At 42.3% G+C, this 42,468-nt stretch carries 37 protein-coding genes, 1 other RNA gene and 10 pseudogenes; 33 read left to right on the top strand and 15 right to left on the bottom strand.

Going from position 1 to position 42,468, the window contains the following annotated elements; translation table 11 throughout:
• The 3 genes from ACYRY3_RS04655 to ACYRY3_RS04645 form a co-directional block, all read left to right on the top strand.
• On the top strand, positions 1-191 hold a 191-nt coding region (locus ACYRY3_RS04655), incomplete at its 5' end, for a PIN domain-containing protein (protein WP_460200559.1).
• 224 nt (positions 192-415) lie between these two features.
• Positions 416-2,053 carry a CPBP family glutamic-type intramembrane protease gene (locus tag ACYRY3_RS04650; protein WP_460200558.1) on the top strand — a complete coding sequence of 546 codons (1,638 nt, stop codon included), beginning with the start codon at positions 416-418 and terminating at the stop codon, positions 2,051-2,053.
• Between the two features lie 757 nt (positions 2,054-2,810).
• Complete coding sequence (locus ACYRY3_RS04645; protein ID WP_460200557.1) at positions 2,811-3,086, top strand: TM2 domain-containing protein; 276 nt, start codon at positions 2,811-2,813, stop codon at positions 3,084-3,086.
• A gap of 151 nt (positions 3,087-3,237) precedes the next feature.
• Here ACYRY3_RS04645 and ACYRY3_RS04640 read toward each other — a convergent pair whose 3' ends face one another.
• A complete protein-coding gene (locus tag ACYRY3_RS04640) occupies positions 3,238-3,420 on the bottom strand; it encodes a hypothetical protein (RefSeq protein ID WP_460200556.1) in 183 nt (60 codons plus the stop codon).
• A 75-nt stretch (positions 3,421-3,495) separates the two neighbouring features.
• Here ACYRY3_RS04640 and ACYRY3_RS04635 point away from each other — a divergent pair, with 75 nt between their 5' ends.
• The 12 genes and pseudogenes from ACYRY3_RS04635 (at position 3,496) to ACYRY3_RS04580 (ending at position 13,044) form a co-directional block, all read left to right on the top strand.
• On the top strand, positions 3,496-4,506 hold the full coding sequence (locus tag ACYRY3_RS04635) for an RNA-guided endonuclease TnpB family protein (protein WP_460200555.1): 1,011 nt from the start codon (positions 3,496-3,498) through the stop codon (positions 4,504-4,506).
• Between the two features lie 86 nt (positions 4,507-4,592).
• Positions 4,593-5,036 carry a 50S ribosomal protein L15 gene (gene rplO / locus ACYRY3_RS04630; RefSeq protein ID WP_460200561.1) on the top strand — a complete coding sequence of 148 codons (444 nt, stop codon included), beginning with the start codon at positions 4,593-4,595 and terminating at the stop codon, positions 5,034-5,036.
• Positions 5,037-5,159: 123 nt separating this feature from the next.
• Positions 5,160-6,473: a preprotein translocase subunit SecY gene (secY, locus tag ACYRY3_RS04625; RefSeq protein ID WP_460200554.1), complete on the top strand. Its 1,314-nt coding sequence runs from the start codon at positions 5,160-5,162 to the stop codon at positions 6,471-6,473.
• Complete coding sequence (locus ACYRY3_RS04620) at positions 6,473-7,027, top strand: adenylate kinase (RefSeq protein WP_460200553.1); 555 nt, start codon at positions 6,473-6,475, stop codon at positions 7,025-7,027. The genes secY and ACYRY3_RS04620 overlap by 1 nt, the downstream gene beginning before the upstream one ends.
• A gap of 235 nt (positions 7,028-7,262) precedes the next feature.
• A complete protein-coding gene (gene infA / locus ACYRY3_RS04615; protein WP_006276978.1) occupies positions 7,263-7,487 on the top strand; it encodes a translation initiation factor IF-1 in 225 nt (74 codons plus the stop codon).
• 385 nt (positions 7,488-7,872) lie between these two features.
• A complete protein-coding gene (gene rpmJ, locus ACYRY3_RS04610; protein WP_460200552.1) occupies positions 7,873-7,986 on the top strand; it encodes a 50S ribosomal protein L36 in 114 nt (37 codons plus the stop codon).
• A gap of 104 nt (positions 7,987-8,090) precedes the next feature.
• Positions 8,091-8,471: a 30S ribosomal protein S13 gene (gene rpsM / locus ACYRY3_RS04605; RefSeq protein WP_460200551.1), complete on the top strand. Its 381-nt coding sequence runs from the start codon at positions 8,091-8,093 to the stop codon at positions 8,469-8,471.
• 57 nt (positions 8,472-8,528) lie between these two features.
• Positions 8,529-8,612: pseudogene (locus tag ACYRY3_RS04600) on the top strand (30S ribosomal protein S11); the annotation flags it as partial.
• Positions 8,613-9,207: 595 nt separating this feature from the next.
• Positions 9,208-10,704 (top strand): annotated as a pseudogene (locus tag ACYRY3_RS04595) (catalase); the annotation flags it as partial.
• Between the two features lie 641 nt (positions 10,705-11,345).
• Positions 11,346-12,026: an acyltransferase gene (locus ACYRY3_RS04590; protein ID WP_460200550.1), complete on the top strand. Its 681-nt coding sequence runs from the start codon at positions 11,346-11,348 to the stop codon at positions 12,024-12,026.
• 72 nt (positions 12,027-12,098) lie between these two features.
• Positions 12,099-12,869, top strand: coding sequence for an MBL fold metallo-hydrolase (locus ACYRY3_RS04585; RefSeq protein WP_460200549.1), 771 nt, complete (start codon positions 12,099-12,101; stop codon positions 12,867-12,869).
• A 13-nt stretch (positions 12,870-12,882) separates the two neighbouring features.
• On the top strand, positions 12,883-13,044 hold the full coding sequence (locus ACYRY3_RS04580) for a TauD/TfdA family dioxygenase (RefSeq protein ID WP_460200560.1): 162 nt from the start codon (positions 12,883-12,885) through the stop codon (positions 13,042-13,044).
• A 154-nt stretch (positions 13,045-13,198) separates the two neighbouring features.
• On the opposite strand, the gene glgP is transcribed toward ACYRY3_RS04580, so the two are convergent.
• The 3 genes and pseudogenes from glgP to ACYRY3_RS04565 form a co-directional block, all read right to left on the bottom strand.
• Positions 13,199-15,412, bottom strand: coding sequence for an alpha-glucan family phosphorylase (gene glgP / locus ACYRY3_RS04575; protein WP_460200548.1), 2,214 nt, complete (start codon positions 15,410-15,412; stop codon positions 13,199-13,201).
• 446 nt (positions 15,413-15,858) lie between these two features.
• Positions 15,859-16,710, bottom strand: coding sequence for an S-formylglutathione hydrolase (gene fghA, locus ACYRY3_RS04570; protein ID WP_460200547.1), 852 nt, complete (start codon positions 16,708-16,710; stop codon positions 15,859-15,861).
• Positions 16,711-16,838: 128 nt separating this feature from the next.
• Positions 16,839-17,162: pseudogene (locus ACYRY3_RS04565) on the bottom strand (S-(hydroxymethyl)glutathione dehydrogenase); the annotation flags it as partial.
• 2 nt (positions 17,163-17,164) lie between these two features.
• Between ACYRY3_RS04565 and carB the strand changes: the two are divergent.
• The 5 genes and pseudogenes from carB to ACYRY3_RS04540 form a co-directional block, all read left to right on the top strand.
• A pseudogene (gene carB, locus ACYRY3_RS04560) lies at positions 17,165-19,255 on the top strand (carbamoyl-phosphate synthase large subunit); the annotation flags it as partial.
• A gap of 630 nt (positions 19,256-19,885) precedes the next feature.
• Entirely contained in the window at positions 19,886-20,842 is a 957-nt protein-coding gene (locus tag ACYRY3_RS04555) for an RNA polymerase sigma factor, RpoD/SigA family (RefSeq protein ID WP_460200546.1), read from the top strand.
• A gap of 132 nt (positions 20,843-20,974) precedes the next feature.
• Positions 20,975-21,391, top strand: a complete 417-nt coding sequence (gene mutT, locus ACYRY3_RS04550) for an 8-oxo-dGTP diphosphatase MutT (RefSeq protein WP_460200545.1) — start codon at positions 20,975-20,977, stop codon at positions 21,389-21,391.
• A 179-nt stretch (positions 21,392-21,570) separates the two neighbouring features.
• Positions 21,571-22,440 carry a hypothetical protein gene (locus ACYRY3_RS04545; protein ID WP_460200544.1) on the top strand — a complete coding sequence of 290 codons (870 nt, stop codon included), beginning with the start codon at positions 21,571-21,573 and terminating at the stop codon, positions 22,438-22,440.
• Between the two features lie 10 nt (positions 22,441-22,450).
• Positions 22,451-22,810 carry a hypothetical protein gene (locus ACYRY3_RS04540; protein WP_460200543.1) on the top strand — a complete coding sequence of 120 codons (360 nt, stop codon included), beginning with the start codon at positions 22,451-22,453 and terminating at the stop codon, positions 22,808-22,810.
• Positions 22,811-23,282: 472 nt separating this feature from the next.
• Here ACYRY3_RS04540 and ACYRY3_RS04535 read toward each other — a convergent pair whose 3' ends face one another.
• Positions 23,283-24,191: an AAA family ATPase gene (locus ACYRY3_RS04535; RefSeq protein ID WP_460200542.1), complete on the bottom strand. Its 909-nt coding sequence runs from the start codon at positions 24,189-24,191 to the stop codon at positions 23,283-23,285.
• Between the two features lie 21 nt (positions 24,192-24,212).
• On the opposite strand from ACYRY3_RS04535, the gene ACYRY3_RS04530 reads away from it, so the two are divergent.
• From ACYRY3_RS04530 to ACYRY3_RS04510, 5 genes and pseudogenes are all read left to right on the top strand, one after another.
• A complete protein-coding gene (locus ACYRY3_RS04530; RefSeq protein WP_460200541.1) occupies positions 24,213-24,449 on the top strand; it encodes a type II toxin-antitoxin system Phd/YefM family antitoxin in 237 nt (78 codons plus the stop codon).
• The gene (locus tag ACYRY3_RS04525; protein ID WP_460200540.1) at positions 24,446-24,919 is read left to right on the top strand and encodes a PIN domain-containing protein; all 474 of its coding nucleotides are present in this window, start codon (positions 24,446-24,448) and stop codon (positions 24,917-24,919) included. The genes ACYRY3_RS04530 and ACYRY3_RS04525 overlap by 4 nt, the downstream gene beginning before the upstream one ends.
• Positions 24,920-25,104: 185 nt before the next feature.
• Positions 25,105-25,188, top strand: a transfer-messenger RNA (tmRNA) gene (gene ssrA / locus ACYRY3_RS04520).
• 103 nt (positions 25,189-25,291) lie between these two features.
• Positions 25,292-25,648, top strand: a pseudogene (locus ACYRY3_RS04515) (hypothetical protein); the annotation flags it as partial.
• Positions 25,645-25,914 (top strand): annotated as a pseudogene (locus ACYRY3_RS04510) (metal ABC transporter permease); the annotation flags it as partial. The pseudogenes ACYRY3_RS04515 and ACYRY3_RS04510, both read left to right, overlap by 4 nt.
• Here the strand turns inward: ACYRY3_RS04510 and ACYRY3_RS04505 are convergent.
• Complete coding sequence (locus tag ACYRY3_RS04505; RefSeq protein ID WP_460200539.1) at positions 25,886-26,653, bottom strand: choice-of-anchor E domain-containing protein; 768 nt, start codon at positions 26,651-26,653, stop codon at positions 25,886-25,888. The pseudogene ACYRY3_RS04510 and the gene ACYRY3_RS04505 sit on opposite strands and share 29 nt — an antisense overlap.
• A gap of 250 nt (positions 26,654-26,903) precedes the next feature.
• Here ACYRY3_RS04505 and ACYRY3_RS04500 point away from each other — a divergent pair, with 250 nt between their 5' ends.
• The 3 genes from ACYRY3_RS04500 (at position 26,904) to ACYRY3_RS04490 (ending at position 29,660) form a co-directional block, all read left to right on the top strand.
• The gene (locus ACYRY3_RS04500; RefSeq protein ID WP_460200538.1) at positions 26,904-27,683 is read left to right on the top strand and encodes an HAD family hydrolase; all 780 of its coding nucleotides are present in this window, start codon (positions 26,904-26,906) and stop codon (positions 27,681-27,683) included.
• A gap of 138 nt (positions 27,684-27,821) precedes the next feature.
• Complete coding sequence (locus ACYRY3_RS04495) at positions 27,822-29,021, top strand: DNA double-strand break repair nuclease NurA (protein WP_460200537.1); 1,200 nt, start codon at positions 27,822-27,824, stop codon at positions 29,019-29,021.
• Positions 29,022-29,048: 27 nt separating this feature from the next.
• Positions 29,049-29,660: a Uma2 family endonuclease gene (locus ACYRY3_RS04490; RefSeq protein WP_460200536.1), complete on the top strand. Its 612-nt coding sequence runs from the start codon at positions 29,049-29,051 to the stop codon at positions 29,658-29,660.
• 199 nt (positions 29,661-29,859) lie between these two features.
• Here ACYRY3_RS04490 and ACYRY3_RS04485 read toward each other — a convergent pair.
• Positions 29,860-30,078, bottom strand: a pseudogene (locus tag ACYRY3_RS04485) (Gfo/Idh/MocA family oxidoreductase); the annotation flags it as partial.
• A gap of 88 nt (positions 30,079-30,166) precedes the next feature.
• On the bottom strand, positions 30,167-30,634 hold the full coding sequence (locus ACYRY3_RS04480) for a DUF4870 domain-containing protein (protein WP_460200535.1): 468 nt from the start codon (positions 30,632-30,634) through the stop codon (positions 30,167-30,169).
• A gap of 1,101 nt (positions 30,635-31,735) precedes the next feature.
• Here ACYRY3_RS04480 and ACYRY3_RS04475 point away from each other — a divergent pair.
• The 3 genes and pseudogenes from ACYRY3_RS04475 to ACYRY3_RS04465 all read left to right on the top strand — a co-directional run.
• Positions 31,736-32,737 (top strand): PstS family phosphate ABC transporter substrate-binding protein, encoded by a 1,002-nt coding sequence (locus tag ACYRY3_RS04475; protein ID WP_460200534.1) that lies wholly within the window; start codon positions 31,736-31,738, stop codon positions 32,735-32,737.
• A 58-nt stretch (positions 32,738-32,795) separates the two neighbouring features.
• Positions 32,796-33,728, top strand: coding sequence for a phosphate ABC transporter permease subunit PstC (gene pstC, locus ACYRY3_RS04470; RefSeq protein ID WP_460200533.1), 933 nt, complete (start codon positions 32,796-32,798; stop codon positions 33,726-33,728).
• 5 nt (positions 33,729-33,733) lie between these two features.
• Positions 33,734-34,066: pseudogene (locus tag ACYRY3_RS04465) on the top strand (phosphate ABC transporter permease PstA); the annotation flags it as partial.
• Here ACYRY3_RS04465 and dxs read toward each other — a convergent pair.
• The 4 genes and pseudogenes from dxs to ACYRY3_RS04445 form a co-directional block, all read right to left on the bottom strand.
• Positions 34,054-35,169, bottom strand: a pseudogene (gene dxs, locus ACYRY3_RS04460) (1-deoxy-D-xylulose-5-phosphate synthase); the annotation flags it as partial. The pseudogenes ACYRY3_RS04465 and dxs sit on opposite strands and share 13 nt — an antisense overlap.
• Before the next feature lie 154 nt (positions 35,170-35,323).
• Positions 35,324-36,349 carry a fatty acid desaturase gene (locus tag ACYRY3_RS04455; RefSeq protein ID WP_460200532.1) on the bottom strand — a complete coding sequence of 342 codons (1,026 nt, stop codon included), beginning with the start codon at positions 36,347-36,349 and terminating at the stop codon, positions 35,324-35,326.
• 97 nt (positions 36,350-36,446) lie between these two features.
• Positions 36,447-37,211 carry a hypothetical protein gene (locus ACYRY3_RS04450; RefSeq protein ID WP_460200531.1) on the bottom strand — a complete coding sequence of 255 codons (765 nt, stop codon included), beginning with the start codon at positions 37,209-37,211 and terminating at the stop codon, positions 36,447-36,449.
• A gap of 436 nt (positions 37,212-37,647) precedes the next feature.
• On the bottom strand, positions 37,648-37,983 hold the full coding sequence (locus ACYRY3_RS04445; RefSeq protein ID WP_460200529.1) for a hypothetical protein: 336 nt from the start codon (positions 37,981-37,983) through the stop codon (positions 37,648-37,650).
• A 282-nt stretch (positions 37,984-38,265) separates the two neighbouring features.
• On the opposite strand from ACYRY3_RS04445, the pseudogene ACYRY3_RS04440 reads away from it, so the two are divergent.
• Positions 38,266-38,415 (top strand): annotated as a pseudogene (locus tag ACYRY3_RS04440) (50S ribosomal protein L10); the annotation flags it as partial.
• Positions 38,416-38,532: 117 nt separating this feature from the next.
• On the top strand, positions 38,533-38,928 hold the full coding sequence (gene rplL / locus ACYRY3_RS04435; protein ID WP_460200528.1) for a 50S ribosomal protein L7/L12: 396 nt from the start codon (positions 38,533-38,535) through the stop codon (positions 38,926-38,928).
• A 319-nt stretch (positions 38,929-39,247) separates the two neighbouring features.
• Here rplL and ACYRY3_RS04430 read toward each other — a convergent pair whose 3' ends face one another.
• The 3 genes from ACYRY3_RS04430 to ACYRY3_RS04420 form a co-directional block, all read right to left on the bottom strand.
• Positions 39,248-40,039: a hypothetical protein gene (locus tag ACYRY3_RS04430; RefSeq protein ID WP_460200527.1), complete on the bottom strand. Its 792-nt coding sequence runs from the start codon at positions 40,037-40,039 to the stop codon at positions 39,248-39,250.
• A 359-nt stretch (positions 40,040-40,398) separates the two neighbouring features.
• Positions 40,399-41,175 (bottom strand): DUF4058 family protein, encoded by a 777-nt coding sequence (locus tag ACYRY3_RS04425; RefSeq protein WP_460200526.1) that lies wholly within the window; start codon positions 41,173-41,175, stop codon positions 40,399-40,401.
• Positions 41,176-41,361: 186 nt separating this feature from the next.
• Positions 41,362-42,468, bottom strand: a 1,107-nt coding sequence (locus ACYRY3_RS04420; RefSeq protein ID WP_460200525.1) for an alkaline phosphatase D family protein, incomplete at its 5' end; no start/stop codon positions are given.

Below are 42,468 nucleotides of genomic sequence, written 5' to 3'. Positions count from 1 at the left end.
TATTCAATCAATTTGCACCGAAAGAGAAAAGCAAGCGGAGAAAAACGAAAATAACCGATCTAGGCTTTGATGAAAATGACCTTTGGATTGCGGCTGTAGCCTTACAACACGGTCTTACTGTTGTATCAGCCGACAGCGACTTTCAGAGGATTCAGCAAGTAAGAGCATTATCTACCGAATCTTGGCTGTAAACCCATTCCTTATCCTCACCTATGTTTGATTTAGTTCTACCCAAAATTATTTCAGTAGCAGAAGTCAGAATGTAATAGGACTTAACAACATACACCAAAGTCCACTAACCATCAACCACTAACCACTAACCACTTAACGCATTTTCTTGCGATAATTCCGAAGGGGCGATAGCTTCGCTACAGCATAGCGGCAGATCGCACGTTGGTCAGTCAAGAGAGGAAGGATGACTCAAAAGCAGTCAAGCTCAACGTTTATGAAACCCGTCCTGCGGTTTGTTTTGATAGTTCTAACGCTGCTGACAATCTTAATTGTCGGTCAGTCCTTATTATCAAGTTGGCAGCAACCTCAGTTTCAAAGCCGCTTGGAACTGTACCAAACCAACATTTTGCTGCAAGCGGCTTCCTGGCAAACATCGGACAGCAACAAGGAAAATTTTAAGCCACTGCAAGACGCGTTACTTGGTGCTAAACCCCTGGAAGCGCCGACACAGCAGTACGAACAAGCAAGGAAATCGGCTCAGACTAATGTAGAAAAAATCAAAAAGCAAATTGCACAACTCCAGTCTCAACCCGATACTGCACCTGCAACTTCTCAACCTCAATCGCAATACCCTCCTGCAACCAACCCCACTTCTCAACAGCAGCAACTGTTGCAGCAGTCCCTAAACCAAGTGCAAAAATTAATCCCTGAATTAGATTTGCGGTTGGGAATTTTACAAGCACGACAAGAAAAAACCGATGCTGCTTTGAAAACTTGGAATGAAGTGCAGCAAAGTTCGCAAGTCAATCCTGAAGTCAGTCAACTGGCTGCTGTCTTGGAAGGGCTTTGGAGCGATCCCCCACGTCTTTTACCTTCTGCCGAACCGCTCATTCAAGCGAATTTGGATGGATGGTTTCGCTATTCTGCTTTAGAAAAGCTCTACCAACTCCAGCAACGGCAGGATGCCCTCGCAAATCTCAAAGCATCACAGCAAGAAGCCGCCCAAACTGCATTGTTAAAATTATCATTTATCAACACTGTTCCAGTCATTGCAGCAATTACTGGTTTGGGATTGTTGCTTTATTTATTGGCAGAACGTGTTTTCAAGGGAAACACTGCTTTATTAGCTCAAAATGCAGACGTGGCTTGGTCAACACCTTGGGATGGTGAAACCATTTTGTTAGTCTTTGTCGTGGGCTTTTTCTTCATGGGACAATTGTTGGTGCCTTTGTTGCTCCAACAAGTTGTTTTACCCCTTATCAAATCCGTTCTCTCTATCTCGTCTCTCACCTCTAATGTGCGGAATCAGGCGTTATCTGTTTTTGTCAGTTATTTGCTGGTGGCATTAGGGGCTTTATCGGTACTGTATTTAGCTATCAAACGCTTTTTCCCCCTGTCGGATGACTGGTTTCGTTTCCGGTTCAACGGTAGATGGTTTTTATGGGGTTTAGGCGGTTACTGTGTGGCACTCCCTGTCGTGGTTGTGGTGTCTTTGATCAATCAACAGCTATGGCAAGGGCAAGGTGGTAGCAACCCCCTGTTGCAACTGGTGCTTCAAAGCCAAGATTCTCTGGCACTGACTGTATTTTTCACGACGGCTGCCATCGCTGCCCCAATTTTTGAAGAAATTCTATTTCGTGGCTTTTTGTTACCCTCTCTCACCCGTTATATCCCAGTATGGGGAGCGATCCTTGCCAGTAGTTTTCTTTTCGCAGTTGCTCACCTCAACTTGTCGGAAATTCTCCCTCTGTTCGCTTTAGGTATTGTGTTGGGAGTCGTTTATACGCGATCGCGTAACCTCCTTGCCCCCATGCTTCTCCATAGCCTTTGGAATAGTGGTACTCTACTGAGCCTGTTTATCCTGGGTAGTGGCAGTCAATGATTTGTTCTGCTAAGGGACTTCAAAAATTCTTTTTGAAAACTTTTACAAAATTTTACCAATATCTATTGGTGTTCAATAAAAATAAATGTTAGCTTGAAGCAAATGTGCTAAAGTTAACACCTGCGCGGTGGTTATGTGTTTCACATAATTATTTCCCTCGACTCGGAGTAACTTTACTCAAAAATAAGGTGTAGATGTATTTGATGGCATTAATAGCTAAGAGTAGCTGATTGATTGTATATCCAGTGTTCACTTGGTGGGCTGGGGTAAACAGTGTACGTATAGTTACTGCTATTCTATTTGATAAACTTGGTAGACCTACCTTATAGTAGATCGCGTTGTAAATCACATCTACACCAGTAGTTTTATCATTGTAGAAATATCAAAAGAATCCGGAAAAGACATTGCTTGACTGGTAAAAATTACTAGGGCACTTGTATTTTTGCGGCTCTCGTCGTGAGTTTTCCATCAGAGAATCCTTTAGTACGAGATGGTGCAAAACTACTATCCTGGATTTTCTAGCTACAGTAGAGATAGAAGAGTCATTGAGGAGTCCGGCTTCAGGCAATGTCTGAAAGCTGGCAGCTTTCAATGCGATTGGCGTTCACTACGTATAGGTGACACGCTATTTTTGCTTATCTATTTTTAAGAGTGCTTCTACCAAAACAACTTGTTAAGTCAAGAAAAATTCTTGACTTAACTACATAAATCATTCGTTTCATCTATAGATTATTCATAGATTAAAGGAGCTATAGTCATGGCAAAGCTCAATCCCAGTCATGCTACCAAACAACTCTTAGCTGGGTATTGCGGTATCATCTTTGGAGGTTTTGGCATTCACAAATTTGTCCTTGGGTATGCTCCCGAAGGATTTATCATGCTCATTATTACTTTGGTTGGCAGTTGTTTTACCTATGGTTTAACGCTGTTGATTATGCAACTTGTAGGTCTAATCGAAGGAATGATTTATTTAAACAAATCCCACGATGAATTTGTCAGCACTTACTTTCTCAACAGACAGGGCTGGTTCTGATTCCAGATTGACTCTATCTTAAGCTACTGTTACCGAGCTAAAGGTAGCGGTAACGTAGTTAAACATAACATATTTATCAAAGCGCCGTAATACCCCATCCCTCTTTTAGGGTGGGGATGTAAGGCGGCGAGCAACGAAGGCATCACTGATTCTAAGTTGACCGCAGGTCTGCAGAATCAGTGATGTGTGAGGAGCGAACTATCTCCGGGTTGGGTAACCAGTCAATCCAGTCTTCTATAAGTTGAGTCATCGATTTTTCACGTTGTTCTGCTAATAGCTTCAACTTATTGAACCGTCGCGGTGTAGTACGAATTATAATGTATTCTGACTTCACTTTGTTTCTTCTTTGTTTCCTATTGTGTGACAATAATGTTATCAAAATTGAAGAAGTAAGGAGGTGATAACGAGCGTGCTGGTATTGGAGTACAAAGTGAAAGGCAATCAACAACAGTATCGAGCTATTGATGAGGCAATTAGAACTACGCAGTTTATCCGCAACAAAGCCATTAGATATTGGATGGAAGCAGCAAAAGAGCAAAAAGTAGATAAAGTCGCTCTTAATAATTACTCTACAGCACTGCGTAAAGAATTCAGATTTGTTAAAGACTTAAACTCAATGGCTTGCCAGTCAGCAACTGAACGAGCATGGCTATCTATAGCCAGATTTTACGATAACTGCAAATCTAAAAAGCCTGGGAGAAAGGGTTTTCCACGCTTTCAAAAAGATAACCGCTCGGTTGAGTACAAGACTAGCGGTTGGTCAGTGCATCCCACGAAGCGACGTATCACCTTTACCGACAAAAAAGGAATTGGTGAACTCAAGCTTTTAGGGAAATGGGATATACACACCTACCCTGTTAAGGATATTAAGCGAGTTCGGTTAGTTAGAAAAGCTGACGGTTACTATTGCCAATTTGCATATTCCATTGAAGTCAAGCCCGAACAAAGAACGGGCAATGGTGAAATTGGTTTAGATGTGGGGCTTGAATTTTTCTACTCTGATTCCAACGGGCATCATGAGCCAAATCCAAGGTTCTTGAGAAAAGCCTCAAAAGCTATCAAGCACGCTCAACGCCAGATTTACAAAAAGGAGAAAGGTAAAAACCAGCGACGTAAGGCAAGACAGAGATATGCAAGAGCACACTTAAAAGTAAATAGGCAACGTAGTGAACACGCAAAAAGAGTTGCGCGTTGCGTATGCAAGGCTAACGCCTTAGTCGGTACTGGTGTAATCGCTGGTGGTGCTGTTCGTACAGTATTGGAATTGGCAGGCGTTCGTAATGTCCTAGCAAAACAACTCGGTTCCAATAACCCTCTGAATAATGCTAGAGCCGCTGTTAATGCTTTGTCTACCCTACGTACCTTCGGAGAAGTTGCTGAAGACCGGGGCATTCCTGTTGAAAATCTATACATTAGTTAGTCATTGGTCATTGGTCATTAGTCCTTAGCAAATGACTTATGACAAATGACTTATGACAAATGACAAATTTTACATGGGTTTCGATTATGAGACTAAATGATGTCCGACCTCAAAAAGGGTCTAAGAAACGCGGTCGTCGTCTGGGAAGAGGTGTCTCTGCCGGTCAGGGCGCTAGCGCAGGTAAAGGTATGCGCGGTCAAAACGCACGTTCTGGTGGTGGTACCCGACCTGGTTTTGAAGGTGGTCAGCAGCCATTATATCGCCGTATTCCTAAGTTGAAGGGCTTTCCCCTTGTTAACCGTAAAAAGTACACTACGATTAATGTAGAAAAGCTAGGTTCTTTACCCCCAAATTCAGAAGTAACACTGACCTCGTTAAAAGAAGCAGGTATTCTCACTTCTGGTCGAGATCCGTTAAAAGTTCTAGGAGATGGGGAATTGAGCGTTCCGCTCACTGTAAAAGCGGCAGCTTTCACAGCTACAGCACGTAGCAAAATTGAGGCAGCTGGTGGGAGTTGCGAAGTTATATGAAGAATGAAGGATGAAGGATGAAGGATGAAAAAATTTATATTTGCCAGACTTCAAATTTCAAAATTCGTACTTCATAACTTCACACTTCACACTTCATACTTCATACTTCAAAGGTAGCCCTTTATGATCGGTCGAGATAAAGCCCCAACGGCTCAAGAAACTTTTATGCAGATGGCGCAAGCGGCAGGGCTGCGAGGTCGGCTGCTTGTAACTCTTGGGATTCTCCTGTTGATTCGTTTGGGCATACATTTGCCCATTCCTGGAATCAATCGGGACGAGTTTGCCCAAGCCATTCAAGGTAATAACCAGATATTAAGCTTTTTGGATATCTTTTCTGGAGGCGGACTTTCGGCTTTGGGAGTCTTTGCCTTGGGTATTTTGCCATACATCAATGCTTCGATTATCATTCAGTTGCTCACTGCTGCCATCCCATCTTTGGAAAACTTACAGAAAAATGAAGGTGAGGCAGGACGGCGGAAAATTTCTCAAGTCACTCGTTACGTGTCTTTGGGTTGGGCAATTATTCAAAGTAGTTTTTTGGCAGCTTTTTGGCTTAAACCCTTTGCCCAGAGTTATAGTCCAATTTTTGTCATTGAGACAGCCCTTGCCCTTACGGCTGGTTCAATGTTCGTTATGTGGGCATCTGAACTGATCACAGAACGGGGTGTTGGCAATGGAGCATCTTTGTTAATTTTTGTCAACATTGTGGCAACAATGCCAAAGGCGCTAGGCGACACTATCGATTTTGTGCAAACTGGCGGTCGTGAAATAGCGGGTCGTGTTATTGTGTTGCTGCTGCTATTTCTGGCTACTATTGTTGGCATTGTCTTTGTTCAGGAAGGCATTCGCCGCATCCCAATTATTTCCGCACGACGTCAAGTGGGTCGGCGACTGTTTGCGGAGCAGCGTAGCTATCTACCCTTGCGCCTTAATCAGGGTGGTGTTATGCCCATTATCTTCGCTGCTGCAATTTTAAGCTTACCTCTGTTAGTAGAAAACTTCATTCGCTCCCCAGAGTATTCCAGAATTGTCAGAACTTATCTGGTTCCTGGCGCTTCCGGATCTTGGGTTTACGCTCTCGTTTACCTAGTTTCTATCGTGTTCTTCAGCTACTTCTATTCTTCTTTGATTGTCAATCCTGTAGATGTGGCACAGAACTTGAAGAAAATGGGTTCTAGTATCCCCGGTATTCGTCCGGGTAAGGCAACGAGTGAGTATATCGAGCGCGTGCTGAATCGATTGACTTTTTTGGGTGCTATCTTTTTGGGCTTGGTTGCAATTATCCCTACCGCCGTTGAAAGTGCTTTGGGCGTACCAACCTTTAGGGGCTTGGGTGCTACTTCTTTATTAATTCTGGTTGGTGTGGCGATTGATACTTCAAAGCAAATCCAAACCTACGTTATTTCTCAGCGCTACGAAGGAATGGTGAAACAATAGTGACAAGATTAATCTTCTTGGGACCGCCAGGGGCTGGAAAAGGAACTCAAGCGAAAGCGTTAGCTCAAGATTGGAATATTCCCCATATTTCGACGGGTGACATACTACGTCAAGCCGTACAAGACCAAACTCCTTTGGGTATAAAAGCTCAAGGTTATTTAGATAAGGGAGACCTGGTTCCCGACCAACTTATTGAGGATATGGTTGAGGAACGGTTGGGCAAATCCGATACTAATTCTGGTTGGATTCTTGATGGCTTCCCCCGTACTGTTAATCAAGCAGTTTTCTTAGAGCACTTGCTGCAGAAGCTTGACCAGCATGGTAAAAGGGTAGTTAATTTGGAAGTCCCTGATGATGTCGTGATTGCACGGTTGCTGGAACGGGGCAGAAAAGATGACTCTGAAGAGGTGATCCGTCATCGATTGGAAGTTTACCGTTCTGAAACGGCTCCGTTAATCGATTTTTACAGCAATCGCAATCTACTCCTTTCAATTAACGGCAATCAGTCCCTAGAAGAAGTCACTGCTGAATTGAAAACGCTCATTGCTTCTTAAGAGAAATAGGTTACGGGCTGCAGTTTAGGGGCTATGGGTCATAATTTTTCCTGTCTCCTAATTTCTGTGCCCTGTCACCTATCTTCTGTCCCATAGCACAATGCACGTCAATTTTGGATAAAATATATTAATAAAGTGTTGATATATTCTCCGAAATATGTTCTTTTGCAGACTAGAGGCACTTATAGCTGCATCTGAATGACTGAATAGGAGGCTGTTGAGTTGAGGAAAAAACTTGTCTAAGCAGGATTTGATTGAAATGGAAGGTACGGTAACCGAGTCCCTTCCTAACGCTATGTTTCGTGTAGACCTAGATAACGGATTTAATGTTCTAGCTCACATTTCAGGAAAGATTCGCCGTAACTATATTAAAATTTTACCCGGCGATCGCGTCAAAGTTGAGTTAACCCCTTACGACCTAACAAAAGGTAGGATTACTTATCGATTACGTAAGAAGTAGAACTACCTACGATTTTTTCCTAGAGGTAAATTCAGTTTATTCACTAACTAAGACGCAATCTGTATGGGACATACTGTTACTGAGGTATACCGAAGTGACAGTTTTCGGGATGAATCCAAACACGAGACTCATATTTTAGGTCAAGGATTAGATTCGAGTTTGAAGCTAATATAGCTTTCTAACAAACTTAAAAGGCGATCGCTCGTGTCAAGAGTAAATTTGTAACACGATTTAACGAAAAGTGATTTAACCTTTTGAGTACAAAGAAACGATAACCCTTGTAAAAGATAATACCATAACTCAAAAAGTTAGGTTTTGAATGTAAATCACTGAATAAATTCCCTATATATGTTATAATTTTTGATTTGGAGTGGCAAAAAGCACCATGAAAGTAAGAGCATCCGTCAAGAAAATTTGTGAAAAGTGTACCGTGATCCGACGTCGCGGTCGGGTGATGGTGATTTGTACTAACCCGAAGCACAAGCAACGCCAAGGGTAATACACGGGAAACAGAAACCAGCGATTCGGTGACCAACAAGTGCAGCCAACAGATCGCTGATAACTGTAACTTATAGCTGATAACTGACAAATAGGGAGACAATTGTGGCACGTATTGCCGGAGTAGACCTTCCACGCGATAAGCGAATTGAAATAGGTCTAACATATATCTACGGAATCGGATTATCTCGCTCGAAAGAGATTCTAGCAGCGACGGGTGTTAACCCCGATACCCGTGTTAAAGAGCTAGGTGATGCTGATGTAGCAGCCTTAAGAGCAGAGATAGAAAGTAATTACCAGGTTGAAGGTGATTTAAGGCGCTTAGAAGCAATGAATATCAAGCGCCTGGTTGACATCGGTACCTATAGAGGGCGTCGGCACCGCATGGGCTTACCAGTCAGAGGACAAAGAACCCGCACCAATGCTAGAACTCGTCGAGGGAGAAGGCAGACAGTGGCTGGTAAGAAAAAGGCACCTGCTAAGTAATTTCTTTACCACGCTTATTTATACAGCGAAACTCATCTTAAATTTAGCTACAGCGATATGGCGCGACAACAAACTAACAAGAAATCAGGTAGCAAGAAGCAGAAGCGCAATGTTCCCAACGGAGTTGCTTACATCCAGTCACGTCTGGGGTGGAAACACGGCAACACTCCCAGGCGTTTTTTGATTTTAAGATATGTAAATTTTAATAAATTTACATATTTTACTAGATGCAATTAAACTCAATTTTTGATAAAAAATAAATTTCAAATTAATCCTTGTCTGCTCTACAATAAATGCCGATTTTTGTAGGGTAGGCACTGCCGACCAAAAGTAGAGACTCATATCTTGCACCATCACCTTATTGTAAAAATCAAAGCCCAAAAAGCTGACCCCGATCGTAGGTAGGGCTATGCGGCACACCTCCTCCCACTTGAAGGTGCAAGATGTCAGGAGAGATTTTTGTAGGGTAGGCACTGCCGACCAAAAGTAGAGAGATTTTTATAGGGTAGGCACTGCCCACCGGAAGTAGGTAGATTTTTGTAGACTCATTGATCAATGTTGAGAAATCTTGGCTGCCATTTACCTTAAGGCTATTCCTCCAGTCAGAGGTTTGGGAAAAAACTAACAGTTATTTTGCTAAGAAAAGGCAGCTAAACCTCTAGTTATCAACTCTTGCGATATGACACTACTGGTAGCGCTTGACAAATGAAAACTTAGATTCACATTTAGATTGTATATGGCACAGGACAACCAAGAAAAAGACTTGATGGCAAGCGAAGAGAAAACTTTGACAAACCGCCAGGGTCATTCAATATCTGATAACCAGAATACGCGGACTGTAGGGGATAGAGGTCCCATAGTACTTGAAAACTACAACTTCTTAGAAAAAATTACTCATTTCGATCGCGAACGTATCCCAGAACGTGTTGTTCATGCAAGGGGCGCAGGAGCTCATGGTTTTTTTGAAGCCTATGGTAAAGTTGGCGATGAACCCGTGAACAAATACACCCGCGCCAAGCTTTTCCAGGAAAAAGGTAAAATCACACCGGTGTTTGTCCGATTTTCAACCGTTATTCATGGAGGTCATTCACCAGAAACACTCCGAGACCCACGTGGGTTTGCTGTAAAATTTTATACCGATGATGGGAACTGGGATTTGGTGGGAAATAATTTGAAAATCTTTTTCATTAGAGATCCAATTAAGTTCCCCGATCTCGTTCATGCCTTCAAACCAGACCCAGTTAATAACCGTCAGGACCCCAACCGCATATTTGATTTTATCAGCCTAACACCTGAGGCGATGCACATGATTACCTGGTTGTTCAGTCCTTGGGGTATTCCTGCTAGTTACCGATTTATGGAAGGCTCTGGTGTAAACACTTATAAGTGGGTGAACTCTGAAGGAATAGGGCATCTTGTGAAGTATTTTTGGCGACCCAAACAAGGAGTCAAATGCCTAACTAAAGCCCAGGCTGAGGAAATCCAAGCTCAGAATTTTAACCACGCAACACAGGATCTCTATGAAGCAATTGAAAAAGGGGATTATCCTGAGTGGGAATTTTGCGTACAAATAATGTCTGATGACGAGCATCCCGAACTCGATTTTGACCCATTAGATCCAACAAAAATTTGGCCACCGGATCAATTTCCACTGTTACCAGTTGGACGAATGGTGCTTGATAAAAACCCAACAAACTATTTTGCTGAAGTTGAGCAGGCTGCCTTTGGTACGGGCGTTCTAGTAGACGGGCTAGATTTTTCTGACGACAAATTGCTTCAAGGTCGGACTTTCTCTTACTCGGATACTCAGCGTTACCGTGTAGGACCCAATTATCTCCAGTTACCCATAAATCAACCAAAAACCCGCGTTGCTACAAATCAGCGTGATGGTCAGATGACCTACATTGTTGATGGTGTTGCGGCTGGGGAAAACCCTCATGTAAATTACGAACCAAGCAGTATTGATGGGCTCAAAGAAGCACCGAAATCGGGTAAAGACCATACTCCTTACGTTCAAGGTCCAGTTATAGGTCAAAAAATTAGTCGTACCAACGATTACAAACAAGCTGGGGAACGGTATCGTACTTTTGAGGATTGGGAGCGCGATGACCTAATTTTAAACCTGGTCACCCAACTTAAACAGTGCAATCCAGATATTCAAGAGCGAATGGTAAACCACTTCACCCAGTGCGATCCAGAATACGGTAGGCGGGTGCAAGAAGGACTCAAGCAAAGGTAAAAGGTTGAAGTATAAAGGCTAAAGGATGAAAGTCACAGCTTGATACTGCAAGGTTGACATGAGTGTGCAATGGTAAGCTGATTTTTACTGATGTGTACTAGTTGATGTACCCCCCTTAATCCCCCCTTATAAAGGGGGGAAACAAGAAATCCAATTTCCCTCCCCTTTTATAAGGCTATGCATTGGTCACATCTTTCTTTACAATCTTAAAACCTTTGTCTACACTCCATTTTAGACGCTGAGATTTTCAGCAGACTTGACAAAACGGCACTTGTTCTTCTCGCAAAAACTCCATTTTTATTGAGAATGAACGACGAACGAATCAGGGTGAGAAAAAACGTGAGTGGTTACTCTCGTAAATGTTGAGAAAGCTCTGGACAATGCATAGCCTTATAAAGGGGGGAAACAAGAAATCCAATTTCCCTCCCCTTTATAAGGGGAGGGTTAGGGTGGGGTAAAACTGACTACTCTAGTACAGCTAAATTAAGAAATGTTTAGAACCTTTTTTCTTTGGAAGTCGCTAAATATCATCCTTTGAGGAGAAAGGAATCTCAGTAGTTTATAGTAACTTCAAAACGTACAACTTTTTAATCACGCCCCAAAGGGGCTAAAAGTGGGCGCTGTTATTACAAGCTATGACAGTAGAAGGAAATGAAATTTATCAGGATATATCTTATTCGTCATCTACACGTTGGTCGCGCATACTAGAGTTAACAGCTATTAATTTTGTAGGGTGGATTCCTCGCCCACTAGGCACTTTGCTGCGGCGGTTAACCTACCGTCCGATGTTTGCTCGGATGGGTCAGGGAGTATATATTGCTACAGGAGTTGACTTACTTGGAGCCAATTCAATGGAAATTGGTGATGAGGTAAAAATCCTTCGCGATGCACGCTTGGAAATTAGACACCTAAATTGCTTACTACGTGTTGGTAATAAGGTTTGTATCGATCGCGGTGTTGATATCAGAGCAACAGGTTCTGATTGTGCGATCTTCATTGGAGACGAATCTTACTTGGGTCCTTACGTGTGCATGGCTGGTCCCGGTCATATCAAAATTGGCAAGCAATGCCTAATTGCTTCACATTCAAGTCTCTACGCCAACAACCATAGAGAATACGGATTAAGCCGTGAAGGTATTGAAATTCAGGATCATTGTTGGATAGGCAGTGGCGCGAGAATTTTAGACGGAGTGACTATTGGTAAAGGGTGTGTTATCGGTGCAGGAGCAGTTGTCACCAAGGATATCCCTCCTTACTCTATAGCAGTTGGAGTACCCGCAACAGTGATTAGGGCCAGTAAAGGGGGCGTTGCTTAATATTGCCAAAAACCCGGTTTCTGTGCGTTCAACTCCCCATAATAAAGTTAGGTATTATCTTTACAAAACTTTATGTACTTAACTTGGTTAGATAGCAATTCATGGCTGGTTGAAATTGGCGGGAAACGAATACTCATCGACCCTTGGCTGGTTGGTTCGTTAGTTTTTGGGAATTTGGATTGGTTTTTCAAAGGTTCCCGTCCTGAAGAACGCGCAATACCAGAAAACATTGACCTAATTGTGCTGTCTCAGGGTTTGGAAGACCATGCTCATCCACCCACGCTCAAACAACTTGACCGCAACATTCCGGTTGTCGCTTCTCCCAATGCTGCTAAAGTTGTACGGCAACTCAATTACACTCAAGTGACAGCACTTGCTCATGGAGAGACGTTTACTTTGGATGGAAGTCTCACCATTACGGCAACTCCTGGTTCTCAGATTGGTCCTACTTTGGTAGAAAATGGTTATATCTTAAAAGAGTTAGAAAGGGGGTTTTCTATTTACTACGAACCTCATGGATACCATGCTCCCTCACTTAAGCAAGCTGCTCCCATAGATGTTGTTATTACACCGCAGTTTGACTTTGGTTTGCCTTTACTTGGACCAATTGTCAGGGGCAGAAAATATGCTTTAGAAGTTGCTCAATGGTTGCAACCTCAAGTCATGATCCATACAGCAGCTGGTGGTGATGTGATTTTTGAAGGATTACTTAATTCTTTGATTCAAACCACAGGAAGTATTCAAGAATTTCGTGAATTACTGGAAAAAAATAATCTTTCAGTGCAAGTGCTTGAACCTAACCCTGGCGATCGCTTTGAACTTCCGTTAAAACAACAAGTGTAAACAAGGATGAAGGATAAAGGATAAAGGTGAAGCAATATGGGATGCTGTCATCGCTGAAACTATAGTCGTTAACTGGCAGCAAGGAGATATTTTGTTTCTTGATAACTTACGATTTGGACATGGACGCAAGCCGTTTCGAGGTAAGCGGCAAATTCTCGTAAGTTTAGGTTCTTAGTGCTTCAGTGGTCAGATCCCCGACTTCGCATTCCTTTGTCGGGGATCTCGCAACGGAACTTGTAATTAATTTTATATTTAATCAAAGTAACATCAATAAGAAAAGGGCAGGTATCAAACCTGCCCGGATACTGAACCAGGAAAAATTAAATGACTTACAACAGAACCTTCGCCAAAATTGGTTGGAAAGTGGTGGCAATTTCCGGAACGTACACCTGTGAAACGTAATCGGCAACCATCCTATCCGTATTAAACAAGGGCGCGTTCGTCTTAATTGATGCTTTCATCATTTGCACCCAGCGGTGGGGAGTGCCGTTGGCATCCTGGTCATAGTAAAGAGGAACTATTTCCTCTTCCAAAAGCTTATAAAGCGACTCTGAATCTATACTATCTTGCAAATCCTGATCGCTGGTGTGAGCATCCTCACCAATTGCCCACCCATTTATCCCTTTACCATTGGCATCTGCTATGTACCCTTCACACCACCAACCATCTAGGACGCTGCAATTAATGCCTCCGTTAAAGCAAACTTTTTGCCCGCTTGTACCGGATGCCTCTAAGGGGCGACGGGGGTTATTCAACCAAACATCAACACCTTGCACCAGTTTCTGACCGACGTAAATGTCGTAGTCTTCAATAAAGGCAACCCGATGTTGAATGGCTGAATGACGGCACCATTCCATTAAGCGCTGAATAATGCGTTTGCCTTCTTCATCTGCTGGGTGAGCTTTCCCTGCAAAAATTATTTGGACGGGACGTTGGGCGTTACCAAAAATCCTGATTGCCCGTTCGGCATCGCGCAACAGTAAGTGACCTCGCTTGTAAGGGCTGAAGCGTCGGGCAAATCCAATCGTTAGCACCTTGGGGTCAAGTAAGGTTTCTGTTGCTTGAATTTTCTCGTAGTCCTCGCCACGGTATTCGCGGGCTTTCTTAATTTTATAGCGGGTGTAGGCAATGAGCCGTTCTTTCAAGACTTGATGCCGCCACCACAGTTCTTCATTGGGAATGTTGTCAACTTTCTCCCATGTTTTGGGATCGATAACACGGGTTTTCCAATCTGCTCCTAAATACTCGGAGTACAAATCTGCTAGTAACGGGGCAGTCCAAGTGGGAGCATGGACTCCATTGGTAATGTAACCAATGGGGACTTTGTCTTCTGGACGGTCTGGATATAAAATTGTCCACATTTTTCGGGAAACATGACCGTGCAATTCACTAACGCCGTTGGCTGCACGGCACATCCGCAGTGCCAGTACGGTCATGCCAAAAGGTTCCCAAGGATCGCCCAATCGTCTTGCTCCCAATGCCAGAAATTGCTCCCGAGAAAGGCGCAACTTGGACCAGTATTGGGCAAAGAAGGAATCCATCAAGTCGGGTGAGAAGACATCGTGACCTGCTGGAACGGGTGTGTGGGTGGTGAATACGCAACGGGAACGGACATCGGCTTCTACGTCGTAGAATGATTTTCCCGTGCGCTCTATTTCTTGGCGTGCAAATTCTAAGGTACAGAAGGCAGCGTGTCCTTCGTTGAGGTGATAGACAGCAGGCTGAATGCCCAATGCTGTCAGTGCTCGTACACCTCCGATTCCTAAAACAACTTCTTGGGCAATGCGGGTTTCTTGATTCCCTCCGTAAAGGTGCCCTGTCAGCCATCGGTCAATGGGATCGTTGTCGTGGCGATCGCTATCTAGCAAGAAAAGAGTGACTCGCCCTACGTTGACTCGCCAAATTTGCACTTTTACCAGTCGCTGGCGAACTTCTACATTAATAGTGACTGGTTCGCCGCCTTCATTTTTGATTAACTCCAAAGGCATCTGCCAGAAGGGGTTATCAACGTAATAATCTTCTTGCCAGCCGTTACGGTTTAATCTCTGGCGGAAGTAACCCTGACGATACAGCAAGCCGACCCCCACCATTGGGACACCTAAATCTGATGCAGATTTTAGGTGATCCCCTGCAAGAATCCCTAAACCACCTGAGTAGACGGGTAAGGATTCATGGATGCCAAATTCGGCGCAGAAGTAGGCTATAGGGTTTTCTTGGGAAATTTGCGGTGCTACCCGACTTACCCAAGTATCTTTTCGAGTCATGTACTCGTCAAACTCTCGTGTAAGTGCCCCAAGCTGCTTTAAGTAAAATGGGTCTTCTGCTAACTGGGTGAGACGTTCGTATGATACTGCTTCTAAAATTGCTACTGCGTTATGACCGCAACGTTCCCACTCTTGGGGATCGATAGTTTGGAAAAGCGCTATGCGATCGCTCGTCCAACTCCACCAATAGTTATAGGCTAAATCTGCCAAGCGCTTGAGGGGAAATGGTAATTTCTGACCCAGCACTTGTGCTGCGTTCATTGCACTGCTGATATTCATATTGTTCAAGGTTCTCGCTTAGTTGTTCTCTCTTTCAGTCCACACGTGCTCCCAAGCAATTGTTCTTCCTTGGGTTGTTGTGCTTAAGTCTTCATCTAGAAATCATCCATTAGGGGTGGAGCGGTTTTTAGGTGTTGTTATTTTCTGAGCTATTCACGATCATCCTTCTTTTCTGATGATTTTGACACCTTTTTTACATCAATTTAATTGACGTTATTTTAAATAAATGTTTTCTTATGCAATTTTTCTTCATGAAAAACTTATAGCAGCCCTAAGTCATCGGTAAGCATTTGGATTCCCGAACCTTTATAAGGGGAGGGTTAGGCAGGGGTAGAATTGATGGTGGGCAGTGTCCACATTCTTCATTAAGCACGGGCGAGACGCCCGTACCACAAGAAAATCTGTTTGGAATTGCTTCAGGTGAAAGCTGCGACCGCAATTAAGAATTAGTTTTCCACGCCCAGCAAAAGTGAGTGAAAGCGAATGTGATCTTCAATAAAACTGGCTATGAAATAATAGCCGTGATCGTATCCGTCTTTATAACGCAAGGTGAGAGGCTGGTTAGCTGTAGCGCAAGCTTCTTCAAACACCTCAGGTAGCAACTGCTCTTTGAGATATGGATCGGCAGTACCTTGGTCAATTAAAATAGGGCTGTGATATCTATGTTGCCGGACTAATTCACTGGCATCATAGGCACGCCAGGTTTCGCGATCGCTTCCCAAGTAGCCGCTAAACACCTTTTGACCCAAAAGACAGCGCATTGGTGCGGCGATAGGTGCAAAGGCTGACACTGATTTGTACTGTTTGGGGTTTCTCAAAGCACAGACAAGGGCACCATGTCCCCCCATTGAGTGACCAAAGATACTTTGTTTGTCTGATTTTACCGGGAAATTACTTGCGATCGCAGCAGGCAACTCGCTCACAACATAGCTGTACATTCGGTAGTGAGATGCCCAAGGTTCAACGGTTGCGTCTACATAAAACCCAGCACCGCTACCAAAATCCCGTTCGTCATCCTCACCGGGAATACCAGTATTTCGAGGGCTAGTATCCGGTGCTACAAGCATTACACCGTATTTGGCTGCGTATTGTTGTGCCCCTGCTTTGACCATAAAGTTTTCCTCTGTAGAAGTTAAACCAGAGAGGAAATAAAGAATGGGCACTGGTTGTTGAGCCGCTTGTGGTGGTTGATAAACAGCAAACCGCATCTCTCCGTTACAGGTTGAGGAGTGATGACTGTAAAAGCCGAGTTTGCCTTCAAAGGATTTGTGTTCTGAGATAAGGTTGAGATTGCTCATTAGGATGAATGAGTGGAAAAATTAAGTGTCAAAATCAATGGTGGGCAGTGCTACGGGGCTTGGTGTGGAAAAATTGAGTGTCAAAATCAATGGTGGGCAGTGCCCACCCTACGGGGCTTGGCGCTTCGTTAATTAAAGGTCACTACGCTACGAATTGATTCACCCTGGTGCATCAAATCAAAAGCATCATTAATACGTTCTATTGGCATCACGTGCGTAATCAAATCGTCAATATTAATTTTTCCCTGCATATACCAATCCACAATTTTTGGCACATCCGTCCGCCCTCTAGCCCCACCAAATGCCGAGCCTTTCCACACCCGCCCAGTCACGAGTTGGAAAGGACGAGTGCTAATTTCTTGACCGGCACCAGCAACGCCAATAATCACGCTGACCCCCCAACCTTTATGGCAGCATTCCAAAGCTTGGCGCATGACATTCACATTACCAATGGCGTTCTTTGGAAACCGGACGCGGCGGCTGGGGTTGCGATATGAAAGAAAAATTACCCAGTGGCGAACAAATTCGCGCCCAGCTACGGACGCCAAACCCCGAACGCATTTTTGCCGTCCGTCATGCCATGTTATTGGGGATGACCATTGAGGAAATTTACGAGTTAACGGGAATTGACCCTTGGTTTCTCGACAAGATGCAGGAACTGCTGGAGGTGGAGAAATTTATCAAGCGGACGCCGTTGCAGCAGTTAACTCAAGAGCAAATGTTTGAGGTTAAGCGACAGGGTTTTAGCGATCGCCAGATTGCCTATGCTACCAAAACTACGGAAGATGAAGTTAGATCTCACCGCAAAAAACTAGGTGTCGTTCCAGTTTATAAGACAGTAGATACCTGTGCTGCTGAGTTTGAGGCGTTTACCCCTTATCACTACTCTACCTACGAAGAAGAAACAGAGGTTCAGCCAACCACCAAACCCAAGGTGATGATTTTGGGAGGTGGACCCAACCGTATTGGACAGGGCATTGAATTTGACTATTGTTGCTGTCATGCTGCCTTTGCTTTAAAAGAAGCGGGTTATGAAACAATCATGGTCAACTCCAATCCCGAGACGGTATCCACTGATTACGATACAAGCGATCGCCTGTACTTTGAACCACTGACAAGAGAAGATGTGCTTAATATCATTGAGGCGGAGAATCCTGTTGGGGTGATTGTTCAGTTTGGCGGTCAAACTCCGTTGAAGTTGTCGGTGCCATTGCAAAAATATTTGCAGGAAGTTGAGGCGAGTACAAACACCGGGCAGGAAACCGCCCCAATTCAAACAAAAATTTGGGGAACTTCACCAGATTCTATTGACAATGCCGAAGACCGGGAGCGGTTTGAGAAAATTCTCAAAGATTTGAATATTGCCCAACCACCAAATGGGACTGCCCGGAGTTATGAAGATGCTCTTGTTGTTGCCAAACGCATTGGTTATCCGGTCGTTGTGCGTCCCAGTTACGTATTGGGTGGACGGGCAATGGAAATTGTCTACTCCGATACAGAGTTAGAACGTTACATGACCTTCGCAGTACAGGTAGAACCCGAACATCCGATTTTAATTGATAAGTTTTTGGAAAATGCCATCGAAGTTGATGTAGACGCCATTGCCGACCATACCGGACAAGTTGTGATTGGTGGTATAATGGAGCACATTGAACAAGCAGGCATTCACTCTGGGGATTCTGCCTGTACTTTGCCTTCCATTTCCCTAGCACCGCTGGTTTTAGATAAAATTCGTGCTTGGACTATCCAGCTGGCAAAAGCACTCAATGTGGTGGGATTGATGAATATTCAGTTTGCCATTGTTGGTTCTCAAACATATTCACCCCTGGTTTATATCCTGGAAGCTAATCCCCGTGCATCCCGCACTGTACCGTTTGTTTCTAAAGCTACTGGTGTGCCATTGGCAAAACTGGCATCCTTAATCATGTCCGGGAAAACTTTAGAAGAGTTGGGCTTTACCAAAGAAGTTATCCCAGATCATATTGCAGTCAAAGAAGCGGTCTTACCATTTAATAAATTTCCAGGAACTGATGTTATCTTGGGACCGGAAATGCGTTCTACGGGTGAGGTCATGGGTATCGATAGTGATTTTGGACGTGCCTATGCTAAAGCGGAACTGGGGGCTGGAGAACGTTTACCCTTAAGCGGTACTGTGTTCGTATCAATGAACGATCGCGATAAAGCGGCTGCAGTTTCTGTCGTCAGAGAATTTATGGATTTAGGTTTTGCCGTGATGGCAACAGAAGGCACCCGTCGAGTTCTTCAAGAACACGAGTTAGATGTTGAGTTGGTTCTCAAACTGCATGAAGGACGTCCTCACGTCTTAGACGCAATTAAAAACCATAGAATTCAACTCATTATCAATACACCTTCTGGTGAAGATGCTTATAGCGACGCTAAACTCATCCGCCGCACAGCTTTGACTTACAAAATCCCCATCATTACTACTATTGCTGGGGCAAAAGCCACTGTTGCTGCAATCCGTTCTTTGCAAAGTACAACTTTGGATGTGAAAGTTATTCAGGATTACACTACTCTAAGTTAAAAGATCGAGGAAATGTGTAGCAACGGATTTTTCGAGAGTTTCACGGGTTTGGCGCTGAAGATTTACCGATTTTAGCCAATGCAATATATGTATCCACACAAAATCTATCCGTGACATCCGTTAAATCATCCGTTGCTACTTCCTCTCCTGTGAATTATCCGGAACTTGAAGTAAAAATAAAGTAAAGGTGATAGACAAATACTTATAGTTAATATTGAATTTTTTTTTAAATTCTTAGAAGTTTTTCTTTTTCAAGATACATTTATTAAAGAGGTTTATAAATCTTATAAGGGAGGAGAGTTAGCTTGAACAACCTCTTGGGAAAAGAAATTTAGCCTGAGATCTAGTCAAATAATTATCATAAATGTTACAGTAATTAATAATAAAAATAAAAAGTGTTTACTCAGTTACTTTTTATCTAACTTTAGATAGTTGTAAAAAAGGGGAAATAATTGTAGTTTTTTGCAGTTAAGAACCAAAATTGATGACCAATAGCCGCAGAGCCTCCTTGTGCGTAAGTTGCGAATCACAGCACGGGTGCTCAGTTAAAAGCTGAGTAGCACCCCTCTAAAAGGCATCTATCAGAACAAACCCTTACTGTTAAACCCATAATTACAAAAGAGTAGTGCCATGAAGACCGCTCAGACAGCCACAGACCTCGTGCGGACTTACCTGCGTGAGATTGGACGTGTACCACTCCTGTCCCATGAGGAAGAAATATTCTATGGCAAGCAGGTACAACGTTCAACGTCATTGCATGAAGTCAGGGAGTCTCTTGCCACTAAGTTAGGTCGTCAACCATCTATAGAAGAGTGGGCAAAAGCGACACAACTAGAACCAGCAGAGTTAAACGAAATCATAGCAGACGGTGAAATCGCCAAACGCAGGATGGTGGAAGCCAATCTGCGACTGGTTGTGTCTGTTGCTAAAAAATATATTAAACGCAATGTAGATTTGCTTGACCTAATACAAGAGGGTAGTATAGGAATGCAAAGGGGTGTAGAAAAATTTGACCCCACGAAAGGTTATAGGTTTTCTACTTATGCATACTGGTGGATTCGTCAAGCTATAACTCGTGCGATCGCTGAAAAAGGACGCACTATTAGGTTACCTATTCACATTACTGAGAAATTGAATAAAATTAAGAAAGCACAACGGCAATTATCGCAGAAACTTGGCCGTGCCCCCACCGCATCTGAACTAGCCCAAGAATTAGAATTAACTCCCAAACAGGTACGAGAGTATCTAGAAAAAGCACGATTGCCATTATCCTTAGATCTGCGTTTGGGTGATAACTACGATACAGAACTTGGGGAAATGTTGGAAGATCCGGGACTTTCTCCAGAAGAATTTGTCTCGCAATCAGCCTTATCTAATGATTTGGAACGACTCATGGAGGAACTGACACCGCAACAAAGAGAAGTTCTATCCCTCCGGTTTGGTTTACATGACGGGCAATCACTGACACTCTCAAGAATTGGTGAAATTCTCAACATCAGCCGCGAACGAGTCCGGCAAATTGAGAGAGAAGCTTTGAGTAAACTCCGAAAATCTAAGGCTGGTATTAATGAATATTTGGCAAGTTAGTCATTATGTCAAAACTTCCCTGTGGGATCTCTTGATGTAATAAAATACAAGCTCGGCTGTATAGCTTACCAGCCGAGTTTTGTTCTATATACGGATTCTTGTCATTCCTGATTCTTTATTTCCTACATAACTATGAATGAAGCCATATCTCCACCACCACACAAAATCATTGGTGTTGCTATAATACGGAACGATCTGGGGCAAATTCTTATCGATCGCCGTCGTTCAGAAGGAGTCATGGGCGGTTTGTGGGAATTTCCTGGAGGTAAAGTTGAGCCCAATGAAACAGTTCAAGAGTGTATTAAACGGGAAATACACGAAGAGTTAGGAATCGAGATTGAAGTTGGCAAGCATTTACTGACTATTGACCACACCTACACTCATTTGCGCGTTAACCTCACAGTACACGAATGTCGCCACCTTTCTGGTATTCCTCAACCACTTGAATGTGATGAAGTCCGGTGGGTGAATTTGGATGAGTTAGAAACGTTTACTTTCCCTGAAGCAAACGTTCAAATTATTGAGGCTTTGAGAAGGGTTAGTAGTTAGTGGTTGGTAGTTAGTAGTTAACTAAGTATTTGTAGGGTGGGCACTGCCCACCAAATCTAAGTTGTGGTGGGCAGTGCCCACTACAAGTATTTCAAAAATCAAATAGTAATCCTACTAACAATTCATTTTCTCAAGAATCACCTACGTTAAAATATTTTAATTTTCAACAAGAGACACCTATGATGAAAAAAACTAGATCTGTAATTGTAATAGCAGCAATTTTAGCAGTCTTCACAAGTGGCTGTCGCTCTAATGAAGAATATCAGAGATTAGCAAAAGCTGGAAATAGTTACACTAGGGCTATGGACAGCTTATTAACCACTGCTGGTCAAATTAAAATTGACTCAACTTCTGAGCAGCTACTGAAAGATGATAGGCTAGAGAATCAAACCCTTGATAAATACGAAGAGTTATCTAAACTTGATATTCAAAGGCTTGAAATACTAGAAAATCTCCGCAATCACAATCGGCTCCTTACACGTTACTTTACCCTACTAGACGAGCTAGCGACTTCTAATGCACCTCAGAAAGCTCAGCAAGAAATTGGGGGTATTGTCGATAACCTAAACAAAATTGGTACTCAAATTCGTAGCAGCCCTCTTATTTCTAATAAAAGTGCCCTTCAATCTGTAGGAGGTTTCATTGTTAATTCCCAAATCCGGGGTGTACTTAGGGAAGAACTTGAAAAGCGCAAAGATACTATTGACCTCGAATTGAAAACTCAACAAGTGTTACTTGAAACACTAAGTCATTCAATTGAGCAAGATATGAAGCTGATCGTAGAATCACAAAAGTTACGCCTAGTCATTAGACCTTTAGGTGAAGAAAACCCGATACCTGACCCAGATGATTGGATTGCCAGCAGAAGAAAGATTCTGACTATGAATACAACTGTTTCGGAACTTGAGGAAGCTAGTAAATCTGCAGGAAAATTCAGGGATTTATTTAAGGATTTTGTTGAAGGTAAACTGAACCGCCAGCGTTTAAATACCCTTCTAAATGATATCGAATCATTTATCACAATTGTTGAGAAATTTAAAAATTCATAGGAGAACAAATATGTTAATTAACATGAATGAAATTGAAAAAATTAGAACTGAGTGCCTTGCACAACTTAAAAAGCTGGAACGAGAGATCAATTCAAGCACAGTTCAGCTTTTCTGGGAAGACAAAAAGCGCAATCCGGAGAAAGTCAAAAAATTTTTCATAGAGCGACGGGCAATTGTAGCCAGCCGTGCAAAGTTGGAGAACGCAATTTTAGCAAGGATAGCGCGATCGCTAAGTGAACTTGAAGATGACCTTAAAGAAGGCTGCAAGAATCTGCAAACACAAATTGACAAACTAGATAACGAAATTGCCTTTCTCAATGTTATCTCGCGTGTATCTGGCATACTAGCTAAAATTCTCCTGATTGTATAAGGCTCCTATCTTTCACCACCGTTTCCCAATCGAAAATCATAGCCGAAAAACCTGATTAATTCGTAGGGTGGGCACTGCCCACCACTCATTATTTCCTATTAAAACCAAAGACGCTGTTTGAAGAAACATTCAGGTGATGTGTGAATCTGTACAAAAATTACCAACTGATTGGAAAAATGCATACCCTTAGATGATGTTGAGTTGGAAAAATGAGTTATTTATACTTGTTAGATACAAACATCATTTCTGAACTAATTAAAAACCCCAGAGGTGCCATATTTTCAAAAAATCAAAACGTCGGAGAAGATACAGTTTGTAGGTTGGGTTGAGGAACGAAACCCAACATAATCGGTCATCTGATTGATACGGTCTTGCTTGTCAAATATAGCCCAGTTCGACAAGAGCTATAGAGAGTTCTTCTTCAAAACGCTGATAAGCCGGAACTTCTCGTAAGCGCTCCAAACGCATAATTTTAGCTCTCCCGGTCAACGCTTTGTAAATATCGCTCAATCTCAAAGCGACTTACGTAATCTGACTCTCCCACACGCCGCACTACAGGACGAATTCGAGTTTTACGATTTACCATACTAACTTCCGGGTTAACTACGCTCACCAAATCAGCAAACATCGCTTCTCCATCTTCTAAACAGGAGAGAACTACTGGAGAATGGCTGTTAAGTAGCATTTGGGACAACGGTTCAGTTTCGTCTACTTCCTCACTCGTAATATCAGTGACACAACAGCGTAATTTTTCCATCAAAGTCTTCAGTCGAAAGGGGTGAACCCCATTTTCTGGCTCCTCAAAGCATACCAATCCGTGATGTTTTGGGTCATATAAAAGAACTAGAAGCGCCAATACTCGCAAAGTGCCATCGGAGACAACACGAGAACTGAAGGGTATACCGTCACGATAATCAATTTCAATTTGATACTCTTTATTTTTCTTATCTAAGAAAATATCTAAATCAACCACCCCTGGAATTAGGGAAGTAAGTGCAGCCGCAATATCAGCTATGGCTCCTTTAGGTTGACTTTCAGTTGCTGTCTCGGCTTGTATCCTTGCCAACACAGTAGCGAGATTTGCTCCATCTGGTTGCAAGTCCAATGCTGCGGTAGTAGGACTCGGACGGCGCAAGGAAGTCGGGTCAAGCTGGAGAAAGTGCCAGGAACGCATTTCCTCGCGGATAGCATAAAGATGGGGATATTCAGCACTGGTGATGCTAGAAAGTACCGTAGCCTCAGCGTTAGTCGCCTTCATAGTACGCCCTGCGGCTTCGCCATCTGGCATAATTTGAAAGCTAGGTTGTCCACCAGTTTCCGTTGTGGTTAACCAAGGGGAATATTGCCCGTATTTTAGAATAGATGTGCGACAAATTCCCATCCCTTAACCTCAGAAACCACAATGAAACAAATTCTCCTTGCAGAACTTCCCGAAACCGTCCAAAACCTAATTAACCAAACTCAAAAAACAGGTGAACCCCTCACTATCATACAAAATGGTGTCCCCTGCGCCATCATTTCCCCTATTCAGAAAAAATCCCTCCTGGAAACCCTCTCCACACTTGAACCGTTGGACGAAGACTTTGCCGATGTGGACGAAGGATTATTACCCTTAGATGATGTTGAGTTTGAAAAATGAGTTATTTATACTTGTTAGATACAAACATCATTTCTGAAATAATTAAAAACCCCAGAGGTGAGATATTTTCAAAGATTCAAAACGTCGGAGAAGATACAGTTTGTACAAGTATTATCGTAACTTGTGAATCAAGATTTGGAGCGAAAAAAAAGAACTCTCAAAAGCTCATAGAAAAACTTGAAATAATCTTCGATAGTATTGAAATACTACCCCTAACTCATCCTGTAGAGCAATATTATGCAGAAATTCGCACAGATTTAGAACAGCAAGGTAAACTAGAGACTTTATTATCGAGCTATTTCAAAAATACCCCCTCGATGTTCCAGCCCATCGCAGTTGCCTCATTGACCGTTGGTTGGGAACCGATAGTACGGCAGACGTACAAGAAAAGATTATCGGAGAGTGCGATCGCCTTATTGAATGACCTGAAAAACAACGCATCGGAAATTTATGCTCGTTTGGCTAAATAGTTAGCCAATAGCAATCAGCAAGTGCTATTGAAAACCGCACTACAAGCATTAGAATACAAAATTTGTAGTATCCCCTTGACATTATGTCGAATTTGTATTACATATGTAGTATAAGCATAAAAGCCTCCTCAAAAGGCAAAACTAAAACTCCTTGAAACCTTGACAATTGCATAGATGCCAATTTTGGGGTCGCGATTGGTGTTCGACTGCTCCGAAGCCAACAAACGGACGGCTCCAGGACTCGGGTTCAATTCCCGACGGCTCCACTAGACTTATAATCTTTACTCAATACAGAGGTGAGTTCAATGATGTTAGCTAATTCATGTTTAATAACAACTCAATTAGTACAACTGCATTTAAACAACTTGATATATGAGCGAACATCGTTTGAGCGAGATTGTGATTGAGCGTCCTCGGGGTGGGATGAAAATTAGCCTCAAAAAGGTGACTGGCTTTAAAAAGCAATTGCACAAAATCACTGAGGATGCAATTCAGGATGGGTTGTTGAATCCCTACCTGATTAAACCAAGAAATAAATCTAAGTATCTTTCAGACCATCTCGGTCCCTTGCGTCGGTTTTTGCGCTCAAAAGTCGGACAGCCTTGGAATGAAGTTTACAGCCAACTGTGTCAACGATTAGATTCCAACACAATGGCAGGAAAGCACGTTATCGATCATGTGTGGGACTATGTTGAACGACATGTAGAAATAATTGATGGTGGTTTTTACTTCTAGTACTATCACTTTTGATTACACCAGGAGCCACTGCCTATTTACTAGTTAAACGCTTGCATCAAGTGATGGTTTTAGGCGCGTCTATTGGTGTCTTCTCTAGTATTACTGGAATGTACCTCAGCTACTTTTACAATTTTCCTTCAGGACCAGCAATTGTTTTGGTTGTATCGGGCTTATTTCTACTGGCGTTACTTTTCAGTCCCAGACATGGTATTTTTACCCAACCTAAAGTTAGCAACTTTTCTCGGTTAGAGAATTAGTTGCACTGCTTTTTTTCAACCGCAAACAAGCTCCAGCAACGAGACCTATACCAAGTAGGGCTGAAGGTTCTGGTACCTTCTTCCGATATTCCTCAAAGTCATAGGTGACTTTGATACTTGCCTTAGCATATGTAGAGACACTGGATATGATATTGCCAGGTCCAGTAACGTTGGATGTCGCAAGAGCAGTGAACAAAAAGTCTAGGTTACCAAGACCTGTAAACGACTGCAATAAGCTGCTATCGGTGAAGGTTTTCGTATCAGACTTACTGGCTACAAGTCCCTCCAGTGTCTTACCAGAAGTACCACCAAAATCAGTGATTTTGTCAAATTGGGTAACGTTGTAGCTGTACTGCTGTTGCGGATTTAACTCCAATAAAGACGACCCGTCTGGCATATTTAGCTTGACCAGACCGGAAAGGTCTACAGTCACCGTACTTGGGGTTGCATTTCTGCTTTCAAATTGTGCATCTCCTTTGATATCGCCGCTAAAATCTATCTTTACACTCTTAAGTGTGCCGAGCTTTGAATCAAATTTTTGGATACTTAAAGGAGATTTTATGATGTCTGTTAAACCATATCCCTCGTAAGGCACATTCTCCTTATCCATCTCAGTTGGGTTGTATTGTGCCGTGTACTCAAGAGTTGCTGCACTAGCAACTCCGGCAGATGCGACTACGCCTGATACTGTTAAGGCGGTAGCTGCAGTTAACATACCTAAAAGTTTTGTGTTCATCATAGATTACCAGTGGCAAAACTCTGGTCGCTATACCTCCGATTTATTTGTAACTTTGTGGTTTTGTAAACAGGCTTGATATTTCTACTTAATTTTTTATAAATTTTGCTTTATATAAGAATTACAGCACTGCTGTAAAATTAGCCTAAATGCAGCCGCAAATCTGTGTTTTAAAACCGTTTGCTAATAGCTGCTGCATTATTTTCCTTTGTCAGGTAAGCTGACATCAGCAGTCTAATCTTCAAAACAAACGATGGCAACTCGTCCGAAAATTCTAGCTCTAGACTTTGATGGTGTCATTTGTGACGGACTGATTGAATACTTTGAGGTATCTTGGCGTACCTATTGTCATGTTTGGTTACAAGAAGACCAGACACCGCCGGATGGTTTAGCTTCCAAATTCTATCGGTTGAGACCGGTGATTGAAACAGGTTGGGAAATGCCAGTTTTAATCAAAGCGCTACTTCAGGGAATTGCCGAAGAAAAGATTCTTCAGGAATGGGGAGCGATCGCCCATCAAATTTTACAAGAAGATAATTTCAAGGCAACAGAAATAGGTAGTAAACTGGATAGACAAAGAGATGAATGGATAGCCAAGGATTTGGACAGTTGGCTAAGCCTGCACAAATTTTATCCGGGAGTTGTTGAAAAACTCAAAACGACTGTTTCAAGCCCAATTAAATTATATATTGTCACCACCAAAGAAGGTCGTTTTGCACAACAACTCTTAGGAAAACAAGGGGTTGAACTACCAAAAGAAGTTATTTTTGGTAAAGAAGTGAAGCGTCCTAAATATGAGACTTTGCGAGAATTAATTCGCGCAGAAAATACCACCCCAGATAGTTTGTGGTTTGTGGAAGACAGATTAAAAACTTTACAGTTAGTCGAACAGCAACCAGACTTACAGGAGGTTAAACTCTTTCTAGCAGACTGGGGTTACAATACTTCGATGGAAAGAGCAGCTGCTCAAAACGATCCCCGAATTCGATTGTTGCCTCTTGCTCTGTTTGCTGAAGATTTTTCTGATTGGTAAGTGGTCAGTGGTGAGTCGTTAATGGTACGTTTTTACTACTAACGACTGTACGGGCGGGTTGAGTCAAGTATGTTCTGGCTACCACAAAACAAGCTTATGGATTAAACCCGCCCTACTCATCAATAACTGGTATTAACTATGCTCGACCTAACCAAACTTACATCACAAATGCAGGGTTTGAGTCAACATCTGACTCAAGAGGCTACTGCTAGTCGCCATCGTTTAGAACAAGCTCAAAATCATCTCCACAACGCTCTGACATGTCAGGATGAGTTGGTGCAAAAACAGGAAAAATGGCGCGATCGCATCCTGTTTGCCAATGCAACCCCAGTAGAACCCCTCAATACCTGTGTCGATCTCCCATCTCCCCCTAAAATCCATACCGTTATTGCTACGGATGGTTCCCAAATAGCTCCAAGCCATCACGAAATCGCTTATTGCTATCTTCTCAACATAGGTAGAGTTGTTTTGCACTACGGACAAAACCGTCACCCGCTTTTAGATAGCTTACCTGAAATATTCTATCGGTCGGAGGATTTATACGTTTCCCGTCAATGGGGTATTCGTACTGAAGAGTGGATGAGTTTCCGCCGTACAGCCAGTGAAGCAACGGTGCTGGCAGAACTGGCTTGCAGCGTCATGGCAGAACAGGGGAATAAGGGAATAGAAGGGGTGCCAATGCTAGCAATGGTGGATGGATCTTTAATTTACTGGTTTTTAGAACAGTTGCCCTTCGATGCACGCCATGAAATTTTACCCCCCATCCTAGACGCTTGGGGAAAATTGCGTGATGCAAAAATTCCCCTGATGGGCTATCTTAGCGCCTCTCGCAACGTTGAAGGGATTAACTTTTTACGTCTTTTAGCTTGTCCCCACCAAGTTCCAGACTGTGTCAGTTTTTGCCCGAATCAATTAGAGAAAGTTCCTTGTAAAGTCTTTGAACCTTTGCGAGACACTGCTCTTTGGGCAACCCAACTCAAGCCGGGACAACGCGGTCCCCTATGGCGCAGCAATGCTCGTATTATTGACTTATATGAAGGTCAGCAAATTTACTTTTGTTACATCCACGTCGGTACCGAAATTGCTCGGATAGAGGTACCATCATGGGTAGTTCAAGACACGAATATGTTTAACCAAGCATTAGGGTTAATGCTGGGACAAGTGCAGAAAGGTTATGGTTATCCTGTGGCGGTAGCTGAAGCGCACAATCAAGCTGTAGTTAAGGGTGGGGATAAAGCAAGGTTCTTTTCTCTTTTGGAACGACAAATGATTAGGGCTGGTCTAAAAAATGTAGGAACCTCATACAAGGAAGCAAGAAAACGCGGAAGCATTGCGTAATTAGCAATACTCAGGAGGAGAAAGTGCATGCTACAGGAAAAACGTTATTATACCCGTGACGAGTATCTAGCAATTGACCAAACAACTGGTTACAAAAGCGAATACCTAGATGGAGAAATAGTACCCATGATGGGAATTACAACCGAACACAACCAAATTACAGGGAATATATATTCTTACTTAAAATTTGCTCTGAGGGGAAAAAATTATCGAGTCTATTTCAGTAATGTTCGTTTGTGGATACCGCGTTACAATCAGTATACTTATCCAGATGTGATGGTTATTGATGGCGAACCATTCTACGAGGGAACAGACAACACTACAGTGACCAATCCCCTCTTAATTGTTCAAGTGTCTTCCAGGTTAACAAGCAACCATACGGACTCAGATAGATTCCGCTTTTATCGGTCAATCCCAGAGTTTCGGGAATATATCACGATCGACCAAAATACTTGTTATGCAGAACAATATACCAAAAACTCAAAAGGCAGTTGGATACTCACTGAGTATGATACTGTCAATTCTGTCTTAACTTTTGATTCCATTGATTTTCAACTTTCCTTCAGTGATATTTACGATTTGGTCAATCTTCCCAACATGAGTTTGAGTGAAGGTGCAAAGATTGATTATGGTTTTTAATAAAGGCAGAATCTTGAATGATTTCACCTGAACGGGACGATAGCTTTTCCTTGTTAAGATGGAAAAACGGTCGTTCCGTTCGTTTATATAAACTTTTAGTCACAATTTTTTTAATTTTGCACGCAATTTTTACCCCTCCTCACCTCCCCTTATCAAGGGGAGGAAATTGCACGCAATTTTTACCCCTCCTCACCTCCCCTGGCGGTGTGGAAATACTGACTGCTTGTACTTCTGGTAATTTAACGATGTCTTCTATTGCGTTGCAGGCATGGGGTATGTTGTGAGATTGTGCGATCGCTTTAGCTTTATCCAAATCTCGATTGTATATAGCAACTATTTCCGTATGAGGGTAGGCTTGAAATCCAGGTATGTGAACTTTTTGCCCGAATCCTGTACCAACAACTGCAACACCAATCACAGCTAAATGAGTTCCTTATAATATAATCTTTTAGTATATCATCTTGCTGGCTCCTTACCAGTTTTTTCTTACCGACCTACCTAATGGCTTATCTTAAAAACCTAATGGTGAAAGGATAGCGATAATGCTGCCCCCGATATGCTTTGATAGCTGCAAAACTTACTAAGATGAATTTTGACACCATTAAGACTATAATAGTTATACTAAGAATAGCTAATAAAGAATTAAGAATAGTTTCTAGATAGTTTGATGGTAAATCTGTTGTCAGTGCAACTCCACCTGTTGCCAAAACCAGCAATAAAGATATGGCTATTATGATAAAGGCATACATTGTTAACGAAAGCTGAAAGTTTACAGCTTCTTTTCCTTGGAAGTCAATCCAGGGATCTTGCTTTTTCCTTAATTGCCAAACAATAAGCGGACCCAATATATTGAGAAACGGTAGATATAAAGGAATACCAAAAAATAATAACCAAGCCAGTGGTATCCACAATAAAGCTGAGAGATGACACAACATTGCCCATATACGGATTTGTTGCTTGGGATTTTCTCTCATGGCCTTTTATGTTTGAGTGGATTTATTCAATAATTCTCCACTGTACTGCATACAAAAAAAGCAAACAAATTCTTAAAATATCAGTTTTTTTTGATTGGTAAAAAAGGGTGCAATTGCGTGAGTAGATTTTAGACACTGGAGTTTAGACTAAAGCACGCGATCGCTTTGCGATCCCAGGAGGTTGGTGGAAATAAAAGCAGGTATATGAAAAGATGTAAAAATTTTATTTCCTTCGCAGAACAAGCTTTGTTATATTTATTACAGTAAATACTTGGATAGTGTGTAATAAAAAATACAAATTGTTTCTTTTGATTGTTTTTGAATTTAGATTGTAAATTTCTTAAAAAATCTAGACTTTTTTTAATGCTAAGTGTTATAAGAGTAAAGGGATATATACACAAATAAAAGTATAAAATCTGCCTGTTTTAAGGTAAAATACTAGATTGTAAAGGATTAAAAAAGGCACAATTAGTTGCCAGAACTACACTGAAGCTCTCTACTCATACCTAAAACGCCGCTCCTGAGAAGCAGATAGGTGTTAGTCAAAAAAGGGTAGAAGCTGATATAACCTTTGCGATCGCAAAGACGTGTATCATATCAAACAAATCAAAATTTGTCAAAAACGTAATAAGCTAGGAACTTATGGAAAAAAAGTATTTCATAGTGTTAAATTTATGATTTTTTCAGAGTCATAACAGTTACAATACGGTAAATTTACCAAGATACCGTAGTTAGCGATGTCAACGAAATCTCAGAGTAAACACCGAACTGATTCGGAACCGATTAACTGCAAAACCTAATTTCTCATAGTTTTGAGGTTATTTTATAGTGTACTGAATCGATCCCCACTATCAAACATACCTGGCATTAGTATTTTGAGAGCTTACCCAGTAATTGTTACAGAAGTTTCTTATCCGGACGATCGCCCTTATCGGTCATCTAGGCGATCGCATTTATATTTTTTAGTAAAAAATAAAGGTATGAGATCTGATACTATTTTGAGAATTTAGCTCAAAGATGTTTTGGTTGCAGTCATTGCACCTATCTCGACACTCTTGCAGGTGTATTGTACATAAATCAAGTTAGTTGCTTAAAGTGAGAATGTTGTTGCATATTCAATTAGAACGTCAAGCTTTACCCAGCCTACTCATGCTTCTTGCATTCTGCATAACTGCTTGCAGTAGTGCTGAGGAGAACAACAAGCAGGTGAGCATTGATGGTGGAGCTGTAGGCTACCCTCTCCATCAAGCCGTTGCTGAAGAATTCAAAAAGATGAAAGCTGATGCCCAGATTAGTGTTGCTTCTAGTGGTACTGGTGGGGGTATGAGCAAGTTTTGTTCCGGTCAAATTGATATTGCTGGTGCTTCACGTTCTATTAGAAAAGAAGAAATTCAAACTTGTAAGAAGAGTGGAATTGAATTTATAGAACTGCCGATCGCTCTGGATGGTATCGCTGTTATAGCAAACCAGAAAAATGACTTTGCAACCTGTTTGTCTGTCCAAGAACTTAACAAAATTTGGAGCCCCAAATCAGCAAATAAAGTCACCAGATGGAATCAAGTGAACCCGAAATTTCCCGATACACCCTTAAAGCTTTATGCCCCTGCTTCCGATACTGGAACATTTGACTATTTTACACAAGCCATCAATAAAAAGACTAAAGCCAGTCGCACCGATTTTACTCCCAGCCACAATCAAAACGTCTTGATTCAAGGTGTTGCAGGGGATGAGACTGCCTTGGGGTACGTAGGAATTTCATACTATTTAGCTAACAAAAATAACCTGCATCTAGTCGCCATACAAACCCCACAAGGAAACTGTGAAACACCAGACCCTCCAGAGAAAGTGGCTCAGAACATTTACACACCTTTGTCTCGTCCGCTCTTTATCTATGTCAGCAAGCCAGCTTTAGAAAGTAAGCCAGCAGTCAAGGAGTTTGTTAATTTCTACTTGGATAATTCTAAGAAGTGGGTTCGCGAGTCAGGCTATATTGAACTCACAGATGACGCATATGCCAAGACAAAACAAAGGCTTCTTGCTAAAAAAACGGGCTCTAATTTCAAAGATGCAAAACCCGGTCAGGCTATTACAAAATATCTTTAGTTGGCTAATGGCTAATGATTCAATTAGCAAGATGTTCACCATTCACAAATAAATGATTATGCGGGGCGCAAATTACTTAAATGATGATTTCGATCGCTCACTGGAAAAGAAAGCCTTTGACGATATTCAGGATAAAATTATTGCCGTAATTTTATTTTGTTGCGGTTTGGTTTCAGTCCTAACAACCATTGGAATTGTTGTCATTATCTTTCGAGTAGCGATTGAGTTTTTCCAAGAAGTTTCATTTGCTAAGTTCTTTCTTGATACACGGTGGACGCCGTTGTTTTCCGAAAGACATTTTGGAATTTGGCCATTGATTAATGGCACCTTATTAACTACGGCTATTGCTATGGCTGTTGCTATTCCTTTAGGCTTATGTTCCGCCATCTATTTGAGTGAATACGCTCAACCAAAAGTAGCAGCAGTTTTACGCCCTGCGGTAGAACTTCTGGCGGGAGTCCCTACGGTAGTTTATGGTTACTTTGCCCTTTTATTCGTGACACCGTTTCTGCGGAGTTTTCTCCCACTTGAAATCTTTAATGCCTTAAGTGCTGGTTTGATGATGGGAGTCATGATTATACCCACTGTTGGCTCTATTAGTTTAGATGCCATACAAGCTGTTCCTAGTTCTTTACGTGAAGGGGCATACGCATTGGGGATCACTAAACTCGAATCCATATTCAGGGTGATTCTGCCTGCTGCCCTTTCTGGAATCACAGCCTCGATTATTTTGGGAATTTCTCGAGCGGTGGGTGAAACAATGACTGTCGTCATCGCCGCAGGACAACAGCCCAAGTTGACTGTGAACCTCTATGAGTCAGTAGAAACCATGACAGCTTACATGGCGCAAATTTCTGGTGGAGACAGTCCTCGTGGCAGTCTTAACTACAAGACTTTATACGCTGTAGGAGCAGTTTTGTTTTTGATCACTTTGGCTCTAAACATTGTCAGCAACTGGATTACGAAACGTTTTAAAGAGAAGTACGATTAATTGACATGGCTAATTCCATTCACCCAGAGAATTTTCAACAACAAACGGATGAATTTACTGACAATATAGACAGTAGAGAAAAGATTGGCAAAGTCTTTGAGATCGTTTTTCTTCTGGGTTTGCTCATTGGTTTATTCGTCCTTGCTCTCCTCATTTTTGATATTTGTAAAGATGGATTGGGGAGATTTTTGACGCCCGGTTTCATAACGGAAACACCTTCTCGCTTTCCCGATAGAGGGGGTATTCTGCCTGCAATTACCAGCAGCCTCATGTTGGGTTTGATAGTCATTTTAGTTTCTGTCCCAGTTGGCGTGGGAGCAGCTTTGTATCTCGAAGAATAGCCTACATCAATATATTGATTGGGTAATTTGGCTTGCAGTTTGTCTAAGCCTGTGCCCGTTGCCATCGCGGCAGTAATACCGATGATTTTGGGGTCTTGTTCGGCGAGTTTTGTCAGGGTATGGGCAAAGACTTTGGTATAAGTGGGTGGTTTGGGTTTGCTGGAGGGATAAGCTTTACCTGTGGTTAGATTGAAGGGAGTTTGGGCATGGTAACCAATTTGGTCTTTTTCAGCAAGTTCATAGCCTTTACCCTTCACTGTTGCTACATGCACCAATACAGGTCCAAGTATTTGATGTGCCTGTTCAAAGGTAGCAATTAGTTCCTCCAAATTATGACCATCCACAGGTCCGATGTAAGTAAAGCCAAGTTCTTCAAATACAGCCCCCACCTTCGACACTGCTAAACGCTTCATCCCCTCTTTAAGACGTCCTAGTTCTGGAGACAAGGAAGTCCCTACAAAAGGAATCTGCTTGACCTGTTCCTTGAGGTTGTCAGAGAGAAATTGCACCGATGGATTCAGGCGTATCTTGTTAAGATAGCGAGAAAGCGCACCGACATTGGGGGAAATGGACATTTCATTGTCGTTAAGAACTACCAGCAGGTTAGTTTTGGGCAAGTGACCTGCATGGTTAATTGCTTCTAAAGCCATGCCACCAGTCAAGGCACCATCACCAATTACGGCCACTACTTTAAATTTTTCGCCTTTCAAATCTCGCGCTAAAGCCATGCCTAAAGCAGCAGAGATGCTAGTGGAAGAGTGTCCCGCGCCAAAGTGATCGAACTTGCTCTCACAGCGCTTGAGATACCCTGCAATACCATCTTTTTGCCGCAGTGTGTGAAAGCGATTGTAGCGACCAGTAATCAATTTATGCGGATAGGCTTGGTGACCTACATCCCAAATAACTTTATCACATTCCAAATCCAGAGTCTGGTAAAGTGCTAGGGTCAGTTCTACCACACCCAATCCAGAACCAAGGTGACCACCACTAGCTGCTATAGTTTGTAAGTGCTTTTCTCGAATTTGACACGCAATCTGCTGGAGTTTATCAATTGACAGACCGTGTAATTGGTTTGGATGAATTACTTCACTCAGGTGCATATATGTTTCCTCTAGTAAATAACAAACTTCAGATGATATGGGGAGGCAATAAGAGCCGTAATGTCGAAACAGTTAAGCGTTATTTCATTCAACAAACGAGTAGTGAAGATAGTTTGTATGCCTTGAGGTATCGCAAGTTTTTTCAACGCAACTATTAAGACTTTACCAAAAAAGATACGCCTACAGCACCATAAAACGCATTCAGAACTAAATTTCCATGCTTGTTTACCGCTTTACCTTGACCCAAAAAAATGCGAGAAATCCGGAAACGATGATAATTTCTTAGTAATTGTGGCAATGTCAAATAATGAACTTTTTGTACAGTGAATAAATCTCTGTCTAGTTCATGCAGACTGTGCCAGGAACATTTCATCAGTGCATGGTGGGCATTATGGTAGCCAAAGTTTAACAGTAACAAGTTCAGCCACCAGTAGCGCCGAGAAATTAAGCACGTAAAGGTATTAGCTTGTTCGTAGGCTTGATCGCGCTTGGGTAACGGTGAACCCGCGGGAAATTCTTCATAAGTATGCTGGAAGGCATCCATAAAACGCAGTACTTCGATCATCCCAATGTAAGAGAGAAAGTAAAGCGCTAGTGCTTTTAGTGACACTAATCCTAACAAGATAAACAACGAAGAGCGTACTATAAGCAGAATTGTAACGCGCAGACGTTCATCTCGACGTTGGGGATTCCAAAAAGGAGCAGTCAATGCCCAAAACTGGAGGATGAAAGAAATTGCCGGAAAATATAGCCACTCTAGCGCTAAAATCAAGCTGCGAATTGGCTTTGGAAGATTGCTAATAAAAGCGGGCAAGTTAAAAACTACAGAATCCGCTTTATTAACATGGTGAGAAATATGTTCCTGTGCTAAATCCTTAAATCTTGCATAACAGCCACCGTTCAGCCATAGCATGATATTTCCACCAATAGCGTTCCACTGCATATTAGTAAAAATTGTGCCATGCATGAACTCATGGGACAGATAAGCTGAGAGAACCAAACTGTGGGTAAGTAACACTACTCCTAAAGTGTTGAGCCAAATATTAGATGATAGCAGGAGTGCGATTCCACCGCAGTAACCACTAAAAACGTAGAAGATGACAATGACATTCCACAGTGGCTTCTTTCGGTGAAGGTAATAGGAAAGGTTGATGTCTTTTACTAAAACAGTGCTCACCATAATTACTGATTTCGGGAGAAACTAAGAAGACGGCACATGAGGAAAACTACTTTTCTGTTAAGGCAGTCACTAGCTTTATTTACCCTAATAAACATAATTACTCTAGAATTGGTTTGGGAATAGCAAAATAATTAGATTGGCGAAATTGAGAATACAGCGCCAGGAATTTCTGTTGCATATCTATTGGAAAATTAGCAAGTCTTTCCTGAAATAGATTTTCGTAAAAATCTATTTCAGCCTTTATATATTCTGGCGCATTTTCTTTGTAAAGTGTTACAAACATACGATAAGTGTTGTAGTGATTTTGAGCAACATCATCAACGTAACCTTTGAAATCGTCTTCAATGTCAGCAATAACCTCTATTGGCCAAACGAGAGATAAAAGCTTCTCGTCATACGGTTTTTCAAGCAGACGAAATAAAATGAGATGAAGAAGGCGAATATCAGAGGAACGTAATTCTGCAATACGCATAACCTCTGAATGTTTAATTACTCCTCCAACCATTATCTTGTTTTCTAATTTGATAAATTCCTCTCCAAGAGCTATTTCTTGTTCAATTTTTGAGTCATATAAGTCCAAATCCTTTAATAATTTTAAACAATTCATTTGCAACTGTTTTATACTTTTGTGAAGATCTTCATTTTGTCTGGATGTAATTTTCGCATTTTGTCCTGCTTCCATAATCACGTCAGCTTGGTAAATCAAAGCTTCTACAGATGTAAAAACTGGATAGTAATTGAAGATCTCCTTTGAATCAAGACCATGCAGTGGAAAGTAAAACTGATAGACGTACTTAATAATACGAGCAGCTTTTTGTATTGCTTCATAAGAAACAAGGGGAGTTTGAGTAGTCGCTAACATTTTTTTGTATCCCAGGAAATGAAATTTACACAGAGTTCTTTTCTAACAGTACTTCCAAAAGTTATTTTCTAGGGTTCATTTTTTTTACTTACTAAAGACTTCTGGGTACTGCAAAAAAAGTATTTCGTTATTTAGATTGCCGATTCATAGCCCTACAGACCAGTGATGAACGAGGAGTTGATCGTGAAGTTAATCTTTAAAATTGCTGTCTAAGCTTAAGCTTATTATTATCATTAAAAAAACCAATCATCATCTTTTGAATTTGAAGCTTCTCACCAAAAAAATAAATGCAATAATCAAAAAGCCTCACCAGATGTATAGATACTGATGAGGCTTGAAAATATTTTTTTGTCAGTAAAAAAGATTTCAAATTTATTTGAAGTTAAATGACAACCACTGGAGTTTAAGTAAGTGGGCGAGAAGAAATAGAACTAGCCTACAAAATGTAAATGTATTTGAAATCTTTGCTAATAACAAATGACCAAATAATTCGGTTAGCTGTGGTGTATGCTACTGTCACATAGGCTCCAATGCCCAGCCCCCGTCGTTGGGCTTCACGCCCTAAAAGTAAGTATGAGCTTCCTGCCCTAGCCCCCATCAGAGCTAGAAATTCGTCTAACAGAAAGTGGTTTTTAACGTTGCCTGCCTTCACATCACTTAAACTTATTAAGACTCCGCCTAAAAGAGCTAGTCCAATACCACTGGCAGTGAGAAGATTGAGTTTTTCCTTGAGCCAAAGCCAAGAGAAAAGAGTTACCCAAATAAGGTTCATATTTATCAAGGTGGTAGAGACAGCAATTGATGTGCAAGAATTTGTCTTTCTTTATTTACCTTGCCAGATCAGAACTGACTTTACCAGGGTAATTCGAGGTCTTGAAATTGGACTTAAGCTTTTTACTGCCAGTAGCACAATTGGTTTTACATACTTTGTCATACCAATTAATATCACACAGTATGTATGTATTGTACACTTTTGTCCACTGATATCATGTTCGGTTAAACACTTGTAATAAAAATACCCCTCCCTAACCCAGACCTTATTAAGGGGAGGGTGCCGTTAATGGCGCAAATTGCAGGCGCTATCAATGGTTTGGCTACCAAGCTCGCTGTTGGTATCAACGAGGTTCCCAGTTCTCTGGCTCGTGCTTTGCAGGCTGTTGCTGATAAGGAAAAAGGCGGCGGCGAAACTGAAAGTGCTTCCTAATTAGTAGTTAGTAGATAGTAGTTAATAGTTAGTAGTTAATAGGAAAACAACTAACAACTAACCAATAACCACTAACCACTAACCATCAACTTAATCAACATTACAGGAGTTATATCAATGTCTGCAGTAACTGATGAAATTTTGGATAAACTAAAAAACTTAACTTTGCTCGAAGCAGCTGAGTTAGTGAAGCAAATTGAAGATACCTTTGGCGTAAGTGCTGCTGCACCAGCCGGTGGAATGATGATGATGGCTGCTCCTGGTGCTGCACCAGCTGCTGCTGAACCAGTAGAAGAACAGACCGAGTTCGACGTTATTCTGGAATCAGTTCCCGCTGATAAGAAGATTGCCGTACTTAAAGTTGTACGTGAATTGACCGGTTTGGGTCTGAAAGAAGCAAAAGACTTGGTGGAATCTGCGCCCAAGCCAGTTAAAGAAGCGATCGCTAAGGATGCTGCCGAAGCTGCTAAGAAGCAGATCGAAGAAGCTGGCGGTAAGGTAACCGTTAAGTAATCCACAATTCATAATTCGTAATTACTCAATTAATTACGAATTACGAATTCATCATCGTAGGTTGGGTTGAGCAAAGCGCGAAACCCAACATTGTCTTATATGTGTTTGGTTCCCCATCGTGTGCGTCTTGGGTTTTCTTCCACACCGTGTGCGTGCTGAGTTTGGTTCCCCATTTTATGGGTGTTGGGTTTTATTCCACATCGTGTGCGTGTTGGGTTTGGTTGTGAATCGTATGGGTGTTGGGTTTCGTTCCCCATCGTGTGCGTGTTGGGTTTGGTTGTGCATCGTATGGGTGTTGGGTTTCGTTCCTCAACCCAACCTACGACAAATCAATCGCTTTTTTTCCCTCAGGTCCAACAACATAAAAATTTTGAGGGTAGACCCATTGTGTTTCCAAAGGACCGTGAATTTGAATACCTGTCATTACAGCATAATTGAATACAGATGAGTTTAAGGTCCTCAACAGCTTTTCTATATCTTTAGAAATAATTTGGCAAGCTAACTTTGTAATCCCAACTAAATCAGGTTTCTCTCCATATTGGAGGGTAGAAAGAATTTTCTGCCGAACAATACTTTGTTCAATATCTTGCATATCAGTTTCTAGACTGAGACATCCTAATTCAATTTCTTTGACAATAGCTTCCAATGCACCGCAAGCATGAGAGGGTTTGTCGAGACCTTGGCGATATACTTTCCCAATCTCGCCATACCGAGAAATAGCAATATGAGGCATGGCATAAAAAGTGAAACGACGCCGACCTTCAAATATGGGAGTATGGTCTGTTGCTGCTGCCAAACCCGTTTTGCCCATTGTCACAAACCCGGCTAAGCTGCAACAGTTGAATGTTTTCCCCCAATATCGAATGATTGCGTCAAAGAGTGGATCTGTAATCTCATCACGACATATAGCCACCATTCCCATTGTGTTTTCATTAGTAAAGCCATAAGAATTCAAGCACTCATAGGTCTTGCTCATATAGCTTTCTAATGGCAAAGTTCCAGGGAAATGATGTTGAACCGTTTGGTGGAAAGCTGGAAATACACTTGGGTTGTAGCCATTGAGTTCTTGCAAAATGGTTTCTTGTTCTCGAACTTGGTAGTTTTGAACCATAATTACTGAATGCTGAAATTTTAAGTACAGGCTGCTGACTGCTAAACTTAACACTTCTTAACGGTTATGGCAAATCTCCAGTCATGAAGCCTTTATTAAAGTTGGAATCCATTCACGAGTATCTTAGTAAGCAGCAGCCACCTGTATGCTGCGTCTTGATTGATGAACTGCATTAATAGTAGGAGTTCTCAAACCTATTGTTGTCTTACTGTCAATAAGGGCTGGTGGGCACTGCCCACCCTACGGAAGAATAAGCTTTTTGGGCTGTGATTTTTGCAATAAGATGATAGTGCAAGATATGAGACAAGCAATAAGTTCAATAATCTGAGTGCCGTCTTTGCGCCATTCAAAAATGTTTCTTAAAGTTGAATTAGGCGTGTTTGCATCCACTCAATATCCGCGTCACTCAAAGCAGGTGGTGGTGGGGGTTGAGTATAGTCTATGGATAAATCGTACCCAGCTTCGTCGTAAATAGCATTAAGTGCGGCTTGCAACTCCAGTACGGCATCGGGGTCGCCATCGCGCAGGGGAACGGGTATCGTTGGGAGAGTCTCTTGTAATGTTAGAGGCCACAAGTCAATCATGCCCTCAGATGCGCGTGTGAGAGTTATTAAATAGGGAACATCTGGAATGCGGGGATGGTTAAAAGATCGGTTCCCCCGACGCAGCAAATCAATTTCAATGAGATGCACGCTGGCGTTATACAATCGCTGGCGTTTTTTGCGATAATCAGTGATACCAGGCTCGCGCTTGTTTACGGGAGAGAGGATTTCGATACAGGATACCAGTACATTATTAGCTGTATCCCGGATTTCAACAGTAGGAATGCGGACTTCCACAGGTTGGATGACTGGAAGCGTCAGCGGTGCGGGGGTTGTCATCACACCGGATGATTGGGTTGGAGTTTCGACTTCGCGGCGTTGTCGCACTTGCAATACTTCAACATCCGGGTATAAAATGCCAATTTCGCTAGATGGAGAAGTGTCCTCGACGACATACACTTCAAGCCGTGCAGCATATTTGGGACGGAGTTGTGGGGCGAGGAAAGCACGGATTTTGCTGGCAAGGGCGTTGTGTACGTCGCTCCACAGGTAGCCTTCAAGATACGGGTCCATGCCAGGGAAGGGAGAGGGCATTTTTCAAGCATGGGTAACTGCACCTTTATTTTAGAACAAAGATTTTTATGGGGCAGTTGGGATTAACTGGGCGCGCAGGGATGCTCACCCCACAAGAAAATTATTGATTTTTTGGAATTCCCTAAAAAAATCCCCAGACAACAAATGTATGGGGATGGATGGCAAATGGGTTGAAAGTTAATTAAGTTATACCTGCGTCACAACTCCCCCATTAGGAAGTTCAAAGGATGCAGCTGTCGTAATTGGTGCATCGGGGTCGGGAACATTTGCTCCAGTGGGAGGAGACTGTGGTAACAATCTATAGTCAGTTCTCCACCGTTCACGAGTAAGGTTGCAGCGAACATAACCCCGTTGGCGTCCGTTGAAATATTTCACCCACGGATTTTCAGGTAAAGCAGCTTCAATCCTGTCGCTTGCTCCGAAACCGGAGGTAATTGAAGTGCCCACAAACTCAGTACCCACAACGTGAGAACTGGGGTTGTTAAAGTCTGCTAAGAGGTCGCTGACCCAACTAGAGTGGGTGTCGCCAGTGATGACTATTGGGTTTGAAGGTCTGCGTTGATTGAGGAAGTCAAGGATGCGCTGGCGGGCTGGTACATATCCATCCCAAGCATCAACGTTGAAAGCGGATTCTTCTCCCGCCGTCCAGTCATATTGTGTAAAAACGACCTGTTGGGCAATAACATTCCAACGCGCTTGAGAACGATTGAGACCATTAAACAGCCATTTCTCCTGTTTGGAACCAGTGAGTGTGGCACCTGGGTCAAAAGCTTCTTCACAACGGGGTTTGATGCCGTCATCACAAGGCTGTTCGGTGCGGTACTGACGGGTATCCAAGACGTTGAATTCAACTAGGTCACCGAAAGTAAGACGGCGATAAAGTTGTAAATCGATGCCCTCAGGTTTGGAGAGTGGGCGCAGTGGCATGTGTTCGTAATATGCCTGGAAGGCAGCAGCACGCCGTGCAAGAAACTGCTCTCGCGACTGTAGTTCTGGGTCTTGAGGAATTTCATCTGCCCAGTTATTGTCCACTTCGTGATCGTCCCAAGTTACTGCCCAGGGAAAGGCGGCGTGGACAGCCTGTAAGTCTTGGTCAGTTTTGTACAAGGCATGGCGATTGCGGTATTCTTCGAGGGTGACCGGTTCTGGGCCATTGTGCTGCCTGATGCTGTTGGGGTTTGCTGGTCCCTCGTAAATGTAGTCTCCAAGATGGACAACGAGGTCGAGTTCCTCTTTTGCCATATGTCTAAATGCAGCGTAGTAGCCATCTTGCCAATTTTGACAAGAAGCAAG

The sequence above is a fragment of the Scytonema sp. NUACC21 genome (genome assembly GCF_054684315.1).
This window is presented reverse-complemented; position numbering and strand designations above follow the sequence as displayed.

Excerpts from the sequence above, each read along its gene's own strand:
- mutT (WP_460200545.1), top strand. The coding sequence starts at position 20,975 with ATGAATGAAGCCATATCTCCACCACCACACAAAATCATTGGTGTTGCT.
- rplO (WP_460200561.1), top strand. The coding sequence starts at position 4,593 with ATGAGACTAAATGATGTCCGACCTCAAAAAGGGTCTAAGAAACGCGGT.
- ACYRY3_RS04650 (WP_460200558.1), top strand. The coding sequence starts at position 416 with ATGACTCAAAAGCAGTCAAGCTCAACGTTTATGAAACCCGTCCTGCGG.
- ACYRY3_RS04590 (WP_460200550.1), top strand. The coding sequence starts at position 11,346 with ATGACAGTAGAAGGAAATGAAATTTATCAGGATATATCTTATTCGTCA.
- ACYRY3_RS04555 (WP_460200546.1), top strand. The coding sequence starts at position 19,886 with ATGAAGACCGCTCAGACAGCCACAGACCTCGTGCGGACTTACCTGCGT.
- rpmJ (WP_460200552.1), top strand. The coding sequence starts at position 7,873 with ATGAAAGTAAGAGCATCCGTCAAGAAAATTTGTGAAAAGTGTACCGTG.
- rplL (WP_460200528.1), top strand. The coding sequence starts at position 38,533 with ATGTCTGCAGTAACTGATGAAATTTTGGATAAACTAAAAAACTTAACT.
- ACYRY3_RS04530 (WP_460200541.1), top strand. The coding sequence starts at position 24,213 with ATGAAACAAATTCTCCTTGCAGAACTTCCCGAAACCGTCCAAAACCTA.
- ACYRY3_RS04490 (WP_460200536.1), top strand. The coding sequence starts at position 29,049 with ATGCTACAGGAAAAACGTTATTATACCCGTGACGAGTATCTAGCAATT.
- ACYRY3_RS04455 (WP_460200532.1), bottom strand. The coding sequence starts at position 36,349 with ATGGTGAGCACTGTTTTAGTAAAAGACATCAACCTTTCCTATTACCTT.
- ACYRY3_RS04535 (WP_460200542.1), bottom strand. The coding sequence starts at position 24,191 with ATGGGAATTTGTCGCACATCTATTCTAAAATACGGGCAATATTCCCCT.
- pstC (WP_460200533.1), top strand. The coding sequence starts at position 32,796 with ATGCGGGGCGCAAATTACTTAAATGATGATTTCGATCGCTCACTGGAA.
- secY (WP_460200554.1), top strand. The coding sequence starts at position 5,160 with ATGATCGGTCGAGATAAAGCCCCAACGGCTCAAGAAACTTTTATGCAG.
- ACYRY3_RS04645 (WP_460200557.1), top strand. The coding sequence starts at position 2,811 with ATGGCAAAGCTCAATCCCAGTCATGCTACCAAACAACTCTTAGCTGGG.
- ACYRY3_RS04480 (WP_460200535.1), bottom strand. The coding sequence starts at position 30,634 with ATGAGAGAAAATCCCAAGCAACAAATCCGTATATGGGCAATGTTGTGT.
- ACYRY3_RS04425 (WP_460200526.1), bottom strand. The coding sequence starts at position 41,175 with ATGCCCTCTCCCTTCCCTGGCATGGACCCGTATCTTGAAGGCTACCTG.
- ACYRY3_RS04585 (WP_460200549.1), top strand. The coding sequence starts at position 12,099 with ATGTACTTAACTTGGTTAGATAGCAATTCATGGCTGGTTGAAATTGGC.
- fghA (WP_460200547.1), bottom strand. The coding sequence starts at position 16,710 with ATGAGCAATCTCAACCTTATCTCAGAACACAAATCCTTTGAAGGCAAA.
- ACYRY3_RS04430 (WP_460200527.1), bottom strand. The coding sequence starts at position 40,039 with ATGGTTCAAAACTACCAAGTTCGAGAACAAGAAACCATTTTGCAAGAA.
- ACYRY3_RS04540 (WP_460200543.1), top strand. The coding sequence starts at position 22,451 with ATGTTAATTAACATGAATGAAATTGAAAAAATTAGAACTGAGTGCCTT.
- ACYRY3_RS04495 (WP_460200537.1), top strand. The coding sequence starts at position 27,822 with ATGCTCGACCTAACCAAACTTACATCACAAATGCAGGGTTTGAGTCAA.
- ACYRY3_RS04525 (WP_460200540.1), top strand. The coding sequence starts at position 24,446 with ATGAGTTATTTATACTTGTTAGATACAAACATCATTTCTGAAATAATT.
- glgP (WP_460200548.1), bottom strand. The coding sequence starts at position 15,412 with ATGAATATCAGCAGTGCAATGAACGCAGCACAAGTGCTGGGTCAGAAA.
- ACYRY3_RS04445 (WP_460200529.1), bottom strand. The coding sequence starts at position 37,983 with ATGAACCTTATTTGGGTAACTCTTTTCTCTTGGCTTTGGCTCAAGGAA.
- ACYRY3_RS04500 (WP_460200538.1), top strand. The coding sequence starts at position 26,904 with ATGGCAACTCGTCCGAAAATTCTAGCTCTAGACTTTGATGGTGTCATT.
- ACYRY3_RS04505 (WP_460200539.1), bottom strand. The coding sequence starts at position 26,653 with ATGATGAACACAAAACTTTTAGGTATGTTAACTGCAGCTACCGCCTTA.
- ACYRY3_RS04450 (WP_460200531.1), bottom strand. The coding sequence starts at position 37,211 with ATGTTAGCGACTACTCAAACTCCCCTTGTTTCTTATGAAGCAATACAA.
- ACYRY3_RS04545 (WP_460200544.1), top strand. The coding sequence starts at position 21,571 with ATGATGAAAAAAACTAGATCTGTAATTGTAATAGCAGCAATTTTAGCA.
- ACYRY3_RS04475 (WP_460200534.1), top strand. The coding sequence starts at position 31,736 with ATGTTGTTGCATATTCAATTAGAACGTCAAGCTTTACCCAGCCTACTC.